The following is a 57671-nucleotide window of genomic DNA, read 5'->3' as shown; positions in this document are numbered from 1 at the left end:
GCCTGTAGATATTTCACTTCCGAAGAATTGTTGCTAGAGCTTTGGCTCAAGGTTGAGTGCTGCTTCTGGGAATAAGGGACAATGGCGTCGAGGTAACTCCAAGTTGGTGACGCAACTATGCCATCAACTTTTAGGCAGCAATCGGCTTGAAATTTCTTGACGTATTCTTCAGTAATATCGCCGAAGTAGCCATCAACACTAATAGAGCTGTGGTAGAAAAGATTGAGTTGTTCTTGCAGGTATTTAACGTCACTATTGTTACTACCTTTGCTTAAGGTGTTGTAAGCTTTCATCGTTTTATTTCCTGAAATCGATGTGTGTTTTCTTTGATGATTCCAGTATCGAAAAACTAGGCAGGCAAAAGCATTGGTAGTTTCAGACAAGTGGAGTTGGTATTTTCGGTCATCAGCATTGCAGTTTTCGGTAATGAGCTGATAGGGCCTCGCCTTTCCAGGATTAATTGCTAGCGGCTGGAAGCGTCTCTCGCGGGCGTAAGATCGAATTGTTGCGTCAGGTATAGGTAATGTCCCATAACTCCACCCAAGAACAGCAACTAGAGATTCTGATTGTTGATGACCATCGCCTGCTTCTCAATGGAACGATTAGTCTGGTTGGCGATCGCTTTCCTAGGGCAAAAATCCGCTCTTGCCAAACCGTCCAGGACGCTCTAACCGAAGTGAGAAAGCATTTGCCTGACCTGGCGATCGTGGATTTGTCCCTTCCAGAGATATCAGGAACGGCTGCCAATGTTGAGCAGGGATTGGGGTTGCTCAAGGTCTTGATGCAGGATTATCGCCAGCTAAACCTGATGGTGCAAAGCAGTAACGTCAAGGCATTGGTTCGCATCATACCGGAAATTGACAATCATCAGGGAGGATTTACGATCGCAGACAAAAGCGTGCCAATAGATACCTTCCTGACCCGGATGGAGTGGGCTATGCAAGGGTTAACCCATACCAAAGACCTGCAAACCGACTTGGAAGTGAAACCCGAATGGTTGGAGGTAATGCGACTCGCTTTTGAGGAGGGACTTCAGGATAAAGCGATCGCCCAAACTATGCACAAGTCCGAACGGATGATTCGCCACTATTGGTCTAAGATTCAGGATGCACTCTCAATCTACCCGGAAGAAGGTAAAAATATGCGGGCACAAACCCAAATTCGTGCCCGTAAAATTGGATTAATTGATTAAACAAGCAATGTCTACGGTTAATGAGCCATACAATATTTTAATTTTAAAGCGCCGAGTCGTGCTAGCAATGTTGAGTTTGGCGACGATTGGCGCAACTATTGCTACATTTCTGCACCGACTGCAACCACACCCTCGTACCATTTATCTAATTACACCTCCGTTGTTGGCGATCGCCTGCCTGATTTTACTGATTCGTCTCTACAAAAAACCAGAGAGCTTGCAACAAGTGATAAATCTGGCTTTATTAGCAGGGGTACTGTTCGTAGTGGTTCCCAGTTGGTTATATACCCTACAAGCGATCGTCTCATCGGACACCACCCTCGTAGGTAGTCTGCCCCCCGTAACACCAGCGTTGTTCGTGTTGACGCTGGTGATGCTGATCGCCCTGCGTCGCCGCCAGCAATTGGTTATTGCAACTCTCATCGCTTGGATTGCGATCGCTGCCCCAATTCTCACCTATTTGCTGCTGCACCCATCAGAACTTCACACTTCGCGAGGCTTAGATTTATTCATCTCCCTCGGCCCAACAATGGGGATACAAATTCTCCTGATTCTGTTTTATAACCGCGTCCAAGATATCGTCCAGGGCTTATATACCGAGCGTCTCCAATACTATGCTCAAATTGTCGAGCGACAGGCGATTCGTCAGCAGGCAATGGAACAAGCCTTCACGCAAATCCACAATGGCCCTTTGCAAACCTTAGCTCTCCTCCTGCGGGATATGCAGCAAGAACAGATGCCATCTCAACAATTGTTCCAACGCTTGCATAGCCTGAATGCAGAGATCCGGGCAGTGGGGCGCAGTCTCACCGATGAAGCGGATTCAGAGCAACACTCAGCAGCCGTTTTAACCAGCCTAGAACCCCCTAATTCCGAACAAACTCTCCGTCTGGGGGAAGGCACTTGTATCGATCTCAACCGCCCCCTGCATAATTTATTGTATGAAGTTTATGCCATTACTTTGAAGCGCAATTTGCCTTATTTCCAGACCATTCAAGTCAAAGTGCGGAATTTCGCCCCCATCGAGCAAACTAACCTCACCTTGGAGAGAAAGCGGGATTTCTGTTTGTGGTTAGAGGAAGCTTTATGTAACGTGGGGAAACACGCTCTTGGAACAACTCGAATTGTCGTGACGGGAGAACATCACCAGGGGCAATATGTTCTCAAGGTGCAAGACAATGGCCCTGGACTTAAACCCGAACAAGGACAACAGGGAACAAAACACTCTCAAATTTTGGCTCAACGATTGGGGGGACAGTTTCGACGAGAATCTTTGCCCAAGGGAGGGGTGATGTGCGAACTTTCTTGGTTAGTGAAGCCATAGCTATTGTTGAATTGGATTGGGTTTTACTTCTGGCTCAAGTTAGGGGAGACTGTCCTGTTCTTAACAATGGTGCAAGATGTAAGATTAAACCTTCTCTTTCGCAGGCGGTACTAAACCTGTTTTATTCAAACCGGCATCAATCTGCCTGAGCAATTTAAAATCGTCTTGGGGTAAGGAATTAACAGGCGAGTGTTTTTCCAGAAATGAGAATGCTTGCCGAAATTCGCGCGGCCGGGAGTCGATCGCACTATCGAAGTGACAAGGTACAATCCTTTGAAAGTCCCAACTCGCCACTTTATCCACCCAATCGAGAGTTTCCCGCGGCGCGCGGTTGAGAATCAATGTCTGCAAAATCGGCGCGACAAACAACCGCCCTCCTCCCCGCAAAGCCTCAAACGATCGCACCCAATCAGTTTTCCACTTGAACGGATACAACCCGAAATAAGCTTTCCTAGAGCGTTCTGGCGCGAGGCGCGCGCTGGCAAATACCTCCGACCACGGCGGCACTTCCAGCACGCTGGGGCTAAAATACATGGCAAATAAGGCGATTCTCTGCCAGCCTTTACGCCGATTTTCGTGGGTGTCTGCCACCGTGTCCGAGGCGCTGTCTTTGGCGTGAAACAGCAGCGGGTACGAGTCGAGTTGGACGATCGCGGGCGGATTTTCGGGAATGGAAACCACGGAATCTGTTAGCATCAGCGTGCGCGATCGCCTGTGAAATAACGCAACTTCAGCAAATCTGCCCAAACCGAGGTCGAGGGGGCCGAGAATTGCCCAGTCAAATTGATCGGCTAACGGCGTGTTGCTGCTGTCTTGGGGCAGTACAGAGGTGCGTTTGGCGGGCAAACCCAGCCAACTCAGCGGCAAATTCACGGGAAAACTCCACTGCTGCGGGGCGACAAACACCTGCGCTTCGGGAAAACACCTCGCAAAGGGGCCGACAAAAACTTTGTGCTCGATGCCGGAAACCGTTGTCAGCAGGATGTACTTCACCTCGCCGTGCTCTGCTACTAACTCTTTTACCAAGCGGATGCACTCAGGAGTCGGTGCCACGGGGGCGTAGACGAGAAGGCCTTCGGGTTCTAGTTTAATTACTGTCATCCTAATCGGAACGACAACGTAAAAAATGCCTTGTAGTTGGTCAAAAGTCCAGATTGTATCTTTAACTATTTCCTTGCGGATGGTGCGCCGCTTGCTGTAGGGATAGAGGGGGACGACTGGCCAGAAGGCCCAAGAATAGTCCCTAGAATCAATCTGTGCTGATGTTGGTATGCCTTCGCCCTCTGCCACTGGTGCGACTCCTTGCCGATTTTTTTGTACGTGCGTGCGATCGAACTATTGTTAGTTATAGATTAAGTTATCGTCTTTATCAATCGGCTGTTGAAACCGCTGCATCGAGTCAAACGAAGTCTGTCTCTGCGGACTAAGAGATCGAGAATGAATTTTTAGCTGACTTGTCCTGATACAATGATAAGCTCGCAAAAATTTCTCAACTTAGTAGATATGACTCAAAACTACCGCATCACTCTTTTACCAGGAGACGGCATCGGCCCTGAAATTATCGCTGTGGCGGTAGATGTCCTGAAACTTGTCGGTCAACAATTGGACATCGGCTTTAAATTTCAAGAAGCTTTAATGGGTGGTGCTGCTATTGACGCAACAGGCAATCCGCTGCCCGAAGAAACACTGGAAAAATGCCGCAACTGCGATGCAGTATTGTTAGCAGCAATTGGCGGTTACAAGTGGGATAATTTGCCCCGCGAACAGCGGCCGGAAACGGGATTATTAGGACTGCGCGCCGGATTGGGATTGTTTGCAAATTTGCGTCCGGCAACTATTTTACCGCAGTTGGTTGATGCTTCTAGTTTGAAACGAGAAGTTGTCGAAGGCGTAGATATTATGGTCATCCGCGAACTCACAGGCGGCATTTATTTCGGCAAACCGAAAGGTATTTTTGAGACGGAAACAGGCGAAAAACGCGGTGTTAATACGATGGCTTACACCGAGTCGGAAATTGACAGAATCGGGCGAGTCGCTTTTGAGACGGCTAGGAAGCGGGGAAAAAGGCTGTGTTCCGTTGATAAAGCGAATGTTTTGGATGTTTCGCAACTGTGGCGCGATCGTATTATTGCCCTTTCTTCAGAATACCCGGATGTCGAACTTTCTCACCTCTACGTTGACAATGCAGCAATGCAGTTAATTCGCTGGCCCAAACAGTTCGATACAATTGTCACCGGCAATTTATTCGGCGACATTCTTTCCGATGCGGCGGCGATGCTAACTGGTAGTATTGGAATGCTGCCTTCTGCTAGTTTGGGAGCAAGCGGGCCGGGAGTTTTTGAACCCGTGCACGGTTCCGCACCCGACATCGCCGGACAAGATAAAGCCAATCCCATCGCCCAAGTTTTGAGTGCGGCAATGATGTTACGTTACGCCTTAAATCAGCCGGAAGCTGCTAATAAAATCGAGCAAGCAGTTGTAGAAGTTTTGGATCGAGGTTATCGCACTGGTGATATCATGTCGGAAGGCATGAAACTCGTCGGCTGTCGGGCAATGGGCGATGCTTTAATTGAAGTTTTGCAAGGTTGATCTATTTATTTTGTAGATACTGTCTTGACCTGTCAAGGGGTAGCGTTCAAATAATTAGGATCGAAAGGCTTTTGGGATTTTAAAATCCCAAAAGCCAAATGCAGCAACTTCCGATATCATTGCTTCAATCACCTGCATTTTGACCTTTCCACGAACCCATAATCGCACAGCGAGTCGCTTTTAGTAACCGGTTGCAGGGCATCGCCACTACCTCCTGCAGATACAACGCCTTTTTTCGTCGGACGTTTCCAATACAAGACAAACGAGTTCTGCCTTTAACTGAAGTTTAAGAAGTGCGATCGCGCTTGAGTTAGACCAGCATAGGCTGCTAATTGACGCAGCAGCAAGTTACGGATGAATTGGACGTGAGTGTAACCACTGTGAAAAATTGGGAAGCGGGTAGACATATTCCAAAGCTGTATCTAGAACAAACGTAAGGATTCAGGTCTAAACCAGGGGTATTAAAGATGGGGTCTGCACACCAGGATTAACCCTCGCTTTGATAGCTTGCTCAAAAAACTCGGCGGACAGAATGTCTTTGACGACGGCAAGTTTATATAGGGCTTGCTGAATAATCGAGCGCATATTGCGTGGTCTGGGTTTCGATAGCGCGAGCGAGAAAAAAGTGAAAGATAAACAGGTAAAATAGGTCAAAACCCGTGCATCACCACCTGCGCTCGTGTACAGAAAAGCTGATCTTGCTACCCACTCACCTTCCGACTTTGAACTCCCCTCCTGTGGAAAATTGTTACTCCTTAACCGTTGGGTAAAAATGGTCGAACTTATCCCGTGGTCAGAATTTGAAGCAGAATGTGCTAAAAACTTCCCCACAGAAATAGGGGCACCGGCCAAATCCTTTCGGATGGAGTTGGGGGCATTAATCATCAAAGAAAAACTCGGAATTAGCGATCGTCCAAGAGTATAACAGAGCCGTGAAAACCCCTATCTACAATGCTTTATTTGTCAATCAAGCTACAGTAACGAGCTACCATTTGACCCATCTCTATTAGTTCATTTTCGCCAAAAAATTAGTCAGAAGCTAATTAATAAAATCAACGAACGAATGGTTGAAAAAATCCGCTCCATCACGGAGCGTCAAACCCGAAAAAAAAAGGATTCGGAGGCCAAAAATGAGTCACCCAATCGCGGTAAGTTGATCGTAGATGCTCCCTCGGCCCCAGCCGAAATTAGTTATCCGACAGAATTAGGACTATTAAACGAAGCCCGAGTTCATACATAAAAAATCCTCGACATTCTGTACAAACAAATTAAATAAAAAACCACTAAAAAATTAAGAACCTACCGTAATCTCGCCCGAAAAGATTACTTAGCAGTAGCTTTCGTAAAGACGATCCACCCGAAACAAAAGAAGACAGGCAATTAAAAAACAACTTCAGTACATCAAAAGAAACGCTTCTCATATTGAACAGCTAATCGATTTAGGTGCGACCCTAAAAGGTCTGAATAAAAAGCAATATAAAACTTTGCTAGTCCTCACAGAAGTCGATCGCCAACAACAGTGGTTATTTGACAACGATAAACAGAGTATATCGGAGAGAATAGTAAGTTTAAGTCAACCCCATATTCGTCCTATAGTCAGAGGAAAAGCCGGGAAAAGCGTAGAGAGGCGAGCCAAACTATCAGCCAGTTGTTTTGAAGGATATGTATTTTTAGACCGGATGAGCCGGGATAACTTTAATGAATCAGGGGACTTAAAAGCACAAGTAGAAGCTTATTATAGATTTACAGGATATTATCCAGAGTCAGTTCATGCAGAGCGCATTTATCGTACAAGCTCAAACCGAGCGTGGTGCAAAGAAAGAGGAATTAGGCGAGCCTGGACCCCCTCTAGGAAGACCCCCAGCAAATGTGAGTAAATCAAAAAAGAAGCAAGCATTGGAAGATGAGAGGATTAGAAATGCAATTGAGGGCAAGTTTGGGGCTTGCGGAAACGAAGATTCGGTCTCAATCGAGTGATGGCAAAACTTGATAATACATCTGGTACAGTTATTGCAATTAGTTTTTTGGTAATGAAGCTTGCTACCTGGTGGCGTCGGCTTTTTTGTGTGTTTTTATGTCTATTTGGAAAAAGAACACCTGTTTTTGGGTTGAAGATAATCCCCAATTATAAATAGGGGGACTCGATACAGAAAAAACTTATATTTAACTCTGCTTGAATATATCGATCGCTCCTGTTCTTAGTTGGCGAGCGATTATTCAGCAAACTCTAAAAAAAGATACCGCAGACGGAGTACATTTGGTGTTGGTTTAGATGGAGAAAAGTGGGTCAATTATCTAGAACAATATTCTGACGAGGTAGAACAGTTAATGAAGTTAACTCCTTCTAAAGGCCTTTTTTATCAACAAGGTATGCGGACCGCAACCCTTATACAGTCTATCTCGTAGACCTCTTTGTCACTCCCCCAGCACTCTCCTCTTAAGATTATATAGCAGAAGGAAGAAGGTTTTCTCTTCCTTCTTCCCTCTTCCTTATATCCGTTACATCCGTTACAACATTCGTTGCCGAACTTCCCTCTTCCTTCAAATTACGATCGCATCGCCTGTTTTTGCTCCGCCTTCAAATCGCGGTTGCTAGCAGCAGCCAACTCCGCATCCAACAGCGTCTTACCCGTCGCAGCCAAATACACATCATCCAAACTCGGCCGAGATTGAGCAATCCCAAAAGTAGGCAATCCCGCATTTTTTAAAGCTTGCTGAATAGTCACCAGCGCATCGCTTTGCGGTGTTACTACTAAATTCAGAGAATTTCCTTGAGCGGTATTGACAATTACTTCCTGCACAAAAGGCAGCGATTGCATCAGAGTTTTAGCTTTTTCGGCTTCTTCGATCGGCGAAAACTCCCGAATCCGCAGAGTCACCCGATCGCCCCCAACCCGATTTTTCAACTCCTCCGGCGTGCCCTCAGCAATTACCGTACCCTTGTCAATAATCGCCACGCGATCGGCCAAAGCGTCAACTTCTTCGAGATAGTGACTCGTAATCAAAACCGTCGTACCTTCCTCCCGCAACCGGCGCAGGAAATCCCACACTACCACCCGGCTTTCAATATCCAGCCCGACAGTCGGTTCGTCTAACACCAAAACATCCGGCTGGTGCAGCAACCCAGCAGCTAAGTCAAGGCGTTTGCGGATACCGCCGGAATAAGTGCCCGTCTTTTTATTTTCCCACTCCTCCAAACCGAGGAGTTTCACCATTTCGTCAATCCGCCCTTTAATCGTATTGCGTGGCAAATGGTAAAGCGCTGCTTGCAGTTGCAGGAGTTCCCGCCCCGTCAACACCTTATCGAGAGCAACTTCTTGGGCGACGTAGCCGAGTTTTTGTCTGGCCATTCTCGGCTGACTGACAGCAGAAATGCCAGACACTTCAATGCGTCCGCTATCAGGCGCACTCAAAGTACAAAGTACCCGCAGGGTTGTGGTTTTGCCTGCACCGTTGGGGCCTAGCAAACCAAATATTTCCCCCGGTTCTACCTTGAAGGAAACATCTTTAACGGCTTCTACAGTGCCGTAGCGTTTCTGAAGATTTTCAATTAAAACGGCGGGAGCCATATATTTTGGGGATGAACTGGTTGTTAATATTTTGACACTTCCGGGCTCAAATTGCCGGAATCGTCGATCGACCAATGCGACTCGGTGTGCTTGTAACGATCGCACACTCCTCCTCAACCGGAAACTGCTTATAGTTTTGATTCTTAATATCAGTTTAATAAATATTAACTTTATAGCGGTTTTCAACCCTGATATTCATCACTTTTTCCACTCTCGAATCTCCCATCTCAACTCCAAAAAATTATGAGTTTTGAGTCAATTATAACTTTTCAGTTAACTACTCAAAACTCACAAGTTTTCAACAAGTAGAGATGCACCGGAAACCTGTCATTTTATAATTATCTCTACCTATAGGCTGATGTGTAGCTAGATTTTGATCATAATTAACACTCTGGTCAAATACATCACAGTCTCGAACCAAGTATGAAACACAAAAAACTTCCCTAAGTGGCAAGTTATACTTGTAATGAGTTCCACAGAAAATGTAACAGTATTTCCGTGTTCTCAACCCCGATATTTATCAGTCATTACCAATTCTTTAATCGAAAATCGAAAATGGTATTAACTCCCCTACAGGGAGCCGCTGCCATGTCTTTAATCGACAATTTTTACCCAACCGCGGCGCACGTTGTACAGCAGTCGGTTGATGATGGCATACTCATCTTCATTCAGTGTTCTTTCTAAGAGTGCAGATCTGAGCTGTCTCCGGTCGTGGCGAGTCACGACGCTGGAGAACATGACCTGACCAAATAACTCTTCGAGTGTCATTTGGGATACTGACATGATAAACCTCCTAGTTGATTGAGACAGATAAAATTTTAACAGGCTTGTTGTATTTGTATTATGCACTCTGGAAGTCACTTCAAAGGCGATCGAAAACATTGACACAGTGTGATTTTTTGGTTAAAAATCTGTGACCAAGACTTTGATGCCCAGTGACTTGGATCTATTCAATTTGTGATGTTTGTCACTGAAGTCAGGAGGAAGGAGTCAGAAGTCCGACGGAAAAAGACCATCAAGGAGGATCGCCCTCAAAAACTCTCCATCCCGTCCTCACCGCTTCTCAACCTTATTTTTCCCTATGCCAATTTTCCAGCTAATTGAGGCATCGGTCAATAGTCGCCACAACCGACTCGGCCAAATCTTTCAGCGCATAACCCCCCTCCAATCCAAAGGCGATGCGACGGGTGAGTTGCAGGCAGTATCCGGTGAAAGTACCGAAATCTGAGGGAGCCAGAGTCATGCTCGCCAGCGGATCGGACGCAGTAGCGTCATAACCAGCGCTGACAATCAACAAATCCGGTTCAAATTTGGACAAAAAAGGCACGACAAGAGATTCAAAGGCGCTCAGGTATTCAGCTATGCCACCGCCCGGATACAGGGGAATGTTCAGCACGTTCTCGTAGGCACCGCGCTCCTCGGGATCTCCCGTTCCCGGATAGCACGGAGATTGGTGCAGGGAACAGTAGGCAATTTGGCGGCAGTTTTCCACCAAAGATTGAGTGCCGTTGCCGTGGTGCACGTCCCAGTCGAGGACGGCGACGCGGTTGATTCCCGGCTGTTCCAGGGCGTAGTGAGCAGCGATCGCAGCATTGGAAAACAAGCAAAAACCCATCGCGCGGGCTTTTTCGGCGTGGTGTCCCGGCGGCCTTGCCAGCACAAAAGCCGGTTCCCCCGCAGCCACCACTCGATCGACCCCATCGAGCCAAGCACTCGCCGCTAGAAGCGCCACGTCGTAACTTTCAGCAGAAATCGGCGTATCACCGTCGAGGTAGCCGCCTCCCCGATGAGCCAAATGTTCGACTTCTTTGATGTATCTTTGTGAGTGAACTTTTTTGATAGCCGAGAACAGTGTTTTTTCGCGCTGCGCCACTGGGGTAGGCAGTTGCCACTCAATTTGAGCCGCCCAAGGAGCAGCTTTCAGAGCATTGACGATCGCCGTTAAACGTTCTGGTCGCTCTGGGTGAAGCATTCCAGTCTTGTGCAGCAAAAAATCTTCGGAGTAGATGACGGGTAGCATCGGCAGATTTTAGATTTTAGATTTTAGATTTTAGATTTTTAGTTTGCTTTAAGAAGGCCTTCGGTTTTGTGAAATTAAAATTGCGATCGGGCCACCATTTTAATTTTTTATATAGCCCTCAAAAAAACTCACCAAAGCATGAAACCCGACCGCCTAAAAAAACCTTTCTAGCTTTTGCCAACCGCTGACCAAATCACCAACTGACAAAGTATCAATTGTCCTTGTTTCGTTCCTTAATTTTTCTGGCAACTTTCCCATAAAGTCAAAGGCAAATTGTGATATAATTTCAGGAGTAATTTGCAATATTTGGCAGCTCTACTGAATCCAAACCGATTTTATCGCATTTTTGAGATTTATAGCCGTCAAATTTAAATTTTTAACGGAGTTTTTCAACCTATGAGCACCTCTGAGTCGCGGATAATCCCGACGGATCTGGGTAATGAGATGTCCCGATCGTACTTGGAATACGCCATGAGCGTAATAGTCGGTCGGGCGCTACCAGATGCCAGGGACGGTCTCAAGCCCGTTCACCGACGCATTCTCTACGCCATGAACGAATTGGGCTTGACTCCCGATCGACCTTTCCGCAAATGCGCCCGCGTCGTGGGGGAGGTGCTGGGCAAGTATCACCCGCACGGAGATACAGCGGTTTATGACGCCCTGGTGCGGATGGCTCAGGATTTTTCCATGCGGGAACGCCTGATCAACGGCCACGGCAACTTCGGCTCCGTTGACAACGACCCGCCCGCTGCCATGCGGTACACCGAATGTCGCCTCACAGCTTTGACGAGCGACTCCATGCTGCGCGACATCGACTCCGAAACAGTTGATTTCGGCGACAACTTCGACGGTTCCCAGCAAGAACCCCTCGTACTCCCGGCACGCATCCCCCAAATTTTGCTCAACGGTTCCTCCGGGATTGCTGTAGGGATGGCAACCAACATTCCGCCGCACAATTTAGGCGAAATAATTGACGGTTTAGTAGCACTAATCCACAATCCAGCAATTACTGACCTGGAATTGATGCAGTACATCCCCGGCCCGGACTTTCCCACCGGAGGGCAAATTCTGGGTAGAAGCGGCATTCGCGATGCTTACACCACAGGTCGCGGTTCGATTACAATGCGCGGAGTCGCCGGCATTGAAACCATCGAACATCCCGGCCGCCCCGACAAAGAAGCAATTATTATCACCGAATTGCCTTACCAAACAAACAAGGCAGCGCTAATTGAGAAAATTGCCGAACTTGTCAACGACAAAAGATTAGATGGAATTTCCGACATTCGCGACGAAAGCGATAGAGACGGAATGCGGATCGTGATCGAACTCAAGCGCGACGCCTATCCCCGCGTCGTCCTCAACAACCTCTACAAACAAACACCCCTCCAAGCCAACTTTGGAGCCAATATGTTAGCGCTAGTAAATGGGGAACCCCAACTACTTACGCTCTCCCAATTCCTCAATGTCTTCCTAGATTTCCGGATTGAGACAATTACTCGCCGGACTCAATATGAGCTTCGCAAAGCAGAAGAACGCGACCACCTTCTGCAAGGCTTATTAATTGCCCTAGACAACTTAGATGCAATTATTCACCTAATTCGCGCCGCTGCCGACTCCGCCGCAGCGAAACAAGAATTGATGGATAATTACGGTCTTTCAGAACAGCAATCAGACGCAATTCTGCAAATGCAGCTCCGGCGTTTGACAGCATTAGAAGCACAAAAGATTCAGCAAGAACACGAAGAACTGCGAGCTAAAATCGAAGATTTGGAAGATATCTTAGCGCGCCGGGAACGCATCTTAGAAATCGCCGAATTTGAAGCAGTCGAAATCCAAACCAAAATCGCCACTCCTAGACGCAGCGTCATCGAACACGCCGAAGGAGAAATCGATGAAAGAGATTTAATTGCCAACGAACAAGCAATTATTCTGATCACCGAGCAAGGCTACATCAAGCGGATGCCTGTCAGCACTTTCGAGGCCCAAAGTCGCGCTACTCGCGGCAAAGCAGGCGCGAAAATGAAAGAAGACGATGGAGTAGAACATTTCCTTTCCTGCTGCGATCACGATAGCGTTTTGTTCTTCAGCGACAGAGGTGTAGTTTACTCTGTCAAAGCTTATCAAATTCCCGTCTGTTCCCGGACTGCCCGCGGCACTCCCGTGGTGCAACTGCTGCCGATTCCTATAGAAGAAAAAATCACTTCTATGGTGTCAGTCACAGAATTCACCAGCGAAGAATACTTGGTCATGTTGACTCGCGGCGGCTACATTAAGAAAACCGCACTTTCGGCTTTTGGCAACATCCGCACTAATGGATTAATCGCCATTTCTCTAGAAGAAGGCGACCAACTGCGCTGGGTGCGGAGAGCAAAAGTTGGCGACAGCATCATCATCGGCACGCGCCAAGGCATGGCAATTCATTTCCGCACCAATCACGAACAGTTGCGCCCTGTCGGCCGCGCGACGCGGGGTGTAAAATCGATGAAATTGCGATCGGGCGATGAGTTGATCAGCATGGACATATTGCCCAGTTCAATTGTGGCCGAGATTGCTGAATTGGAAACTGAAGATTCGGAATTCGAGGGAGCTAATATTGCTCAGTTAGAAACTGAAGATTCGGAATTTGAAGTAGCAGAAATTACTGATCTAGAAACTGAAGATGCGGAATTAGAAGATGAAGAATTAGAACTGCAATCCGAGGAAATTGAAGGCGAAGAAGCCGAAGGAATTACCAAAAGTAGCAGCGACGTTCCTTCAGTGTTGGTAATCACCACCAACGGCTATGGCAAGCGGGTTCCAGTTTCTCAATTCCGCCTACAAAGACGGGCTGGCAAGGGATTGACGGCTACTAAATTCAAGTCTAAAAAGGCTACAGATTACGTAGCTGCGCTGCGAATTGTCAACGAAGATGACGAGTTGATGATCATTACCAACCGAGGTATTATTATCCGTCAGGCTGTCAGTGCAATTTCCACGCAATCGCGAACTGCAACGGGCGTGCGGGTGCAGCGGTTGGATGAGGATGATTCGATCGTAGCTGTGGCTTTAGTGCCGCCTGCTGGTGAAGAATCGGCCGAAGAATCGGAATCGGAGGAAGTGGCAGAATAGTCATAGGTTAATAGTTTGTAAGGTACGCCCTGCGTACCTTACTGCTGAAGGGTAAAAATGCGATCGTCTATTCCCGGTTTCTGCCTCCAAGACTGGTCAACATTTAATACTAATTATGAAAAAATACCTCTAGGGACACCGCATTGCCGTGTCCTTAATGCGCTCGTTGACAATCGATCCCATAATTGCTATAGCATAATAGAATCATAAAGTTAATAGCAAAAGTCTGTAAAAATGCCTTATTTAACAGCAGAAAACGACATCAAAGCACTCATCGCTAAATTTGCCCAAGCTAAAATCCTGTGGGTGGATACAGAAATAGCAGACTATAAATCAAACCCCAGATTATCTCTGATTCAGGTGTTAGCTGACTCCACAGATGCGACGGGAGATGCCACTTTTCTACTAGATGTCTTGGATCAACCAGAATTGGCAAAAGATTTCATCAACCAAATCATGGTCAATCCAGATATTGAAAAAGTTTTGCACAACGCCAGCTATGACATCAGATTTCTGGGCAACGACGACGCTCAAAATGTCACTTGCACATTAAAAATGGCGAGAAAGATTCCCACTTACATTCTGCCATTACCTAATCGACAACTCAAAACTTTAATACAAACACTTTGCGACATTGCTTATGTTGATAAAACAGAACAAAGCGGCGATTGGGGCAAGCGTCCCCTGACCGAGAAGCAGCTAGAATATGCCAAGATGGACGCGATTTATTTAGCTGGAGTGCATCGCCGCCTGGTAGATATCCTTGCCCAATGTTACCCCGAACCCGCAACGGAAAACTTGACAGCATTGGGCGAAAAATATCAGGAAATAGAATCTCAGTGGAAGCCGCTAGATTCAGAAATCGCTGAAGTGAAAGAACGATTTAAAGCGGGGATGCTGGCCCAAAAGCTCAAAGACAGTTCTTATTTTGAGCTTTCCAGTTCGATAGCTATGAAAGTAGATTTTCTCACCCTGGCAAGACTGACGCAAACTGAGGGAATTGAGTTAAATTTTCCGGTGACACTGACGAAAGAAATTCAAAAACAGTTAGGCGAACTCATCGCCGATCCATCCTTAGAAGTGGAGGATATTGCTAGTTGGCGCTTGAATTCTAATGTACAGCAGCGGCGAAAATCTACTAAGAAAGTTGCGCCAGAACCGGAGAGTGAGGATTTAACTGCATTGGGGGAAAGGTACAAAGAAATTTTGCCTGAATGGAAGTTGCTGGATTCAGAAGTTGAGCATCTGAAAGAGCGCATTAAAAAAGCAATGTTGGTGCAAAATCAGGAAAATACTCCCCATTTTAAGTTATCCAGTTCCTCGATTTTGAAGGTGGATTTTGCTAAATTAGCAAAAATTGCGTTATCTATGGGAGTTGAGTTAGATTTTATGGTGACGCTGACTCAATACATCCAAAAGCGGTTAGGGGAAGCGATTAACAAAATTGATGTGCAAATTGAGTATATTACGAGTTGGCGGATGACGGCTAAGACGGTGGAAGAGGAAGATGATGATGAAATCCCTTTTTAACTACTAAAATATCAAGTTTTCTCTCATTTTTCTGTGTTTTTAGGGGTCTGGGAGCGAGAGAAATAGGTCGAGAAACAATGCCGAATAAGGGGGTTGCCGCCTGTATACCCTGTTGATAAAAGCGATGTTTATTACAAGTTAAATTCATTAACAATTGTACAGATTCACAATATTTATCCAAATAATTGACCCAATGCTCTCCATCTTGCGCCAACGCCAAAGGTACTCCGTCTGCGGTATTTTTTGCTTTGTTCTTTAGGCGGAACTTCCCCGCTTTGGGGCACGGCTGTTTCATTCTCAGAAAAACCAGGATTTTGTAGGGGCAATGCTAAGAGTGCCCGCCCAGGCCCAGACAGGATAAATTGGGCATTTCAGCGATCGCGGCTCTTCACGAGGGTTTGCCCCTACAAGAGTAATGAAACAGCCCTGCCTTCTAGGGGCGGCCTCAGTTATTCAGATTTAAGAGAAGCCATATCAATTACAAAGCGATATTTCACATCGGACTTGAGCAGTCTTTCGTAGGCTTCGTTGACTTTCTGGATCGGGATGACTTCGACATCGGCAGTGATGTTATGCTCACCGCAAAAGTCGAGCATCTCTTGGGTTTCGGCGATGCCACCGATCATAGAGCCAGAAAGACTGCGGCGACCCATAATCAGACTAAATGCCGCGACATCTAGAGGCTTTTCAGGTGCGCCGACAAGGGTGATGTTGCCGTCGAGGCGGAGCAGGTTGAGATAAGCATTAATGTCGTGCTTGGCGGCGACGGTATCGAGGATAAAATCGAAGCTACCAGCGTGCTTTTGCATCTCGTCAGCATTGCGGGAAACAACAACTTCATCGGCACCCAGGCGGAGTGCGTCTTCTTTCTTGTCGGGGGACGTGGTAAAGACAACGACGTGTGCTCCCATTGCATGAGCAAGCTTCACGCCCATGTGTCCCAATCCGCCCAGACCGACCACACCTACTTTCTTACCCTCTGTGACTCCCCAATGACGGAGTGGCGAATACGTGGTAATACCTGCACACAGGAGTGGCGCAACTCCAGCCAAATCGAGGTTTGGGGGAACGCGCAGCACGAAGCGTTCATCAACAACAATGCTATCGGAATAGCCACCATAGGTGACTGGAGCAGTCTTGTGCTTGTCTGGGGAGTTGTAGGTAAAGATCACATTTTGGCAAAACTGCTCAAAGCCAGCCTTGCAATTGGGACAGTGACCATCCGAATCGACCATACAGCCGACTCCCGCTAGATCGCCGGACTTGAACTTCGTCACTGCTGAACCAACTTGAGTGACCCGTCCGACGATCTCATGACCGGGAACGATCGGGTAGGTCGTGGACATGAAATCGCTCCACTCGTCCCGCACTGAATGCACGTCAGAGTGACAGATGCCGCAGAAGAGGATCTCGATCTGCACATCGTGTTCGGTTGGATTGCGCCGTGCGATCGTGTCGGAGGCTAGCGGTGATGTTGCACTGGCTGCGGAATAAGCTTTCGTGTTGTACATGAATCAATGCTCCTAGCTGTTTACGTTTGGTATATGGTACTGTTCGTCGCTAATGTCGCCCACCGCCTGCGGGGCGATATGAGTCATCGCCGTTAACGGCAGTGGCGATGGCGATCGTGCTTTTTTGTCGTGCGGTTAAGGTTTGATTAGGTTGGCGACGATTACTGCACCGTTTGTCCACCGTCGATGACCATAGCGTGTCCAACCATGAAGGCAGCCGCGTCCGAACACAGCCAAACAACTGCCGCAGCGATCTCCTCAGGCTTGCCCATCCGTCCGATCGGCTCCTCGGCAATCACCTTGGCGCGCCCTTCGTCCGTGCCGCCGGTGAAGCGACCCATCATCGGAGTGTCGATGTAGCCGGGACAGACGGCGTTGACGCGGATGTTCTGCGCGGCGTAGTCGAGGGCCGCTGCCTTGGTCAGTCCGATGACGCCATGTTTCGCGGCGGTGTAGGCGGGGCTGCCCTTGATGCCGATAATTCCCGCGCCCGAGGACGTGTTGACGATCGCGCCGCCTCCCTGCTTGAGGAGCAGCGGGATCTCGTGCTTCATGCACAGGAAAACGCCGCGGAGGTTGATGTCGATAATCCGGTTCCACTCCTCCTCCTCGTACTCCGCGGTCGGAGCCGCATTCCTCGGCTCGATGCCCGCGTTGTTGAAGGCGAAGTCCAGCCGCCCGAAAGCCTCAACGGTCTTGTCCAAAGCCGCTTTCACCTCCTGGGCCCGCGTCACATCGCACTTAACGGCGATCGCCTGTCCGCCCTGGTCTTCGATCAGGCGTACCGTTTCTTGATTGCCCTGTTCTGAAATGTCAGCAGCTACGACCTTAGCGCCTTCACGGGCAAACGCCAGTGCCGCCTCGCGACCAATGCCGCTTGCTGCTCCGGTGACAAAAGCCACCTTATCTGTGAAGTTTCCATTCAAATTGGATACCATATTTTCTCCTGTATTAAAACGACAGTTTTTCGCTTACCGACTGAGGTGCTGATTGAAAAAGGACGCAAGCTTGTCCCACGGGATAAGGTTCACCCGATCGTACAAATCGACATGGCCAGCGTTCGCAACGATGTAGAGTTCCTTTGGTTCGGCTGCGCGTTTGTAAGCATCTTCACTGAACTCCCTAGAGTGTGCATCTACGCCCGTGATGAACAGCATGGGACGAGGCGAAATCGTCTCAATTTCATTGAACGGGTAGAAGTTCAGGAATTTGACGTTACTGGTCAGTGTCGGATGGGTTGTAAGTTTCGGCGACGAACCTTCGGGGGTGTATTCGCCCCTGGGAGTGCGGTAGAAGTCATAGAACTCACGCTCAATAGCGGTGGAGTTCTCATTCAGTTCATGCACGGTTCCGCTTGTGTATTTGGTCTCGCCGCCCGTGAACTCCGCATAGCGTTGTTCAGCCGCCGATGCGATCGCAGCTCGATCGTCACTTCTACAGAACCAGGCACATTCAATGTCTCGATGTCACCGTCAATTTTTCCGAGAATAACCAGTCCGTTTGAGTATCCAAAATCGTTGTAATACATGGCCAAATTCCCCCAGGGAGCGTAATAGGCAATATCTCCAACCGCAGGATCACTGCCCGGAGGGGCATCTTCTGTCGATAATCGTCTTGGCAAATTACTAATTTTTTCGGTGTTCGCGTGGTCTTCCAGCGTCAGCGTTAATGGCAGCAGGGAAATAAAATCTTGAGTGGTTTTGCTGTCAATCAACGTAGCTGTAATGACTTTGTTTCCGACCTTGATGTTTATCTTCATTTTGTTTGGCTGCTCGGTTGATAGTTCAGTTGGCATTTCTGACGGGGCGCTGCTAGGCATCCTGTTATCGGCACGGCAGGCTTAGGAACTCAGGGGCATTGCTAAAGCGAGAACCAAAATAAGCATTCGCTTCTGACCGTTTTTTCCTTTAGTGGGAAACCCTCTCAAAAGCATCAGGATCTCCCTTCATACTGCTCGTCGCTGACCTGTTCCATCCAGTCCACAGGGCTACCGTTGAGCGCCTCGTGAATGGCAGTATGAGTCATGGCTGTAGTGGCTGTAGCTCCGTGCCAGTGTTTCACACCTGGTGGAATCCAGACGACATCACCAGGTCTAATCTCCTGAATTTGACCACCCCACTGCTGAAGCCAGCCAACTCCAGCCGTCACAATCAGGGTCTGCCCCAAGGGATGCGTGTGCCATGCGGTTCGGGCACCTGGATCGAAGGTGACACTTGCGCCAGATGCGCGTGACGGTTCGTGCACAGCAAAAAGAGGATTGATGCGTACAGAACCCGTGAAATATTCGGCAGATCCTTCAGTGGAAAGCTGCGAACCGTTCCGCGTAATTTCTACGGTCTGTGGGCGATCGCCAGATGAGACTTGTGTACGACCTGCCTGCGCGAACCCCAAAGCCAATAAGGAAAATGCCATAACAGGCATCGTGAGCCGTTTCATTTCTGTTCCTCCATGTTTGTACTTAGTCATGCAAAGCTTTCCCACAGCGACCGATGCCTGCCGTGTATTGGAGGATGCTTCTGGTGCGATCGTGAGAAAGCTTGACCAAACAAATTTGAGTTTTCTCTTGAAGAGAAATCCAGACGCTTACAATTCGCCGGAATCGTTTTTCATTGCTTTAGCCTCATTCTAAGAATCCTCAAGGGCAAGCAATAGAACGATCGTCTAAGATTGTTGTACAATCCTGCAAACTTAGAAATTAACGCTGCCAAAACGACTGAAAAGTCCGCTAGGTCGTTAATGAACGACCAGCAGGCTCTTCGCGAGGCAGATAGAGCGCAAGCCCACAGAGACGAACTGACTCAGCGGATTGCACAGGCGATTCGTCATGATGGGACGATTGAGCCGCTGAAGGGATTGCACTTCAATCGGTCCTCCTCACCGTCAGAATCCATTCATAGTGTCTCTATTCCTGCCTTTTGTGTCATTGCTGAGGGCAGCAATGAAGTCCTTCTGGGCAGCGCGATCGCGCTTCAGTACGACCCGATGCCTTATCTGCTTGCTACGATCGAACTGCCGATTGTCAGCCAAATTCTTGAAGGGTCCAAAGCGCAACCTTACCTTAGCCTTCGCCTCGATCTCGACCCCACACTTGTCGGTTCAGTCATGGTTGAGGCTGCCGATCCCTCACCACAAAGGGGTGCCAATGTAAAAGCGATCGACGTGAGTCCATTGGAGGTGCCTCTGCTGAATGTGACTATACCTGTTCATTCCTAGTTTCAACCGAACTCAGCGCCGCTTTGAGGGTATGCCAAGCCAAAGTTGCACACTTAACCCGCATCGGATATCGGGAAACACCTTGCATGATATTGAGTTTCTCCAACGGAGGCTCAAACTGAGTATTTCCCGCTGCCATCTCGCGGAACTGTTCTACCATTAAAAGCACCTGTGAAATAGTTTTACCTTTGATAGCGATCGCCATTAAGTCAGCAGAAGCAAGGCACAAAGCACAACCTGCACCTTCAAATTTAATGTCGGCAATTTTACTTTCTGCTTCATCTAGTAACAGCGTTAAATCAACCACATCACCGCAATAGGGATTTTCTCCTCGGTGTTGACGGTGTACTGGGTTAGTTTTTCCTTTGTTTTGCGGTTTTGTGGCGTGTGTCAAAATTACTTGTTGGTAAATTTGGCGATCGTTAATTTTCATAATTTATTCACTCTTTAAAATTTTTTAATAGCAACTGCTTGTAATCGTCCGGGGTATCAATATCAATCGCAGCTTCTGGTATTAGCAGAATCAATCCTCTATCTATATATTTTTGTATTAACGGTTTTGCACCTTTATCTCCTTCAAGCTGCATCAGTTCTGGAAATAAGGCATTGCTAAACAGGGCTGGTACGCCTGTAGTTTCGTTATACTTTGAGGCAACAATTACTTTTTCCGTTTCGTGATAATACTGAATCAATTGATTGAAAATCTGGGGAGAAACTAGCGGCTGGTCTGCAAGTGAGATGATAACTGCATCAAGTTTAGAGTTAGTTTTCAGTAGCATACTAATACCAGCGCGAATAGAAGAAGACATTCCCTCTTGCCATTGGGAGTTCTCTACAACTTGCACAGCCTTTGGCATTAGTTCCGGTTTAATTTGTTCTGCATAAGCTCCCAGGACTACTATGATAGGTTGACAAAGAGAAGCTAAGGCAACTTCAACCGCATGGAGTATCAGGCTGCGTCCTTGATAAGAAAGTAATTGTTTTGGTCTTCCCATGCGGGTTGCAGATCCAGCAGCGAGAATAATTAGACCAATTTTAAATACCATACCCAAGTTTTGAATTTTTGATTATTAAGAACATACTCGTATTAGCCATTAACTTTTTGATTGTTGACTATAGCAACCCTCGCATCATTTGTGAATCTTTTACTCCGTCCCCAAGGCATCGGGGAGGGTTGGGGTGGGGTAAAAAATTTACGGCTCATTTAGAATTGCTATATTGATAGAATCATGAATAGGTAGAGTGCGATTTCTTAAAAAACCACCTTGATGCTTTGCTGTTACTGCTTGAATTTCGGCGATAATCGCCAGAGCAATCTCTTCGGAATTATCTGCCCCAATGTCGAGTCCCACCGGACTATATAAATTTTGTTGCTGTTGTGGAGTGGGGATAACTCTTTCTTGTTCTAGTTCTTGCAATAATCGGGATGTTCTTTTCTTAGGACCGAGTACACCTAAGTATTTTAAGCCTGAAGGCAATAACACTCTCAGCAATTCCAGGTCGTCTAAATAATTATGAGTCATAACTACAGCAACAGTACGCTCATCTATATCGATTTTTTTTAATACATCCTGAGGAGAACAAAATTCAACTCGATCGGCTTCTTGAAAACGCTTTCGGCTTGCTTCCCGTTGGCGGTTATCGACTACAGTAATATGCCATCCTAACTGTTTGCCAAAGCGAACAACGGGAAGAACGTCATACCCAGCACCCAAAATTACCAGCGACAGCGGCGGCTGAATGACTTGAATAAAAACTTCAACTTTCCTGCCTGTTAACTGATATTGTTTCCCTACCGAGGTTTTGTGTAGAAGTGCTGCTTGTGTATCCATTAAAACCGCTGCTGCTAATTCCTCATCGGTGATGTGGTTGATGATATCTGAATTTAGTAGCAAGCGATCGCCTATTTGAGATTTGCTTTCACCCTCTATATTAAATACAGTTGCAATAGCGCTCTCAAACCGAGCATCAAGGCATTTGTGGACAAAACTAATTTGGTTTGGCTCGTTTACTGGCAACGATTCAATCAAAACATAAGCAATGCCTTGACAGCCAAGCCCCAACCCCCAAATTAAATCTTCCTCGGAGGTGGAGTCATACTTAACCAGACAAGGACTACCAGTGTTCATTACCTGCTGTGCTTTCTCAAATACATCACTTTCCAAACAGCCACCGCTAATTGCACCTACTATCAAGCCATCTGCACCCATCAACATTCGCGCACCAGGACGGCGATAAGTTGAACCTTCCACTTTAACTAAAGTTGCCAAGGCTAGCTTTTTCGTGGTGTCTTTTACTTGCTCTAAAGCAGCCTTAATATCGTGTATTTCTTTCATGGCTCGGCCTAAAAATTTTTGTATCTCACTGTTTAAGTTTGATTATAAGGACTTCAGCATAGGACACGATATAACGATACTTGCAAGTTATTGTACAATCCTGCAAAATTATTCTTCTAAACTCATCATGGGACAAGCCTGTAAAGCTTTGGTGTGATGACTTTTAGCTTACTTGCTTGTCCCTTTCTTATCCCGAACTCACGTTACATAAAAATCGCACGGCTCACACGAACCCCGAAATCGGCATCCGGATTTGTCGTGGCGTCACCAAGCCGCTCTTGAATCACTGCAACTGCTAAGTCCCGGCGCTTTGGCGATCGTGATGCGTCGGCAGATGCCAGCGCTGCCGCCATCTGTTCGCGCGTGAGATCGGTGCAATAGCAGGGCGTGCCTGGTTGCTGGCGCCACGAATCGGCGAGCGTGCCCGCGTCGAAAGCATCAAGCCCGGTGTCTTCGACGAGGGCCATCGCCACGGAGCGATCGTTCTCGCGGTCAGCAGCCACAGGGAGGGCGATACGGTCAGGGCTTCCAGCAGGCTTGCCCTTGGTGGCGAAAGAGCCAGACCCGATCGCGTTCCACGCCTTGGCGATCGGCCTGCCTAGCTGTTCGGCTACCCAAAGGCTCTCAATCTGCCCGGCCTCGATGGCATCGATCTTGTCGTCGCGGTGGGGATAATAATTAGACGTGTCGATGACGACTGTCTCGGCTGGTAGGTTGGCTATCAGTGGCGCGATTGTGGGAATGCGGTTGAGAGGGATCGAGAGGATCACCACGTCAACGTCCTCCACCGCTTGGGCCGTCGAGACCGCGCGTGCGCCGAAAGCCAGCACATCGGCCTCGATGGTCTCTGGGCCGCGAGAGTTGGCCACCTTCACGTCATGTCCGGCCGCACTGAGTTTGCGTGCCAAAGTCTTCCCGATATGACCAGTACCCAAGATCCCGATGTTCATTTTCTTCGTGTTATCCATGATAAATAATCCTTTTACTGCGTTGTTTGACGGGGTATTGCCAGCCCGTTCAAGGTGTGGCGAAGCTCGGCAAGGTCTTCATCGGAGAGACGGCCTGCCGTCTCGATCTTTTCAGGGATCGAGCACGCCTCTTCGCGCAGCGCTTCACCAGCGTCGGCCAGATAGATAAGACGGCGGGAAAAATTACCTGCCCTCTTATCAAAATAAGTAGCTCAACAGCAAACGATGCCTTTACATATTCAAGAGCCGGCTGAGACGAAGGAAATATCCCGCATCGGAATTAATGGTGGTGACGTCTTCAAATCGCTCCTGCAATATCGCCCATGCCAGATCGCGCCGCTTGGGTAAGCGTTCTCTTTCGGCGGAGGCCAGCGCGTCGGGTAGCTCTGCCAAGGTGAGGTCGGTGCAATACACGGGCGATCCCGGCTGCTGCCGCCATGAGTTTTCGAGTGTGCCCGCATCGAAGGCGTCAAATCCCGTATCTTCAACAAGCGCCAGGCCCACTTCACGATCTCTGTCCCGATCTGCAGCAACAGGCAAAGCAATACGGTCCGGGCTTCCCTTGGTCGTGCCCTTTGTTGCGAATGGGGTCGACTCGATGGTATTCCACGCTTTCACAATGGGGCGACCCAGTTGTTCGACTACCCACAAGCTCTCGACCTGCCCCGCGTCGAGGGCCTCGATTCTGTTGTCGCGCGCGGGGTGGTAGTTCGACGTGTCGATGACAACGGTTTCGGCGGGCAAGCCTGCTAACAATGGCGCAACCTTAGAGAAACTGGTGGGAGGGAGAGAGAGAATGACAACTTCAACGTCCTGCACGGCTTCTGCGGCTTCAACGGCGCGGGCACCAAACTCCAGCGCATCGGCCGCAATGGTTTCGGGGCCGCGCGAGTTGGCCACCTTCACGTCATGTCCGGCCTGAGCCAGTTTGCGGGCCAAGGTCTTTCCAATGTTGCCGGCGCCCAAAATGCCGATCTTCAAGTTCTTTGTGTTATTCATGGTAAATCCTCTGGTTGACTGCGTGTGATGCTCGGCCAGTAGCATCTCAATTCGTTACGTCGATGACAACCTTGCCGACGTGCTTTGCGCTCTCGATCCGCCTCAGAATGAGCTAGGGAATGCTGCGCTCTCGATTGATTCGAGCATCGCGTGTCGAGTGACTGCATCATCGAAGTCGGGGCAGATGTGCGATTGCTGGTGGAGATCGTGGGCGAAGCGATGATACATCTCTGCAACGTTGAGCGCGGGTCCCTGACGTATATCTGTATGGAAATACTGGTCAGGCACAGCAAGCGGTGCGAGCGGTGAGCCTTCGCGATTGGAGCCTTCAAGAGACAGATCGACGATTTGCGCATGGCCGCCAGGCCCCGTCACGCGGAGCGTCCCTCTGGTGCCGTGGATCTCCCAGAGGAGGCCCGTTCCTGGCCCGCTGCCGCCTCGATACTGCGCCGACAGAACCGCGCCGCTTTCGGTGCGGGCTATAATCGCAACCTGATCATGCGCGGTCATGGGTATGACATCGCCCGTCTCGATGATCGTCGTCTGCGGCCTACCGTTCGTGAGGATCGCTGACGGCTGCTGCATCTCGCCCAGCACAGAGCAAACTGCATCCAGCGTATGACCTACCGGAATGGAAAGCATCGTCGCGCCGTTGCTCCTGTCCGCTGTGTAGGCGTTGGCCACGTCAGTCAAAGCCTGTGGAGAGTGCCCAGCCGTGCCGACAGGATCAAATACCCCCGCTGGTTCTCACATAAACAGGGCACGGCAGAGGCGAACGCCATACTCCGCATCAGGATTGGTGGTGCCGTCTCCCACTCGCTCTGTGGTGGCGGCCACTGCCAGATCGCGCCGCTTGGGCAATCGCTCCCTTTCGGCTCTGGCCAGCGCGCCGGGCAACTCTTCTGCGGTGAGGTCGGTGCAGTAGCAAGGTGCGCCCGGCTGCTGACGCCACGAGTCCGCCAGTGAGCCCGCGTCAAAGGCGTCGAAGCCGGTGGCTTCCACCAGCGCCAAGCCCACTTCACGATCTCGGTCCCGATCCGCTGCAACCGGCAAAGCAATGCGCTCTGGGCTTCCCGCAGGCTTTCCCTTGTTCGCGAAGGAGCCCGAACCAATCGAGTTCCACGCCTTCACGACGGGCCGCCCCAGTTGCTCAGCGACCCACAGGCTCTCGACCTGCCCCGCGTCGATGGCCTCGATCCTGTTGTCGCGAAACGGATAGTAATTCGAGGTGTCCATGACAACTGCCTCGGCTGGCAAATTGGCGATCAGAGGCGCAACGTCCACGAGGCGATTGAGAGGAATGGACAGAATCACAACGTCCACGCCCTCGACCGCTTCCGCCGTCGTGACGGCGCGTGCGCCGAACTCCAGCACGTCAGCGCCGATAGTCTCCGGGCCGCGCGAGTTGGCGACCTTCACGTTGTGCCCGGCCTGAGCCAGCTTGCGGGCCAGCGTCTTGCCGATGTGGCCGACGCCCAAAATTCCGATCTTCAAGTTCTTCGTGTTGCTCATCATGTTTGTCCTTTTCGGATGTGAATGTCTGTTAGTTGTGGAAGGTTACGCTTTCTTCGATAGGGGCCTTGTCGATGCGGTAACGATTGGCGGTAGCCGCCTTGTCGGGATAGCCGAACGAGATACCGAACAGCATCTTCAGGGACGGATCGATGCCCAACTGCTCGCGGATCGTGTCGGCGTAGAAGCCGAGCATCGTCTGCGGTATGCCGCCAAGTCCGTGCGCCGTCAGAGACAGCAACAACGTCTGAGCGTACATTCCGATGTCGCCAGCCACTCGCACATCGTCGCCAAAGGAAGGCATGAACAGCAGCGCGGCGTGCGGCGCACCAAAAAATTCCAGGTTGTATCGTGCTGCGGTGCGGCGATCTTCGGTCGCTTCGCGCGAAACGCCAATCGCTTGATAGTAGGCCGCCCCTTGCGCCTTTGAGCGCTCGCTGTATACGCCGCAGAAATCGGCGGTGGAGAAGCTGAAATCGGGTGTCAGTCGCCCTGCCTCGTCGTCCGCAAGGAGAGCCTTGCTGAGCGTGTCGCGTGTCGCGCCGGAGACGATGTGAACCTGCCAGGGCTGGGTGTTGCAGTTCGAGGGTGTGCGCTGCGCGTCTTCCAGAACCGAGCGGAGCACAGCGTCGGGGACAGGGGTTGGCAGGAAACTCCGGACAGAATGGCGCTCGCGCACAGTCTCCTTAAAAGACAATGTTTGCGACGGCCCGTTTGCTAATTCGATCGGGCTGCTTGGTACAGGTGTTGTATTTGACATGGTGAATCCGAAAAAGGTGGTCATTCGGTAATCGAGTCGGGGGCGTTGGCCGAACGGGGATGACCTAGCCCGTTCAAGGTGTCGCGAAGCTCGGCAAGGTCTTCATCGGAGAGACGGCAGGCCGTCTCAATCTTTTCAGGGATCGAGCACGCTGCCTCGCGAAGTGCCTCGCCGGCTTCTGTCAGATCGATAAGAACGCGACGTTCGTCCTGCGGGTCACGGGTGCGCGTCACCAACCCCGCGCTCTCAAGGCGCTTTAAGAGGGGCGTCAAGGTTCCGTTATCCATACCGAGTTCTTGCCCTACTTCCCCAACAGTGCGCGGGGTGCCCTCGTAGAGAGCGAGCATGACCAGAAACTGAGGATAGGTCAGGCCCAAAGGCTCAAGAAAGGGCCGATGAAGCCGAATGACGCGGTTCGACGCACTATAAAGGGCAAACGAAAGCTGCCTCCCCACCTGTCGCCGTTGGTTGATGTTCGAGTTGTTATCCATTTTTAAATCCAGTCAACTACTATTATATCGCACACTACATAATAGTTCAATACATATAATTCACTTTTTTCTGGACCAGTCTTGTACCCATTCCCATGCGTTGCACCAAGGCGACGGTACGAAGATTCTTCCACACTCCCCACCGTTGCCAGCGCGCACCGTGCCCCCTGAGGTTCGCGGAGGCGATCGCTGCGACTAGCGCTGGCACTTCATTCAACAAATGACCTAACTCACAGCAGCTTTTCCGGCGTAATCGGCAGGTCCCTGATGCGTTTGCCCGTGGCATGAAAGACAGCGTTGGCGATCGCCGCCGGGATGCCCACCATGCCGAGTTCGCCCATGCCCTTGACACCGAGCGGATTGACGACTTTATCCTCCTCCTCAACGAATATCGTTTCGATCTCCAAGACATCCGCATTAACCGGCACGTGATAGTGCTGCAAATTCGGATTCATAATCCGCCCGTAACGGTGGTCGATTTCAGTCGCCTCTTGCAGCGCCATACCAATGCCCCAGACAACGCCGCCGATTTCCTGGCTGTGCGAGGCCTTCGGATTCATAATCTTGCCGCAGGCGGTCACTTCAATGGCGCGCGTAACGTGGACAGTCCCCACATCCGGATCGACCTTCACTTCAACGAACTGCGCGCCGTGCGCCAACGTCGCATACTTCTCGCGCTCCTCTGAGGGACGCGACTCGAATGTTTCCGTGATTGCGGTGAGACCATTACGCTTCATCACTGCGGAGATGTTGACGAAACGATCCGGCTCGCTTATTAGTCGCAGTTGCCCGTCGAGCATCTCGACATCGGAAGAGGCTGCCCCCTTGAGCGGAGAATTCGGTTCCTGATTCGCTAGCGCGAGCAACTTCGTGCCGATCGCCAGAGCCGCCCCCCGCACCGCCGAGCCGACGCTCGCCGTCGTCCAAGAGCCCCCCTGCGACGGCGCTCGAGGCAACTTCGTGTCGCCGAGTTCAAATTTCACCTGGTCCAACTTCAGCCCCAGATACTCGGCAGCGATCATAGTCATCACCGTGTAGGTGCCAGGTCCGATGTCGCTGGTCGCACTTGCGACTTGCGCCGTGCCGTCCACCTGCAGCGTGACGAGGGCGGCAGCAGGCCTCTGGAAAGCGCCCCAGACGCCGGTCGCCATTCCCCAACCGACGAGTAGGCGGCCGTCACGCATCGATCGGGGATCGAACTTGCGATTCTTCCAACCGAATTTTTCCGCGCCCAGCCGGTAGCACTCCCGCAGCGCCTTACTCGAAAATGGCTTGCCGCTCTCGGGGTCGGTTTCGGCATAGTTGATCAGCCGAAGTTCGAGCGGGTCGATCCGCAGCGCGTAGGCCAGCTCGTCCATCGCACATTCGAGCGCGAACATACCGCTAACGGCCCCCGGTGCGCGCATCCAGGTCGGGGTGGCGAGGTCTGTGTTGGTAATCTTCAGCGGCGCGTAGAGATTCGGGCACGCATAGACTTGGCGCGTGAAACCCGTGGTGTCGTCTGAGAACTCCTCAAGGGTGGAGGTGTTGTGCACGGCTTCATGAATCATCGCCGAGAGCTTTCCCGATCGCTCCGCGCCCAGCGCGATCTTCTGAATCGTGTGCGGACGATAGCCGTGGCCGGTGAACATTTGCGTGCGCGTATAGACAACCTTGACCGGGCGCCTGAGTTCGCGGGCTGCCATCGCTGTCAGCGCCGGATAATAGTTCGGGCGCAGCGACGCTCCGAAAGCCCCGCCGACGAAGGGCGAGACGACGTTCACGTTTTCCTCGGGCAGGCCGAAGCTCGAAGCCAAATGTTCGCGCACGCCATAGACCTCCTGCGTCTTGTCGAAGACCGTTAGCTTGTCGCCTTGCCAGACCGCGATCGCCGCGTGCGGCTCCATGGGGTTGTGGTGCTCGATCGGGATGCGGTACTCGGCCTCTAACTTCACGGCCGCTGCGCGCATCGCCTCTTCGGGATTACCGCGCGGCTTCGGAGGCTGCCCTTTAGTGGGGACGCGCGCGCTCGATCGCACCGCCTCAGTGTCGGTCATGTGCTGCTGTGAGTTGTAGGAGACTTTAACCAGACGTGCGGCATAACGTGCCTGCTCGTATGTCTCGGCGACGACAAGTGCCACGGGCTGCATATTGAAGAAGATTTTGTCGGACTGGAGCGCCCGAAACGACTTGTCTTCCTCCTCGGTGGCGCGGGGCGGGGACTGCTCCGTGGAAGACTTCGGACCGAGCTTCGGTGCGTTCAGGTGCGTGAAGACGCGAATTACGCCGGAGGCGCCTTCAGCCTCACGGGTGTCGATCGATTTAATCGTGCCCTTTGCTACGGTTCCGAGCACAATAAAACCGTAAGCGACATTGGGAACCTGGAATTCCGCCGCGTATTTAGCCTTGCCCGTAACTTTGGCTGCGCCGTCCACGCGGCTCATTTCTTTTCCGATGTATCTTGCCATTTCTTTTCTCCTCCCTAATATCAAATCCGCCCTTCATCGTCCTGTATTCATCTCTCTGTTCTCGAACTCTGCGTTCTCTGCGTACTCTGCGGTTTAATAATTCCAATGCAACCGGAATAGATATAATTAGGCCGCACCGCTCGTCAACGCTTGCTGCAAAGCCAGAACAATGGCGCGTTTTCCGAGTTCGACTTTATAACCGTTATGTTCAAGCGGTTTCGCATCTTTCAGAGCCGCTTCAGCAGCCACTTTGAAGGTTTCTTCCGTCGCCGGTTTTCCAATCAGAACCTTTTCCGCTTCGGGCGAACGCCAAGGTTTATGCGCGACGCTGCCCAAAACAACGCGTGCCTGTTTGATGGTGTTGCCGCTTGTTTCTAAAGCAGCAGCCACCGCAAGCAGTGCAAAAGCATAGGAAGCGCGATCGCGAACTTTTAGGTAATAAGACTTGTTAGCGAAGTTATTCTTCGGCATTTCGATCGCAACGATCAATTCCCCATGCTGAAGATTGTTATCTTTTTCAGGCGTGTTGCCCGGCAAGCGATGAAAATCCTGGACCGGGACTGTGCGTTCTTGCCCGTTCGTGCCGCGAATCCTCACTACCGCGTCCAGCGCATAAAGCGCATTCGCCATATCGCCCGGGTAAGTCGCCACGCATTTGTCGCTGTAGCCCAAAATGGCATGAATGCGATTGAGCCCCTGAAGCGCTCCGCATCCGCTGCCCGGTTCGCGTTTGTTGCAGGGCATAGCGATGTCGTAAAAATACTGGCAACGGGTGCGCTGCATTAAATTTCCCCCGTTGGTCGCCATATTGCGAAGCTGGGCGGAGGCGCCGGCTAAAATCGCCATTGACAGAAGCGGGTAATTTTGCCGGACGAGGGGATGGTTGGCCGTGTCGGTATTTTTGGCTAAGGCGCCGATCGAAATTCCGTTCGAGGTCGATCGAATTTCCGCCAGATTCAAACCTGAGATGTCAACAAGTTCGCTGGGACGCTCGACGTATTCTTTCATCAAATCAATCAGATTTGTCCCGCCTGCGAGAAACGTTGCCGTTTGATTCGCGGAAACGGTGCGAACGGCGCTTGCGGCATCGGTGGCGCTGGAATATTTAAACGATTTCATCGGCTTTGCCCCCCTGATTCAATGCAATGGCAATTTCTTCATCGCTCGCAAAATGCCAAGCCAGGGCTGTTTCGCGCCCGGACTGAACTTCTCTGATTGCCGCAACGATTCCCGGATACGCGCCGCAACGGCAAATGTTGCCGCTCATGCGTTCTCTGATTTCTTCATCAGAGAGTGCTACATTCTGGGCGATCGTCCGCAAATTGTTAGTGACGTGACTCGCGTCGCCGTTTTTAGCTTCCTGCAGAAGCGCCACCGCCGAACATATCTGCCCCGGCGTGCAGTAGCCGCACTGGAAGCCGTCGTGTTTGATGAACGCCGCCTGCATCGGATGAAGATTGTCGCCGTCAGCGATACCTTCGATCGTCGTCACCTCTTTCCCCTCGCAGCTAGCGGCAAGTGTCAGACAAGAAAGCACGCGGCGCCCGTCAACGATTACCGTACAAGCGCCGCACTGTCCTTGATCGCATCCTTTTTTCGTGCCGGTCAATCCAAGTGTTTCGCGCAGGGCGTCGAGCAGCGCCGTGCGCGAATCCACTTCCAGGCGTTGGGCCGAGCCGTTGATTTTCAAAATAACGTTAACGGCGTTTTCAACCGCAGGGGCCTGGGCGAATACGGCGTCGGGCTCCGCGGCGAGCGTGGCAAAGACCTCCTCTTTAGCCAGCAGGTGGAAGGCGAAGGTGCCGAGTAGGGCAGCCATGCTTTGCCCCAAGAATTTGCGGCGAGCAGCGCCGGTAATTCCGAGTTGGTCGAGCAGTGTTTCTTCGTCCGCGCTGAGCTGCGAATCGCTCTCGCTTGAACTGAAATCTTTCGGTTCTTGATTATCGTCCATGATGCTCCTTGCAAAATTCTCAAACAATCCCTGGACAAGTGTTTGTTTTTCGCGCCGACTCTTCTAACGCTCTGCACCCACCGCAGGCGCTTGTGCCCCTTCGATCGGGCGTCCTTTGTTCTCGAAACTCAAAAAACCGAGTCAATTAAGACGCTCGGCGCTAGGGGAACGGCTTGTTAGATTTCTCCTTCAAGCCTCATGCCTTTAGGCTGAGGTTCGTGACCGTCTGAATTCCTTTGGCTACCCCAATTGTAGAGATCGAGCACGCGAGCGCCTGCTCTATCAATAGGGATGAATTTTTTAAGAAGCAAGGTTCGCCTTGATGCCCTTTTGGTGGTCAGTAGGGGAATCTCTTGCCCAATCAAAACTGAGTTTACTCTTGTATAAAAATCCAGAATGCTTATAAGAAGCCGAAATGGTTTTTCATTGCTTTAGCTTAATTCTAAGAATCCTCAAAGCCAAGCAATAGAACGATCGTCTAAAATCGTTGTACAATCCTGCAAACTTAGAAATGAACGCTGCCAAAACGAGTGAAAAGTCCGATAGGTCGTTAATGAACGACCCGCAGGCAAAGCGCGAGGCTTCCAGAGCGCAAGCTAACAGAGACGAACTGACCCAGCGGATTGCACAGGCGATTCGTCATGATGGGACGATCGAGCCGCTGAAAGGATTGCACTTCTATCGCACCTCCTTTCCTTCGGAATGCGTTCATAGTGTCTCGATTCCTTCCTTTTGTGTCATTGCTCAGGGCAGCAAAGAAGTGCTGCTAGGCAGCGATCGCTACCAGTACGATCCGATGCACTATCTATTGGGGACGGTCGAACTACCGATTGCCAGCCAAATTCTAGAAGCAACCCAGGAAAAACCGTACCTGGGGCTTCGTCTGGATCTCGACCCCACCCTGGTTGGCTCAGTCATGGTTGAGGCAGGCGATCCCTCAGCAGAAAGGGGTGCTGATGTGAAAGCGATTGACGTAAGTCCGTTGGATGCAAATCTTTTGGACGCTGTTGTGCGGCTCGTCAGGCTTCTAGATTCCCCTGCTGAAGCTAATGTTCTGGCACCACTGATTAAGCGAGAAATCATTTACCGACTCCTGATGGGAGAGCAAGGCGATCGGCTTTGTCATATTGCAGTTCTGGGTGGCTCTACCCACCAAATTGCTATAGCCGTCGATCGACTTCGTAAAGACTTTAACCAGCCGCTTCGGATTGAAAGCATCGCACGAGAGCTGGGAATGAGTGTATCGAGCTTCCACCATCACTTCAAGTCTGTCACGGCCATGAGTCCTTTGCAGTTCCAGAAGCAACTGCGGCTCCAGGAAGCTCGCCGTCTGATGCTGGGGCAAAACCTTGACGCTACCAGTGCTGCTTACCGTGTGGGTTATGACGATTCCTCGCACTTCAACCGAGAGTACAAGCGACTCTTTGGTATACCACCGATGCGCGATATGGAGCGGCTGCGAGAAGCTGCGAGGCAGATTGCGAGTTCAAAATGATCTCCTCAATATGCCCTAATCTTGCCAGAAATCGCTAAAACGCAGTTATACTTCCCGCTATCATATAAATAGAAAATCATCTTGCGATCGCTCTGTTAATAATTTCCACAAACTGATGCAGTAAAGCACTCAACTCTCAGCAAACTCTCCGGCGTGGACTCGATCGCACTTTAAATAAAAATATTTAACCAAGGTGGGCATTTTGCCCACCCTAATTCCTACTTCCCTACCGTGAAATACTCATTATTAGCATACACGCTAATAATGCAGTCTCCCACTTCAAAAAACATCCCCTCTTGCTCATCTTTAGAAAATTGCAAGTTGCCGTATTTAGAATTAATTTCCTCAGCAGTCGCCGCTTTTGCGTCCATTTCATCCGGGATAAGTCCGGTAGAACCGATATAGAAAACCAGCGGTGAAACTTTTTCCCTGTACACTTTTTCGGCATAAGCTTCCAGTCGCTCGTTGGCATTAGCTAAAGCAGCGACAAATTCGTCTCGCTTGACATCTTCTCCCTCCCATTTCGCTTGCAAAAGCCGTAGCAAACTATCTGCACCAACTTTTGATAAAATAGCGGTGACAGTGCCGTTATCCTCCAACCCCAAAAACTCATCGAAAATCAGTTTCATCAAGTCGTCAACTTTGGTAATTTTTGTTCGGGATGACAGCGTTTTGTGTGCGAAGACAACAGGCTCATCTAAGGTGATGTCAAATGTCGGTTTTGCTAGCTTTTCGCCCGTGTTTTTGTGGTAAACTTCATAAAGGCGATCGAGAAACTTGTTGGCAGAGTGCAATTTGCCGAAGTTGAGGATGTTTTTGCTGCCGATGTCGATTTTGTAGCTGACTCGCGAATCTACTGAACCGTTGGCGATCGCACTTTTTAAATCTGTGTATTCCGTCGTCGTCGGAAAGTTGATGTAAAGGTTTTTTGACAGATAATGCTGTTTCAATTCTTCCAATTGTTCCGCAGTGTAAGCCTCAGATTCTTCCTTCAAATGAGCCGAGAGAATGCTAGAGAGAATTTTGATTTCTGCGAGTTCCTCAAACACTCCGTCAAGGCTGCCGTAACGCCCGTCAAAAGGCACGAGGGGCAAATCCTCTAACTTTATATCGTACTCTGAACGGAAGTCAAATTCTTGCACGGGCAAACCGTCTTTTTCAAGGACACCGAATTTTTTGAGCAAATCAAACACTGGTTTGCTGCTGATTTTGGTTCGCAGCAACTTGATATTAACTTCGCCGTCGCTGACAATGGTATAATTGTTGAAAGTATTGAGGTCTGTAACTAGAATTCCCGCCACTTCTGCGATTAAAGTTTCATCCTCAACTTTTACCAGCTTAGCTTTGCGGGTAATCAGCATATTGATGGTAGCGGTATTTTGATTGATGGCAAATGAGCCCATTTGCACGTATTCGCCACCATCTAAGAATTCTGTTTTCAGCCAAGGCTTGACAAGGTTGCCGTTTTCGTCTCGCTTTCCCTCAATTCGCTTCAAACCTTTTCGCTGATAGTTTTCTTGCAAGTGTTTCAAGTTGATGATGATGCTGTTGCTGTTTTCCTCCAATATCTTGATTAACTCCAGCAGGGAAATTTTCTCGCTGACTTTTACCCGATCGCCAATTTCATGATTTTTCAACACATCAGGCGCAAAAACAGCCTGTTCCAAATCTTCCGTAAACTCCGCTATTTGGGCATTTGTCAAAGCTTTCGCGTGTTTTTCCGTCAAAGTAGCGTCGAAGGTACTCGCCAGCGCATACTTAGCCGTATTTAAATTGCCGTCAGCGAGGTTAGCTTTCGCAAAAGCAAACACTGACTCATCAGTTTGAGCAACGGGAACATCTAGTTTGTCATACTCATCTTTGGCAATTTTCTGATATTTATAAAACAATCCCCGATCCTCTGCTTTCAGCCCGCAGATTTTCAGAGTGATCGATGAACCGTTGATTTTCTTGCCACTTTTGGAAACAAAAACTTGATAATCGTATTCCTTAATTAACGGTTCTTCCAGCGGAGGTGCAACGGAACTGCCTAACAGTTTTGTGCTGTCGTAAAGAGCATCGTAAACCATTTTGACTTCGCCAGCGCGGATGCAATTTCCCGATAATGTGTTGGCGATTTTGGAGAGAAGTTTGAAGTCAGCAGAGGCATAGGATATCGTGTTTGCAAACACATCCATGTCTTTGAGTTCTTCGCAAATTTCCCCTAGTTTTGCAGATTCCGAATTGGCGCTGGGGTCATTTGCATAGCCGTCTGTGTGCAAATTAATTGCTGTCATTTCTCCCGCTTTAACCAGAGATTTAGCGAGTTGCATCGACTGCGATATGCAGGTAGAGCCCGCTGTGTGGATTTTTTGAATCTCTTTGATGTATTGAGAGTCAAACTTCAGCACTTCTTGAATGGGAATTCGCTGGAAATGACAAATTACGTCCCCCTTGTCAGCATAGGAAATCAGGCTGACAATTAGCTGGTAATTGTTGTATTCGTCTAAGGTCAAAAGCTTGATCAGGGTTTCTTTCAGCGGTTCTAAGTCATAATACATTGAGCCGGAACGGTCGATGATGATGATGCTGTGAGCGACGGATTTTTCTGGGATATCGCCGGGCTTTCTTTCTAAATTAATGCGATCGACTAGATAGAATGCCTTGGCGTTTCCGGCAAAATTGTAGAGGGTAAACTTGGTGCGAGTATTGGAGGCTGCTTGGCTGCTGGAACTTTTGACCTGAGATGATTGTTTTGCTTGCCGTGCCATAGTTTTCACCTATGTTGATTTATTCCTCAACATCATCATTACACGTGCTTCTGTGGATGTCAAGGCCTGTGTGGAAAATTATCTGCGAGGCTGAATAAGCATTAATATTTAGTGTTGCAGGGCCACGGAAAACTGCGGCGGTAGGGTAAAAGTGGGCTTTTTTGGCAAAAGTAGTGGATCTGCGTAAATATTTAGTAAATATTTAGTCAATCATGCTTTATTTAGAAAATCCGCTGCTCAAACTTTATCTAAATCTGATCGGATGGGTGGCGTTCGGATTAATTCTCGGCCGCCTGCTACCAAGAAGCTATTCTACATATTTAGCCAAGTTTCTTTTCTTCTTTGGCACGCCATTGAGCATTGTTGCTTTTATCCGCCGCGCCAATTTGTCGGGTGCTATTTTGATTGCGCCCCTAATAGCTTGGGCGGCAATTCTAGCAGGTGGAGGACTCGCTTGGATTTTGATAAATTTCGGTGCCGGCGAGGAACGTTTCAAGACTCTTAATCCGATCGCCAAAAATAGCCCGGAACACACCAGCGCTTGGAGTTTGCCCACTCAAGGCAGCTTCTTATTGGCAACGATGGTGGGTAATACGGGTTTTTTAGGCATTCCCGTCAGCTTGTCCTTATTGGGTTCGGAACACTTTGCCTGGGCGTTGTTTTACGACTTGCTAGGCACTACCATGGGAATCAATATACTGGGAGTTGCTATTGCTTCTCACTGCGGTAAAAGCGATCGGCGTCAGAGTTGGTTGAGTCCGCTGCGGGCAATCTTTCAGAATCCGGCACTGTGGGCTTGCGGTCTAGGATTTGTCTCGCGCAGCTTGCCGCTGTCGGCACCTATCGAAGAATTGTTAACAACAGGTGCTTGGACTGTCATTACTTTATCTTTAATTACGATCGGGATGCAGTTGAGCAAGTTGAATTCCTTGCAGAACCTCAAACAAGTTTTGGCTTGTCTGGCGATTAAAATGTTGTTAATTCCCTTGGTAATTGGCACGGGATTAACATTGTTGGGGATCGCGGGCGCGCCGCGACTTTTGCTAGTGCTGCAAATGGCGATGCCTCCTGCTTTTGGTACTACATTGCTGGCAGAAGCTTTCAATCTCGATCGCGAATTAGCCGTAACTGCGATCGGCATCGGCTGCGTCAGTTTATTATTCACTATTCCAATATGGATGAGGCTATTTAATTTTTAAATAAAAGTGGATTGGTTTATTTTAAAAAAGGAAACTTTGCGTGACCTAAATCACAATTACCAGCGATTTAGATCATATTAATGATACTTAGCTATCACAGGAGTTGGAAACTATATTTTCTTCTGTTAAGCTACAAACAGCCCGCCCATGAGGCAGATAATAAAAATATGAAAACTCAAAATTTTACATTGATAGGTTATCAAACGCTCGATCGCATTTACTCAGGAACTCGCACCCAGGTTTATCGAGCTTTCCGTATTCAGGACAAACTGCCCGTCGCGATCAAAGTCTTGCATAGCGAGTATCCCACCTTTAGCGAACTCGTGCAATTTCGGAATCAATATACGATCGCCAAAAACCTCCACTTGCCCGGAATCATCCAAACATACAGCTTAGAATCCTACCAAAACAGCTATGCGCTGGTAATGGAAGACTTCGGGGGAATTTCTCTCAAAGAATGGACTCAACAAGGGGAAACTCTACTCAATTTAAGCGAGTTTTTGCAAATGGCGATCGCACTATGCGACAGCTTAAATATTCTCTACCGAGAACGCATCATTCACAAAGACCTCAAACCCAGCAACCTTTTAATTAACCCGGAAACAAAACAAATCAAATTAATCGACTTTAGTATTGCATCTTTATTGCCACGAGAAACCCAAACCCTCCTTAATCCTAATGTTTTAGAAGGGACACTTGCTTACATTTCTCCCGAACAAACCGGAAGAATGAACCGGGGAATTGACTACCGGACGGATTTTTATTCTTTAGGTATCACTTTCTACGAATTACTGACAGGAGAGTTGCCATTTCAATCAAATGACCCAATGGAGTTAGTACATTGCCATATCGCCAAAGCAGCACCATTAGTACACAAAACTAACCCACAAATTCCATCTGTACTTTCAGAAATTGTCAGTAAATTGATGGCAAAAAATTCCGAATCCAGATATCAGAGTGCGTTGGGATTGAAATTTGATTTAGAAAAATGTTTAGATCAGCTAAAAGAAACTGGTGAAATTCAAAGCTTTGAAATTGCTAGTAATGATTTGTACGATCGCTTCATCATCCCTGATAAACTTTATGGCAGAGAAACCGAAGTATCAACCCTACTGCAAGCATTTGAGCGAGTTAGCCTTGGTGCAACAGAAATGATGCTGGTAGCTGGGTTTTCTGGAATTGGAAAAACCGCAGTTGTTAATGAAGTTCATAAACCCATTGTGCGGCAACACGGCTATTTTATCAAAGGGAAATTTGACCAATTCAATCGCAATATTCCCTTCTCTGCATTTGTGCAAGCCTTCCGCGATCTAATGGGGCAGTTGCTTAGTGAAAGCGATGGCGAATTAGACATCTGGAAAACTCAGATTCTTCAGGCGCTAGGGCACAATGGGCAAGTAATCATTGAGGTAATTCCAGAATTAGAACGCATCATTGGTAAGCAACCACCAGCGACAGAATTATCAGGAACGGCGGCACAAAATAGATTTAATTTGCTATTCCAAAAGTTCATTCAAGTCTTCACAACAAAAGAACATCCCTTGGTGATGTTTTTAGATGATTTACAGTGGGCTGATTCTGCCTCGCTCAATTTGATGCAACTTTTGATGAATGAGTCGGAAAGTCACTATTTATTGATGATTGGGGCTTTCCGAGATAATGAAGTCTCACCGGCGCATCCCTTAATGTTGACATTGGATGCTGTAGCCAAAGCTAACGCCACCATCAATACCATTACTTTGGGTTCCCTCAGTCAGGTTAGCTTAAACCAGCTAGTCGCTGACACGCTCAACTGCCATATTTTGACCGCTCAAGCCTTGACAGAACTGATTGCCCTCAAAACAAAAGGCAATCCCTTTTTTGCCACCCAGTTTCTCAAAGCATTGTATCAAGATGGATTGATTCAGTTCGATCGCAACTTGGGGCATTGGCAGGGCGATTTGGCAGAGATTCGCACTGTCGCCGTGTCCGATGATGTCGTGGAATTTATGGCATCACAGTTACAAAAACTGCCGAATTATACCCAAGATATTCTCAAATTAGCCGCTTGTATTGGCGCACAGTTTGATTTGAATACCCTGGCGAGCGTCTCCCAACAATCTGAATCTGATGCCGCCGTCGCTCTCTGGAAAGCTTTGCAGGAAGGACTGGTTATTCCCCAAAGTGAAGTTTATAAGTTCTATGTGGGCGAATTGGATACCACCCAAAACACACAAACTGAAACGCTCAATTATAAGTTCCTCCACGATCGTATCCAACAAGCCGCCTATTCTCTGATTCCCATTGAGCAACAGCAATCTACTCATCTAGCCATCGCTCGACTGCTGCACCAAAGCACCCCAGAAACTGACCTAGAAACCAAAGTTTTCGAGATTGTCAACCCCTGGAATCGGGTAATTAATTTCATCTTCGACCCACAGGAAAGAAAGAATCTCGCTCAACTGAATTTAATGGCTGGTAGCAAAGCCAAAGCCTCAACTGCTAATGAGCCAGCCCTCACCTATTTCCAGACGGGTTTAACGCTGCTATCTGATGAAAGTTGGCAAACCGAACCGCAGCTAACCCTAGGATTACATGAAGGCGCAGCAGAAGCGGCTTATTTATGCGGTAATTCTGCTCAGATGGAGGAGTGGGTGAGGGTAATTTTATCGCAAAACCTCCAACCGACTGCATATGTCAAAGCTTATACAATCCAGATTCAAGCTTATAACAATCAGGGTCAGTATCAAGAAGCGATCGCGATCGCTCACACGGCCTTAGCAAAATTCAATGTTTATCTCCCTGAACAGCCGACACCCGCAGATATTGCTCCTGCTATGGAAGAAGTCAGGGAATTACTCAAGGGCAGAACAATCAAAGAGTTACTCACTTTACCAGTGATGACAGAGGCAGAACCCTTGGCGATCATGCAGTTGCTGTCGAGCATTAGCTCCACAACTTATAATTCGGCTCCTTTGCTGTTTCCTTTTGTTATTTTGACCCAAGTCAAACTATCGATTAATCAGGGAAATACAGGCTTGTCAGCCTTTAGCTACACTGTCTATGGTGTCTTATTAATCAATATCTTAGAAGACTTGGATGGGGCTTATGATTTCGGTCAGTTAGCACTGCAACTGGTGGCAAAACTCAATGCGCGATCGATACAAACAAAAGTCCTGAATACCTTCGCAATCTTTATTGTCCATTGCAAATTTCACTTCCCTGACTGCTCGCCCGTGTATATAAAAAGTTTTCAGACCGCTTTAGAAATCGGCGACTTAGAATTTGCTGGTCTTAATGTTTATGCCATTTGCCAATCGTTTTATCACATGGGCAAGAACTTAACTACATTAGTTACAGAAGTAGAACCCTATCTGGCAGTCCTATCGCAGCACAATTTAGCCGTTCATTTAAATTACAGTTATACATCTTTACACTCAGTTCGACGCTTAGAAGGCACTCAAAGCAAGGAAGACTTGGCAACCCAAGGGAAACAGCTACATCATTCATTTACGATCACTAATGACTTAAGTGGTTTAAATTTGTATTGGGTAAATCGGCTGACTGTTTCCTATCTATTTGGTGAAATAGGGCAGGCAAGTGAGGATGCGGCACAAGCCCGTCAAAGCCTAGCAGCAGGAGCCGGTTTATTTCATGAATTCGTTTTTTACTTCTACGATTCCCTTACAGCCTTGGCTGAATATCCTGAAGCTACAGATAAAACGGCCTTGTGCGATCGCATTTTGGCAAACCAAGCCAAACTCCAGCATCGTGCCAACCACGCCCCGATGAACTTTCAACACAAATATGACTTAGTTGAAGCAGAACGATATCGGGTATTTGGGCAAAACTATGAAGCGGGAGATTATTACGATCGCGCAATTTCTGGAGCCAAAGCCAATGAATATATCCAAGAAGAAGGTTTAGCAAACGAATTAGCTGCCAAGTTTTACCTTGCTTGGGGAAAAGAAAAAGTCGCCGCAGGTTATATGCAGGAAGCATATTATTGTTATGCCAAGTGGGGAGCAAAAGCCAAAGTCGCCGACTTAGAACAGCGCTATCCCCAATTACTCGCGCCTATATTACAGCAAAGCCGTTCGGGTTTTTCAACTAACGAAACTATCTTCGCCTTGGGGACTCTTACATCGACCAGTTCCGCTACTGGTAGCAGCAGTGCCTCTTTGGCTTTAGATTTAGCTGCCATTTTCAAAGCTTCCCAAGCTATCTCCAGCGAAATCGAACTGTCCAAACTGCTTTCATCGTTGCTTTCCATTGTCATCGAAAATGCGGGAGCCGATAAATGCGTGTTAACACTGCTACGAGACGAGCGCTTGCTAATTAAAGGCTCAATTACCAAGGGAAGAAACCCAGTTGTGTTGCAGAGGATTCCTGTTGAGGAGAGCCAGGAAATTCCCCTAAAGCTAATTTACAAAGTTAAGCATAACAATCAGGCTGTGGTGCTGGTAAATGCGACAGCAGATCCTACTTTAGCCAACGATCCGTATATCATGCGCCAGCAGCCAAAGAGTATCTTGTGCAGTCCGATTTTGCATCAAGGCAAGTTGATGGGGATTTTATATCTGGAAAATAGTTTAGCAATAGGAGCATTTACGAGCGATCGCGTCGAACTCCTGAATCTACTTTGCGCTCAAGCCGCAATTTCCCTAGAAAATGCCCGACTTTACGAACAAGCCCAACAAATGCTAGTAGAACTGCGTGCCAGCAAAGCCCGCTTTCAAAAGCTAGTGGATAATCTTCCTGGGATAATTTACCAGATTTGCCTGGCTCCTGATGGTTCTGTTTCAATTCCCTACGTTAGTCCAGGCTGCGCCGCTCTATATGAAGTGCCACCCCAAGATTTCTTGGCAGGCATCACAGATTTTCGGATGCTGGAGCATCCAGACGATCGCCGAGCTCTGACTGAGGCATTCATCGATTCTGCCGAGACTCTCACGCGTTTTGAGCAGGAATGGCGCATTATTACGACCTCTGGCACTGTGAAATGGGTGCAGGCGGCATCACGACCGGAACGGCAAGCCGACGGCTCGATCGTCTGGGATGGCGTGATGATGGATATTAGCGATCGCAAAATTGCAGAACTTGCCTTCGAGCAAAAATCAGTGGAATTACAACAAGCATTACACCACTTGCAAAACGCCCAATTACAAATCGTCCAAAGTGAAAAAATGTCGGCTTTAGGTAATTTAGTAGCGGGTGTGGCGCATGAAATGAATAATCCTTTGGGCTTTATTGCTGCCAGTCTCCAAGAAACCAAACCTACGATTGCCGACTTGCTCGAACACTTGCAACTCTATCAAGAAACTTTCCCCAACCAGAGCGAGCCAATTATCGACCATGCCGAAGAAATCGATCTGGAATATACCTTGGAAGACTTACCTAAGATAATGGATTCCATGTCTACGGCCTGTGACAGGCTGAAAAATATCAGTACCAGCCTCTGCACATTCTCTCGTGCCGATCTAGATTATAAAGTACCATTTAACATCGCCCAAGGCATTGATAGCACCATTCTCATTCTCAAACATCGTCTCAAGGCAAATGAACAACGCCCCGCCATTGAAGTGATAACTGATTATGCTAAATTGCCCCAGGTTGAATGTTTCCCTGGGCAATTAAATCAGGTATTTATGAATATTATGGCAAATGCTATTGATGTGCTAGACGAATCAAATATGGGAAGGAGTTTTGAGGAAATTAATTATAATCCTAACCGAATTACAATTAAAGGTTCTCTAGAAAATAAAAATGTAAAAATTACCATTGCTGATAATGGTAAGGGGATGAGCGAAGCAATTAAGCAAAAAGTATTTGACCATTTATTTACTACGAAAGCAGTTGGTAAAGGTACGGGGTTGGGGTTAGCGATCGCCCGTCAAATCATCGTCGAAAAACATGGAGGGGCGATCGAGGTAGATTCTGTGCTCGGTCAAGGAACTGACTTTAAGATTAGCTTACCAATACAATGAAACAACCGGAAACAGTAAAATATTTACTCTCCTGTGCAATTGCGTAGATTTGTAACTTGATCGGGAAATGCTTCCAAAGAATATCCGAGGATATTCTTAGTTCACAAGAGGCAAGCATCAATGTCTTCCTTAAAAAATCTCAGCATACCACTCCAGTTAATTCTAATTGTCCCCTTTGTCCTGCAAATCTTTGCAGCCGTTGGGCTGGTGGGTTATTTCTCTTTTCGCAACGGGCAAAAAGCAATTCATCAGCTAGCAATCAAATTGATGGGCGAGATTGACGATGGCGTTAACCAGCAGTTGAATTTTTACTTAGCAGTCCCCCACCAGATTAACCAAATCAATGCCGATGCAGCCCAAAGTCGGATCTTAAATCTGCAAGATCCGGAAACCACAGGCCACTACTTTTGGCAACAAATGCAGGTTCACAAAAACCTGAGCTACATTTTTTATGCCTTGCCAACAGGAGAATATAGTGCAGCAGGGCGATGGGAAGAAGGAGGCAATATCGTAATTGACGAGGTATCTCCACGCACTAATTATCAAAGCTACAGTTACTCAACAGACCTGCGGGGAAACCGACAGCAATTAATTTACAAAGCACCATATCAACCTTTGTCAGAAGATTGGTATATTCAGGCAGTAAAAAGTGGTAAACCAATTTGGAGTAATATATACAACTGGGATGGTTCACCGGACGTTATTTCTATTAGCGCTGCGCTGCCTGTATATGACGATCGGCAGCAATTAATTGCGGTGATGGGAGTTGACTTTCAGTTGTCTAATATTAGCTACTTTTTACATAAATTAAAAGCGAGTCAGATGGCAAAAATTGTAATTTTAGAGAGAGATGGCAACATTGTGGCTAGTTCCAGCAGCGAACGACCTTTCACTATAGTTGGCAAGAGAGCAAAGCGCTTGAAAGCGGCTGCCAGCACAGATCCTCTGATTCGATCGCTCGCCGCAAACTTACAAAAAAAATTCGGTAATTTTCACTGCATTAAAGCCGGATATTCCTTAAATATGCAATTTGAGGGAAAGCAATATCACACTTTAGTCAATCCGTGGCAAGATAAGTACGGACTCGATTGGTTAATCGTGGTTGCGATTCCCGAATCTGATTTGATGGCGCAAATCGATGCCAATACTCGCACTACCATTGTGCTGTGTTTTACAGCGCTAGCATTCGCCACAATTTTAGGCATCTACACCTCGCGCTGGATTACCCGTCCCATTCTCAAATTGCAACAAGCAACTGTTGCCATTGCCAGCGGAGAACTCGATCGCAGCGTGGACGTGAAAGGTATCCGCGAGATCGAAGGATTGGCGCGATCGTTCAATGAAATGGCCTCACAACTTAAAACCTCTTTCACCGAACTCGAAGATCGCGTTGCAGAACGCACCGAAGCCCTCCAACAAGCCAACCAAAAGTTATTGCAACTAGCAAGCTCAGATGAACTGACTCAAATTGCGAATCGCCGCCATTTTAATGAATGTCTCAAGAAAGAATGGCACCGACACCTGCGCGAACAGAAGTTTCTCGCTTTGATTCTGATTGATATTGATTACTTTAAATTTTACAACGACTCTTACGGACACCAATGTGGAGATGAGTGTTTGTTTCAAGTGGCACAAGCAATCGATCGATTTCCCAAACGTGCCGCTGATTTAGTTGCTCGTTACGGAGGGGAAGAGTTTGTGGTAATTTTACCCAATACCCCGCCAGAAGGTGCTTTGAAATGTGCAGAGTTACTGCGAACAGCAGTATTATCTCTGGCGATTCCCCATGCTAAATCGGCAGTGAGTCCCTATGTCACCTTAAGTTTAGGCGTAGCAGCACTGATTCCGACCTCAGACAACAAACCAGAAAACCTAATTGCCGAAGCAGATGAAGCACTGTATCAAGCTAAAAAACTAGGACGAAATCAAAGCTACCTTCGGGGTGACTCGCAGGGAAAGGTTAAACCAACTAATATCGATCTGAAAGATGGGGCCGATCGCATTAAATCCCTCAGCAACAGCCTGGGCAATTTCTCCTACAGTGTTGGCGATATTAAGCAACCTTTTAACTTACATGAAGGCATTGATAGTAGTTTATTAATTTTGGCAGATCGCGTCAGAGCCAACGAACATCGTCCCGCCATTAAAGTGGTCACCGAATACGGTCAGATTCCAGAAATTACTTGTTTCCCGGAACAGTTAAACCAAGTGTTTTTGAATATTTTGGCAAACGCGATCGATGCTCTGGAAGAATCCAATCAAGGGCGAAGTTTTAGTGAAATTAAAGCCAGTCCGAACCGCATTACAATTCGTACCCAGATGACGAACGACAAATGCGTGACGATTGGGATTTCCGACAATGGAATTGGCATGACAGAGGAGGTGAAACAGCAGATTTTCGATCGCCTGTTCACCACCAAAGCAGTCGGTCGGGGAACAGGGTTGGGAATGGCGATCGCTAAGTCTATCGTTGTCGAAAAACATGGCGGAAGAATTAATGTAAATTCCACCTTGGGGGGAGGAAGTGAATTTGAGATAGTGTTACCTATTACTGAATAAAAATAGAAGATATTCTTCATGATTTTAGATTGTATATCTTACATTGAATAACTGCAAAAGACAGACAATTTAGTGATTTAAAACACGGGCTTACAGTGGCATTTTTTAATGAGTATGTGAAGTAGAATTTTGAGGATGAGCAAGAAGGAAAAAGGTGATTCATTTGTCCTTCTTGCTCATTTCCTGTGTCGAGTTTGACCGAAAGCATCCAGCATACAAGCCGGGTTTATCCGTGGATAAGTAAAAAACCTGTATCCGATGAAAGTTGCCCCCCGAATTTATCCGTGAGGTCAATGCTTCAATTCTTTAATCTAAAATCTAAAATCTAAAATCAATTGACTTTCTTGAGTACGATCGACTAATTTTTATTTGAAAAAATCCCGAATAACTAAATTAGATTGCCGATCGGGCATTATACCAGCCCCGATCGCAACTGCAGACACGAGCAAAACTTCCAGCGCCCCTTCGCCAGATTGCCAAAATCTCAATTATGCTAACCTAGGCAAGCAGCAATCCCTTGTCACGAAGGCGATTAACCTAATTTCAAACAATTTATTTTATTGAGGAGCGGTGTATCCCGTATGGCAAACCTGATCGGCACAGACAGCAACGACTTTATTCTAGGAACTCCGCTGGGCGATCGAATTCGCGGCTTAGATGGCGATGACACGCCCCTGGGTGCGGGAGGAGATGACACCCTAGAGGGCGACGGCGGCAACGACCAGCTTCTTGGAGCTGACGGAGCAGATTCGTTGCTTGGCGCTGAAGGAAATGACGAACTCATTGGCAACCAAGGTCGCGATTTTGCTTCCGGCGGGAACGGCGACGACTCGATTCGCGGCGGTTTGGGCAACGACCTCCTCGAAGGCAACGACGGGATAGACAGCGTGGTGGGAGATGCAGGGGACGACTTAGTTTTTGGCAACGGAGGCTTTGATGTGATTGCCGGCGGTACTGGCAACGACACCCTCACAGGGAATGACGGCGACGATTCCGTGTTCGGGAATGCTGATGATGACTTTCTCTACGGGAATTTTGGGAACGATTCTCTCAACGGTGGCAGTGGTAGGGATCAAATGTTTGGCGCTGAGGGCAACGATTATTTGACCGCCAGCGACGGCGACGACACTTTGTACGGCAATGCCGACAACGATTCGCTCTTCGGAGATGCTGGTAATGACCAGATATTCGGTGGCAAGGCTGACGATACAGCTTTTGGCGGCAGCGGTTCCGATACCCTTCGCGGCGATGAAGCCGACGACTCGGTACTGGGAGATGAAGGTAATGACTTCCTGTTTGGCGGCAAAGGTAATGATGGTATCGACGGCGGTTTTGGCGATGACTCCTTGGCCGGAGGTATCGGCGACGATACCATTTTGGGAGGTTTCGGCAATGACAATTTATTTGGGGCAGAGGGTAATGATTCTCTGATCGGAGGTGAGGGTTCGGATACTCTGACTGGCGGCAGTGGCAGCGATGTCTTTGGATTGGGAGCCGGGCCTGGCAGTTTGGCTTTAATTACTGATTACAATGACACAGAGGATTTCTTTGGACTGCCGAGCAATTTATCTTTCGCTCAACTGCAAGTTCGCCAAGGTAACGGTGCAAATGTCAGGGATACAGTAATTACGACGCAAGATGGCAAGCTTTTAGCAATTTTGACAGACACTCCGGCGGCGCTGATCGAGGCGAATGATTTTATCGCTGTGACTGGGACAGTTAACCCCAGACCAACCACCATTACAACTACAACTACAACTACAGTTACCACCACCACTACAGATCCAACTCTAACTCCAACTCCGACTGAGACGCCGACTCCAACTCCAACTCCAACTCCGACTGAGACGCCGACTCCAACTCCAACTCCAACTCCAACTCCAACTCCGACTCCGACAGCAGCACCGACTCCGACTCCGACAGCAGCACCGACTCCGACTCCGACAGCAGCACCGACTCCGACTCCGACAGCAGCACCAACTCCGACTCCGACAGCTTCGAGGATTCCAACTCCGCCGACAGTTAGCGTGCCTGATTCGCCTCTGCTGTCAATTAGTTCGATCCCCCCGACTCCCGGACTATTGCCAATGCCCGGGCAGACGCCGATATTCCCGACGGTGCCAAACCCGCTACCCTTACCTCCTACACCTTTCGGGTTCTAGGTGCGATCGCGCAGCTCGCTGATGAGTGATGAGTTAATGTAAAACTCACTAAACTCATCACTCAAAACTATTTAACATCCTGGGGAGTTTCGGCCGAGTCTTCTGGCGACTCGGCCGGAGAATCTTCTAGGGGAGATAATTGTTGGGTGTACCCCAAGAGCGATCGAAGTTTCATGCGGTGGATGTAAGGCCAGCCGCCATTGGCTTCAATATTCCTTAGCAGTTTGTAAAGTGCTTGGCGGTTGTCGGGAAAAGACGCTTGAAACAAACCGTCGCGAATTTCCCGGTGCGAAGCTTCCAGTGTCCGCAGCAGGGACAAAAGCAGCAGACTGTCTCCCTGACAATTTTCGGCTAAAGTCCGAATCGCCTCTGTCACTGATTGCATTTGAGACTGCAAATTTTCTGACTCTAAATCTTTGCCGTTGTCCATACCGCTGCTTCCTTTGAAATCTACAAGGCCTTTGTCCCCAGCCTTTTGGTCAACCGACTAATCGAGCTAGTCGCGATCGCCATTCGGGGTCATAAGCAAAGTAACTTAAGTAGGTTGACTTAAGCAATATTAATTTGCAGTCCAAGTCAGGAAAAGAGCACCACCCGTCGTACCATGTGTATTGGGCTGCGATCGGAACATGATTGAGAAATCATAAGTTCTTGCTTATTTTCACGCCGCACTAGCTTGATTGTTTGAGTCAATGCCGGTGTCGGTGAAGCGAGGGATCAGGATCTAAATGCTGCCCGAAGCGCTGGCCTAGCCTGCCGGCGGGCAATTATATTTTGCTCGAAGTAGGGCTTTTTCTTAATATAATCCGATGTTGGATATTGAGGTTTGCAATGAAATATCGTGCTTTAATTGTTGCACTTTTAGCATTTTGCATGAGTGCGCTGGTTGCTTGTTCTTCTGCTCCTGACACGACGGTGGCAACTACCGAGTTGCTCACCTACGACCAGATTAGAGGTACTGGCTTGGCTAATAACTGCCCTAGCTTGGCAGAAACTTCTCGGGGATCGATCCCCATCGAAGCGGGCGCCACCTATAAACTGACTGGTTTGTGTTTGCAGCCCACAACTTATTTTGTCAAGGAAGAACCAGCAAACAAACGCCAAGAAGCGGAATTTGTGCCTGGTAAATTGCTGACACGGTTCACGTCGAGCATTGACCAAGTTCAAGGTACGCTCAAGGTCGGTACTGATGGCACTCTGACTTTCACAGAAGAAGACGGCTTGGATTTTCAAGCTATTACGATTCAGTTACCGGGCGGAGAGCAAGTACCTTTCTTGTTTACCATTAAACAGCTAGTGGCCAGTTCCGAACCGGGAGTGGTTGCTATCAATACTTCCACCGATTTGCGAGGGGAGTTTAACGTTCCTTCTTACCGCAGCGCAGGCTTTTTAGACCCTAAAGCTCGCGGGGTAGCGACTGGCTACGACAATGCTGTGGCGCTTCCGGCTAGTGACAATTCCAAACGCGTGCGGGCTAATGTTAAGGTGGCTGACACTCGCACCAAGGCTGGCAAAATTTCTCTCCAAGTTGCTAAAGTTAACAGCGCCACTGGCGAAATTGGCGGGATTTTTGAGAGTACGCAGCCTTCTGATACTGATTTGGGAGCTAGACCCGCTCTGGACGTGAAAATTCGGGGTTTGTTTTATGCTCGCATTGAGCCTTCTGTGTCATAAAATTGGCTTTCAGGATCGATCGAACTTGAGCAGTTTTTTGCCCTAGAGCTACTGCTCACCCTTCATTAGCCAACAGTCTTGAGCAACATAACTTAGGACTGTTGACTAATGACTAAATTTATGATTTAATTTGGATGAATACCAAATTATTAATTTGGCATTTTTAATTAATTAAAGTATTGTATTAAAACCGCTTGAAAATTGTCATTTACTTTTAAAAAAATCCGGTTAAATTCAGGCTTGTGCCGAAGGTCTTCTGCCGGATCAAGTTCTGCCTTCTGTCGAAAAACTTTCGGATAATCCAGCTAAATCCCTGCACCTTCCGAAATTTAAACAGGTGTGTCCGCTATCACACCTATTAAGTGCTAGGATTACACTACCTAAAAGTGAATTTTTTTAGACTAGATTGGAAACTAGATCTAAAGCAAGCTCAGTCCTCTGCTCTACCCACCCTTATGCCACCATGTCTACCACAGTGCCGAACGAGCTAAAAAGCGAAAATTTGCAATTGTTGCGCGAGTATCAACTTTCTGGATCGAATGAAACCCGCAATCAGTTAGTTAAACTGAATATTGGGCTGGTGAGAAAAGAAGTTTATCACTGGGTAAACCAGTGCAGTGAAAGCTACGACGATTTGCTGCAAGTCGGGTGTATTGGGTTGATCAGGGCGATCGAGCGCTTTGATATCGCGAAGGGGCACGCTTTTAGTTCCTTTGCAATTCCCTACATACGGGGAGAAATTCAACACTACTTGCGGGACAAAAGCCCTTCTGTGCGATTTCCCCGCCACTGGCAGTCCCTGGAACGCAAATCAGTAGCAGCAATCAAGGATTTGCAGGTGCAGTTAAACCGCAAACCTACGGATGCTGAAGTAGCAGCAGTCCTTGAGGTTTCTGTACAAGAATGGCAAGAAATTAAGTTAGCCCATCTCAACCGATCGCCTCTGAGTTTGGACGCGCCGATGCAAGATGAAGATGAGGGGGCGACTTGTCTGGGAGAATTGGTGCCCGATAGCAAGTATCGGAGTTTTCAGTTGGCGCAAGAGGATCAAATTCGCGTACAGCAAGCTTTGGCTATGTTGGAGCAACGGACTCGCGAGATATTGGAGTTTGTGTTTCTCTACGATTTGACGCAGAAGGAAACCGCTGAACGCTTGGGTATCAGTGCGGTGACTGTTTCTCGGCGAGTTAAGAAGGGGCTGGATTTGCTCAAAGAAATCATGACGAAACAGCTTTAGTCAGCAGTCATTAGTCATTAGTCATTGGTCAGCAGTAGTTATACCAATTCTGAAAAATATTGCTAGATATGAATTATCAGCTATCGTCTGTAGGGAAACGGCACTGCCGTGTCCGGCAGGTGGTAAGAGCGAATGAACGATAATTTATATATAGCAATCCTAAGTCATTTGTGAATTTCTTACTCCCGAACCGCGGGTTCGGGGAGGGCTGGGGTGGGGTAAAAAATTTACGACTCCTGCAAGGATTGCTATAGGACAATTACTGTAGCAAGACTTTTTAAAATGGGTATTAGTCAACAGTCAGCAGGAGTCAGTCAACAGTCAATAGTCAACAGCGATGTGTAATTAGTCAGTGGCTACCAAGAACAAATAGCAAATGACTAATGACTAATGACTAATGACTAATGACTAATGACTACTAACTACTAACTAATTTTTAAATGCTGCGGACAAATTTATCCAGCCTTTCTACGGCTTTTTTAATTGTGCCTAAATCGGTGGCGTAAGACAAGCGAATATGGTCGTCTGCACCAAAAGCAATCCCCGGAATAACGGCTACTTGCTGCTGTTCTAAGAAAGCGTCGCAAAATTCCAGAGAATTCAATCCAGTCTTGCTGATGTTGACAAACATATAGAAAGCACCGTCTGGTTTAATACAGCTAATCCCAGGGATAGCATCGAGTAATTCAAATATTACCTGACGCCTTTCGGCAAAAGCTAGACGCATTGTTTCGACAAACTCTTGACTGCTTTCCAAAGCTGCGATCGCCCCGTACTGTGCAAAAGTACACACATTTGAGGTACTGTGACCTTGAATCGTGCCGGTGGCTTTGATTAATTCGATCGGCCCGGCCAAATAACCGACTCGCCAGCCTGTCATCGAGTAAGCTTTAGCAAAACCGCTGCTGATTAGGGTGCGATCGAAGATTTCTTTGCCTAGGGAACCGATGCTGACGTGTTGAGCGCCGTCATATATAATTTTTTCGTAAATCTCGTCAGCAACGACTAAAATATCTCGATCGACTATCACCTCGGCCAATGCTTTGAGTTCCGCCGGAGTATAAACCATTCCCGTCGGGTTAGAGGGCGAATTCAGTACAAATAACTTGGTTTTGGGAGTAATCGCTCGACTCAGTTGTTCCGGTGTAATTTTATATCCTGTAGAAGCATCAGTCTGTACAATTACTGGCTTGCCGCTGGCGAGTTTCACCATTTCTGGGTAGCTTAGCCAGTAGGGAGCCGGAATAATTACTTCTTCTCCAGGCTCGATCAGAGCCATCATCAGATTGTAGAGGGAATGCTTGCCGCCGTTGGTGACAATGATATTTTCCGGTTGATAGTTGAGATTATTGTCATCGCGGAGTTTGCGGGCGATCGCAGCTTTTAACTGCGGTTCCCCAGCCACAGGGCCGTACTTAGTCTTCCCCTCGTCTAAAGCTTGTTTTGCCGCTGCTTTAACGTGTTCGGGGGTATCAAAGTCTGGTTCTCCCGTACTCAAACTACAGACATCAATCCCTTCGGCCTTCATGGCTTTAGCCTTAGCGGCGATCGCCAAGGTTATAGAAGGAGAAACCTCACCCACTCGTGCTGCCAACTTAATCATTGGATTTTAGATATTAGATTTTTGACTTTAGATCATAGGGTGACAAATCTTGATATTCAACCCTGTTGTTAGGAAATTATGACATTTGTTTACATATAGTAAATCTAAAATCTAAAATCTAAAATCTAAAATCTAAAATTTAAAATCGATTGACATTATTATTGTACCATTTTTGATGCCTCATTACCCTCAACGCCGATCTGCAAGCTTATGGATCTCAAATCTCTGATTCGCGACATTCCTGATTTCCCCAAGCCGGGAATTTTGTTTCGAGACATTACAACTTTGCTGCGCGACCCGCAAGGACTCAGTTATACCATTGACAACTTAGCCGAAAAATGCTCTGCAATGTCTGCTGACTATGTGGTGGGCATGGAATCGCGCGGCTTTATCTTTGGCGCGCCTTTGGCTTATAAAATGGGAATAGGCTTTATTCCTGTCCGCAAACCGGGGAAACTGCCCGGTGCGGTTCATTTTGCTGAGTACGAGTTGGAGTACGGTGTCGATCGACTGGAGATGCACCAAGATGCGATGACATCCGGCAGCCGGGTGCTGATTGTGGACGATTTAATCGCCACTGGCGGAACAGCGGCTGCGACGGCTAAGTTGTTAGAGCAAGCTGGCTGCGAGCTTGTCGGTTTTGCTTTTATCATTGAATTGCAGGGTTTGGGCGGCAGGCAGAAATTGCCCGATGTGCCGATCGTCACGCTAGTTGAATATTAGTTAGTTCACTGTTAATTACTCGTTGTGGTAAGGTGCGCAGTGCGCACCCTACATCTTACTAAGGATACCAGTTATAAAAAATAATGCAAATGTAAGCACCCTCCCAACCTGGTAGTTATCACTCACTCACAAATCTAAAATCTAAAATCTAAAATCTAAAATAGCATGACTTCTCTTAAGTTAAATCGGAATTGGCGAGCGTTGAATTCTCTGTTTGGCAGCGAGACATTTACTTATGTTTTAAAGCGACTGTTGCAGGCACTTTTAACCCTATTTTTGGCATCGATGCTTTGTTTTGCAATTATTGAACTGGCGCCGGGAAATTACTTGGATACTTTGAGCCAAAATCCGAAGATTTCACCGGAGACACTCAAGCAACTCGAACAGCAGTTCGGCTTAGATAAACCAGCTATTGTGCAGTATTGGCTGTGGCTGCAACAAATTGTAACGCGGGGGAATTTTGGCACGAGTTTTGTGTATCAGCGATCGGTAGCTTCGCTGCTGTGGGAACGGGTACCGGCGACGTTATTAATGGCGATCGCATCTTTGTTGGTGACGTGGGCGATCGCCATTCCCTTGGGAATTGTCGCCGCCGTCAATCAAAACCGCACAGTTGATCGAGTTTTGCAAGTAGTCAGCTACACCGGACAGGGATTTCCGAGCTTTATCACAGCGTTGCTGCTGCTATTTTTTGCTCAAAATACTTCGCCTCTTTTTCCCGTCGGAGGAATGACAAGTATCGACCACGCAGACTTACCTTGGTGGGGTCAAATCCTCGATTACGGCTGGCACTTAATTTTGCCAACTGTCGCCCTCAGCCTTACTGGTTTTGCGGGTTTGCAAAGATTGATGCGCGGACAATTGTTGGACGTGCTGCGTCAAGATTATATCCGAACAGCACGGGCTAAAGGTTTGCCGGACGATCGAGTAATTTACATTCATGCTTTGCGGAATGCTGTTAATCCGTTAATTACGCTATTGGGTTTTGAGTTTGCTAGTTTGTTGAGCGGTGCGTTTATTGCCGAATATTTCTTTAATTGGCCGGGTTTGGGAAAGCTGACTCTGGATGCGGTGAACAATCAAGATTTGTATTTAGTAATGGCAAGTTTGATGATGGGTGCGACGATGTTGATTGTGGGGAATTTGTTGGCAGATTTACTGCTGAAAGCTGTCGATCCTCGGATTAAGCTGGAAGATTTGAAATAGTAGACTTAGCTCAGTCAGGACTGACGCAGTGAGAATAATTTTTTGTCATTTCCATCCTTCACAAGGCTTGAGGACTGTGAAGAAGTTCCAATTCTTATAATTTAGAGAGTATAGAGTATAAAGAAGATCCCAGAGAAGTGGTTGATGAGCTAATTTTTTCGGTTGCGAATGAAACAGTCAGTGACTTCAGGGAAAACTTGAGTCTACATTAGTCCTTTTTCTAGGAGAATCATGAATCGCGATGCGGTTTCAATACCTCCCTTGCCTCAGAGTCTTTCTTCACAAGAAACCTGGGGGTTTGGCTTTAGTGGGTTGCTTTTATGGTTAGGGACTGCGCCTGCGATGAATGCCGCGCTAGGTCCGCAGGCGATCTGGGTTTGGTTGCCGGGAACAATCATTAGCATGATGCTCAACCTGCAAGTTAAGCGGTTAGGGACTTACTTCCCAGAGGTAGCTGGAGGCACCCCAAACTATACGACCCGCTTGCTCCACCGGTTGCCAAACTTGGCTCGCTATGGGGCGATTGGTTATATGTTCGGCTGGGCGTCTGTGCCCGCCATGAATGCGATCGTTCTGACCGATTTAATCAAAGCGAATCTGACGCCACTGGGGATTACCTGTCCAGAGATCCTATTCAGAATTGGGTTTACAGTATTGCCGTTCATCGTTGCTTTTAGTGGAACTCGCACGCTAGGTATTTTGCACTCTTTCTTTATATTTCCAGCGATCGGGTTTCTTCTCACCTTTTGTCTCCAAGGCATGGCTTGGTTAAGTTTTGCTCCCACTAGCCCTGGGGTGCTGGCAGATCTGGGAGCAGGCGTTTCTCCGATCGATTGGATGAAATGGTTCTTTATCGCCGTCTATGCGGTTTATGGTGGCGAAACGGCTTCTTCATTTGTGGCAGATAGTCGCCAACCCAGCGTTACCCTACGGTGCTTGCAAGTGACGACGGGATTGCTTCCGATCGTCTATCTCGGCGGATCGTGGGTTTTGATGCGGTTAGCCACAGAGCCCGGTTTAGGGGATAGCGCCTACCTCAATCTAGTGGCAGCAACCCAACCCTTCTGGGGCAGATTCGCCCCCGCCTTCGTCACCTTTCTGATTGCGTCAGGATGTCTCCTCAGCTCTGCGACTGCTGTTTCTAACAGTCCCCGGATTTTGTATCAGTTAGCCAAAGATGGCTACTTACCACCCGTGTTTGCCGTGCTGTCTCGCCGGGGAGTGCTCGAACCCAGTTTGATTTCCACCCTCGGGATGAGTCTCATTTGCCTGTGGTGGGGCGATGTCGCACGGGTTGTGATGGTGGGGGGCACTGGCTACCTGAGTTCGATGATGGCAATTCACTTAGGTGAGTGGGTCAGTCGGCGACGACCAGAAACCAGATGGCCCTGGTGGTCGCTGGGCTTCTTTGGCCTTGAAGCGGCTGTTTTAGTCGTGGGTGGGTGGGCATGGAGCTGGCAGGACTTAGCCATTGGCTTACTGCTACCTTGGCTGATTGGCGTGGCAGGCACTCAATTACCGCGCCTGAACGTCCCCCTGTTCCATCCCGATCGGTGGATGCAACGGTATCACCAGCAACCCGATACCAGCAAAACAGATTGGTTGGCATTTCAGGTCACGATCTTAATTGGTTTAGTGTGCAGTGCGCTGAGTATTGGCTGGTGGGTGAGAGCGGGTTTAGAGCGGGTGGGTGTGGGGCAATATGTGGCGTTGTTTAGCATTTTGTTAGTGACGGTTGCCTTCGTGGGAGTGGCGATCGCCTGTTGGACCAGTTTGCCTCAAATTGCTGCTATTACTGAAGCCCGAGAGCAAGTCGAACGCACGCTGCTGGAGTTGCAACAGACCCAAATGCAACTCGTGCAGGCAGAAAAAATGTCAAGTTTAGGGCAATTAGTGGCAGGGGTCGCCCATGAAATCAATAACCCCGTTAATTTCATCCACGGCAATCTGACCCATTTGCGGGAGTACACGCAAAATCTGATGGATCTGATTGAACTTTACCAGCAGCAGAATCCTAATACGTCTCCGGATCTTCAAGCTATGGTGGATGACATCGATTTAGAATTTTTGCAGAAAGACCTACCGAAAATCCTGAATTCGATGGAGATTGGCACCGATCGCATTCGTCAGATCGTGCTGTCATTACGCAACTTTTCCCGTCTTGATGAAGCTGAGTTTAAAACTGTCGATATTCAGGCAGGGATTGACAGCACCCTCCTAATTTTGGGACATCGCCTCAAAGCCAGAGCCGATTTCCCAGAGATTAAGGTCACTAAGGACTACAGCCTCCAACTCCACGTTGAGTGCTACCCCGGACAACTCAACCAGGTAGTGATGAATATTCTGGTAAATGCGATCGATGCGCTCGAAGAAAGCGGTCGCGGGAAAACCTATGCACAACTCCAAGCTAATCCGGGGCAGATTAGGATTCGCACGTCACGGATCGAAGCAGATTGGGTAGAAATTGCGATCGCTGACAACGGTGTTGGTATGTCCGAACAGATTCAGCAACGCATTTTCGATCCGTTCTTTACCACCAAGCCTGTGGGAAAAGGGACAGGCATGGGGATGTCCATCAGTTATCAAATCATCACGGAAAAACATCGTGGTAAGCTCAAGTGTTTTTCTACGATCGGGCAAGGAACTGAGTTCATAATTCAGATTCCCACCCGGCAACAATTTCGTAAAGCTGTATAGAACTAATTAATTTTGTACTCTCGGAGTGTTTTATGTCAGAAGAACAGGCAAACGAATCAATTAGTTTTAGCCGCTTTGCAGACTGGTGCAGGCATATTGACAGTCTGTCAGAAGAGGCAAGGCACACAGTTAAAGTATTGGTAAAAAAGGCTGGCACTGATGACCCTGAAGCAGCGGAGCAGATACTTTCAAGCATGACAACACTGAATCTCAGCTACAATTATCTAATTACCGACATCAGCTCCCTCGGTTCGCTCACCAATCTGACAACACTGAATCTCAGCTACAATTATCGAATTACCGACATCAGCTCCCTCGGCTCGCTCACCAATCTGAAAATACTGATTCTCGACAGCAATGGAATTAGCGACATCAGCTTCCTCGGCTCGCTCACCAATCTGTCAACACTGAATCTGCGCCTCAATCAAATTACCGACATCAGCTTTCTCGGCTCGCTCACCAATCTGACCACACTGCATCTCTCCTACAATAAAATTACCGACATCAGCTTCCTCGGCTCGCTCACCAATCTAACCACACTGTATCTGGGCTACAATTATCGAATTAGCGACATCAGCTCCCTCGGCTCGCTCACTAATCTGACAGAACTTGGTCTCGACTATAATAGAATTACCGACATCAGCTTCCTCGGCTCGCTCACCAATCTGACCACACTGTATCTCGGCAACAATCAAATTAGCGACATCAGCTTCCTCGGCTCGCTCACCACTCTGACAACACTGTATCTCGGCAACAATCAAATTAGCGACATCAGCTTCCTCGGCTCGCTCACCACTCTGACAACACTGTATCTCGGCAACAATCAAATTAGCGACATCAGCTTCCTCGGCTCGCTCACCACTCTGACAACACTGTATCT

General features: G+C 48.3%; 44 protein-coding genes and 1 pseudogene (1 of these 45 running past the window's edge). 20 read left to right on the top strand and 25 right to left on the bottom strand.

The genetic code is table 11. From position 1 onward, the window contains the following. Positions 1-293: the 5' portion of a peptidoglycan-binding protein gene (locus QUA23_RS14155; protein ID WP_333074975.1), read on the bottom strand. Its footprint begins 184 nt before the window's first position; only the first 293 of its 477 coding nucleotides appear in the window; its start codon is at positions 291-293; its stop codon lies beyond the left edge, outside the window. A 230-nt stretch (positions 294-523) separates the two neighbouring features. On the opposite strand from QUA23_RS14155, the gene QUA23_RS14150 reads away from it, so the two are divergent. Both QUA23_RS14150 and QUA23_RS14145 read left to right on the top strand, forming a co-directional pair. Further along, a complete protein-coding gene (locus tag QUA23_RS14150) occupies positions 524-1192 on the top strand; it encodes a response regulator transcription factor (RefSeq protein ID WP_333074974.1) in 669 nt (222 codons plus the stop codon). Between the two features lie 7 nt (positions 1193-1199). Next, entirely contained in the window at positions 1200-2516 is a 1317-nt protein-coding gene (locus tag QUA23_RS14145; protein WP_333074972.1) for a hypothetical protein, read from the top strand. A gap of 84 nt (positions 2517-2600) precedes the next feature. Here the strand turns inward: QUA23_RS14145 and QUA23_RS14140 are convergent, their stop codons facing one another. Then, complete coding sequence (locus QUA23_RS14140) at positions 2601-3806, bottom strand: DUF4336 domain-containing protein (RefSeq protein ID WP_333074971.1); 1206 nt, start codon at positions 3804-3806, stop codon at positions 2601-2603. 213 nt (positions 3807-4019) lie between these two features. Here QUA23_RS14140 and leuB point away from each other — a divergent pair, with 213 nt between their 5' ends. The 3 genes and pseudogenes from leuB (at position 4020) to QUA23_RS14125 (ending at position 7240) form a co-directional block, all read left to right on the top strand. Next, on the top strand, positions 4020-5105 hold the full coding sequence (gene leuB / locus QUA23_RS14135) for a 3-isopropylmalate dehydrogenase (RefSeq protein WP_333075038.1): 1086 nt from the start codon (positions 4020-4022) through the stop codon (positions 5103-5105). Positions 5106-5470: 365 nt separating this feature from the next. After that, positions 5471-5542, top strand: coding sequence for a hypothetical protein (locus QUA23_RS31055; RefSeq protein ID WP_445243496.1), 72 nt, complete (start codon positions 5471-5473; stop codon positions 5540-5542). 242 nt (positions 5543-5784) lie between these two features. Then, positions 5785-7240 (top strand): annotated as a pseudogene (locus QUA23_RS14125) (IS5 family transposase). 411 nt (positions 7241-7651) lie between these two features. Here QUA23_RS14125 and QUA23_RS14120 read toward each other — a convergent pair. The 3 genes from QUA23_RS14120 to QUA23_RS14110 form a co-directional block, all read right to left on the bottom strand. Then, positions 7652-8674 (bottom strand): ATP-binding cassette domain-containing protein, encoded by a 1023-nt coding sequence (locus tag QUA23_RS14120; protein WP_333074969.1) that lies wholly within the window; start codon positions 8672-8674, stop codon positions 7652-7654. 594 nt (positions 8675-9268) lie between these two features. Continuing rightward, positions 9269-9457 (bottom strand): hypothetical protein, encoded by a 189-nt coding sequence (locus QUA23_RS14115; protein WP_015175516.1) that lies wholly within the window; start codon positions 9455-9457, stop codon positions 9269-9271. A 313-nt stretch (positions 9458-9770) separates the two neighbouring features. Further along, positions 9771-10694 carry a histone deacetylase gene (locus QUA23_RS14110; RefSeq protein ID WP_333074968.1) on the bottom strand — a complete coding sequence of 308 codons (924 nt, stop codon included), beginning with the start codon at positions 10692-10694 and terminating at the stop codon, positions 9771-9773. 396 nt (positions 10695-11090) lie between these two features. Between QUA23_RS14110 and gyrA the strand changes: the two genes are divergently transcribed. Both gyrA and QUA23_RS14100 read left to right on the top strand, forming a co-directional pair. After that, positions 11091-13802 (top strand): DNA gyrase subunit A, encoded by a 2712-nt coding sequence (gyrA, locus tag QUA23_RS14105; protein ID WP_333074967.1) that lies wholly within the window; start codon positions 11091-11093, stop codon positions 13800-13802. Between the two features lie 234 nt (positions 13803-14036). Continuing rightward, positions 14037-15332, top strand: coding sequence for a ribonuclease D (locus QUA23_RS14100; RefSeq protein ID WP_333074965.1), 1296 nt, complete (start codon positions 14037-14039; stop codon positions 15330-15332). A gap of 449 nt (positions 15333-15781) precedes the next feature. Here QUA23_RS14100 and QUA23_RS14095 read toward each other — a convergent pair whose 3' ends face one another. The 5 genes from QUA23_RS14095 to QUA23_RS14075 all read right to left on the bottom strand — a co-directional run bounded on the left by QUA23_RS14095 (position 15782) and on the right by QUA23_RS14075 (position 19171). Next, on the bottom strand, positions 15782-16843 hold the full coding sequence (locus QUA23_RS14095; RefSeq protein WP_333074963.1) for an NAD(P)-dependent alcohol dehydrogenase: 1062 nt from the start codon (positions 16841-16843) through the stop codon (positions 15782-15784). Positions 16844-17004: 161 nt separating this feature from the next. Next, a complete protein-coding gene (locus QUA23_RS14090; protein ID WP_333074961.1) occupies positions 17005-17781 on the bottom strand; it encodes an SDR family oxidoreductase in 777 nt (258 codons plus the stop codon). A gap of 33 nt (positions 17782-17814) precedes the next feature. Beyond that, entirely contained in the window at positions 17815-18189 is a 375-nt protein-coding gene (locus tag QUA23_RS14085; protein WP_333074959.1) for an alpha/beta hydrolase, read from the bottom strand. Continuing rightward, positions 18177-18602, bottom strand: a complete 426-nt coding sequence (locus QUA23_RS14080; protein ID WP_333074958.1) for a cyclophilin-like fold protein — start codon at positions 18600-18602, stop codon at positions 18177-18179. Before QUA23_RS14080 ends, QUA23_RS14085 begins: the two co-directional genes overlap by 13 nt. Before the next feature lie 173 nt (positions 18603-18775). Next, positions 18776-19171, bottom strand: a complete 396-nt coding sequence (locus QUA23_RS14075; RefSeq protein WP_445243495.1) for a (R)-mandelonitrile lyase — start codon at positions 19169-19171, stop codon at positions 18776-18778. Between QUA23_RS14075 and QUA23_RS14070 the strand changes: the two genes are divergently transcribed. Then, on the top strand, positions 19104-19472 hold the full coding sequence (locus QUA23_RS14070) for a hypothetical protein (protein WP_333074955.1): 369 nt from the start codon (positions 19104-19106) through the stop codon (positions 19470-19472). The two genes, QUA23_RS14075 and QUA23_RS14070, sit on opposite strands and share 68 nt — an antisense overlap. Positions 19473-19579: 107 nt before the next feature. Beyond that, entirely contained in the window at positions 19580-20056 is a 477-nt protein-coding gene (locus QUA23_RS14065; RefSeq protein ID WP_333074954.1) for an AraC family transcriptional regulator, read from the top strand. Here the strand turns inward: QUA23_RS14065 and sufU are convergent. The 12 genes from sufU to QUA23_RS14005 form a co-directional block, all read right to left on the bottom strand. Then, entirely contained in the window at positions 20037-20489 is a 453-nt protein-coding gene (sufU, locus tag QUA23_RS14060; RefSeq protein ID WP_333074952.1) for a Fe-S cluster assembly sulfur transfer protein SufU, read from the bottom strand. The two genes, QUA23_RS14065 and sufU, sit on opposite strands and share 20 nt — an antisense overlap. 7 nt (positions 20490-20496) lie before the next feature. After that, the gene (locus QUA23_RS14055) at positions 20497-21102 is read right to left on the bottom strand and encodes a nucleotidyltransferase family protein (protein WP_333074950.1); all 606 of its coding nucleotides are present in this window, start codon (positions 21100-21102) and stop codon (positions 20497-20499) included. Positions 21103-21249: 147 nt separating this feature from the next. Beyond that, positions 21250-22392, bottom strand: coding sequence for an XdhC family protein (locus QUA23_RS14050; protein WP_333074948.1), 1143 nt, complete (start codon positions 22390-22392; stop codon positions 21250-21252). A gap of 203 nt (positions 22393-22595) precedes the next feature. Then, entirely contained in the window at positions 22596-23360 is a 765-nt protein-coding gene (locus QUA23_RS14045) for an NAD(P)-binding domain-containing protein (RefSeq protein WP_333074946.1), read from the bottom strand. A gap of 231 nt (positions 23361-23591) precedes the next feature. After that, on the bottom strand, positions 23592-24404 hold the full coding sequence (locus QUA23_RS14040) for an NAD(P)-binding domain-containing protein (protein ID WP_333074945.1): 813 nt from the start codon (positions 24402-24404) through the stop codon (positions 23592-23594). 57 nt (positions 24405-24461) lie between these two features. After that, on the bottom strand, positions 24462-25043 hold the full coding sequence (locus tag QUA23_RS14035) for a Gfo/Idh/MocA family protein (protein ID WP_333400745.1): 582 nt from the start codon (positions 25041-25043) through the stop codon (positions 24462-24464). A gap of 63 nt (positions 25044-25106) precedes the next feature. Next, positions 25107-25874 (bottom strand): NAD(P)-binding domain-containing protein, encoded by a 768-nt coding sequence (locus QUA23_RS14030; protein WP_333074943.1) that lies wholly within the window; start codon positions 25872-25874, stop codon positions 25107-25109. Between the two features lie 28 nt (positions 25875-25902). Next, positions 25903-26631, bottom strand: coding sequence for a nitroreductase (locus tag QUA23_RS14025; protein ID WP_333074942.1), 729 nt, complete (start codon positions 26629-26631; stop codon positions 25903-25905). 20 nt (positions 26632-26651) lie between these two features. Then, positions 26652-27122, bottom strand: a complete 471-nt coding sequence (locus QUA23_RS14020; protein WP_333074941.1) for a MarR family transcriptional regulator — start codon at positions 27120-27122, stop codon at positions 26652-26654. A 230-nt stretch (positions 27123-27352) separates the two neighbouring features. After that, positions 27353-29569, bottom strand: a complete 2217-nt coding sequence (locus tag QUA23_RS14015) for a xanthine dehydrogenase family protein molybdopterin-binding subunit (protein WP_333074940.1) — start codon at positions 29567-29569, stop codon at positions 27353-27355. A 126-nt stretch (positions 29570-29695) separates the two neighbouring features. After that, entirely contained in the window at positions 29696-30688 is a 993-nt protein-coding gene (locus tag QUA23_RS14010; protein WP_333074939.1) for a xanthine dehydrogenase family protein subunit M, read from the bottom strand. Beyond that, positions 30675-31520 carry a 2Fe-2S iron-sulfur cluster-binding protein gene (locus QUA23_RS14005; protein ID WP_333074938.1) on the bottom strand — a complete coding sequence of 282 codons (846 nt, stop codon included), beginning with the start codon at positions 31518-31520 and terminating at the stop codon, positions 30675-30677. The genes QUA23_RS14010 and QUA23_RS14005 overlap by 14 nt, the downstream gene beginning before the upstream one ends. A 511-nt stretch (positions 31521-32031) precedes the next feature. Here QUA23_RS14005 and QUA23_RS14000 point away from each other — a divergent pair. After that, positions 32032-33015 (top strand): AraC family transcriptional regulator, encoded by a 984-nt coding sequence (locus tag QUA23_RS14000; protein WP_333074937.1) that lies wholly within the window; start codon positions 32032-32034, stop codon positions 33013-33015. A 218-nt stretch (positions 33016-33233) separates the two neighbouring features. On the opposite strand, the gene QUA23_RS13995 is transcribed toward QUA23_RS14000, so the two are convergent. Continuing rightward, complete coding sequence (locus QUA23_RS13995; protein WP_333074936.1) at positions 33234-35765, bottom strand: VWA domain-containing protein; 2532 nt, start codon at positions 35763-35765, stop codon at positions 33234-33236. A gap of 212 nt (positions 35766-35977) precedes the next feature. Between QUA23_RS13995 and QUA23_RS13990 the strand changes: the two genes are divergently transcribed. From QUA23_RS13990 to QUA23_RS13975, 4 genes are all read left to right on the top strand, one after another. Next, a complete protein-coding gene (locus QUA23_RS13990; RefSeq protein ID WP_333074935.1) occupies positions 35978-36964 on the top strand; it encodes an AEC family transporter in 987 nt (328 codons plus the stop codon). A 167-nt stretch (positions 36965-37131) separates the two neighbouring features. Beyond that, a complete protein-coding gene (locus tag QUA23_RS13985) occupies positions 37132-42930 on the top strand; it encodes an AAA family ATPase (RefSeq protein ID WP_333074933.1) in 5799 nt (1932 codons plus the stop codon). A gap of 120 nt (positions 42931-43050) precedes the next feature. After that, positions 43051-45489, top strand: coding sequence for a diguanylate cyclase domain-containing protein (locus QUA23_RS13980; RefSeq protein ID WP_333074932.1), 2439 nt, complete (start codon positions 43051-43053; stop codon positions 45487-45489). Positions 45490-46070: 581 nt separating this feature from the next. Continuing rightward, positions 46071-47651, top strand: a complete 1581-nt coding sequence (locus QUA23_RS13975) for a calcium-binding protein (RefSeq protein ID WP_333110408.1) — start codon at positions 46071-46073, stop codon at positions 47649-47651. 67 nt (positions 47652-47718) lie between these two features. On the opposite strand, the gene QUA23_RS13970 is transcribed toward QUA23_RS13975, so the two are convergent. Next, on the bottom strand, positions 47719-48081 hold the full coding sequence (locus QUA23_RS13970) for a hypothetical protein (protein ID WP_333074930.1): 363 nt from the start codon (positions 48079-48081) through the stop codon (positions 47719-47721). Positions 48082-48482: 401 nt separating this feature from the next. Here QUA23_RS13970 and QUA23_RS13965 point away from each other — a divergent pair, with 401 nt between their 5' ends. Together QUA23_RS13965 and QUA23_RS13960 are read left to right on the top strand one after the other, a co-directional pair. Beyond that, complete coding sequence (locus QUA23_RS13965) at positions 48483-49325, top strand: photosystem II manganese-stabilizing polypeptide (RefSeq protein WP_333074929.1); 843 nt, start codon at positions 48483-48485, stop codon at positions 49323-49325. Between the two features lie 463 nt (positions 49326-49788). Next, positions 49789-50562, top strand: a complete 774-nt coding sequence (locus tag QUA23_RS13960; protein ID WP_333074928.1) for an RNA polymerase sigma factor SigF — start codon at positions 49789-49791, stop codon at positions 50560-50562. A 436-nt stretch (positions 50563-50998) separates the two neighbouring features. On the opposite strand, the gene QUA23_RS13955 is transcribed toward QUA23_RS13960, so the two are convergent. Next, positions 50999-52165, bottom strand: coding sequence for a pyridoxal phosphate-dependent aminotransferase (locus QUA23_RS13955; RefSeq protein ID WP_333074927.1), 1167 nt, complete (start codon positions 52163-52165; stop codon positions 50999-51001). 210 nt (positions 52166-52375) lie between these two features. On the opposite strand from QUA23_RS13955, the gene QUA23_RS13950 reads away from it, so the two are divergent. The 4 genes from QUA23_RS13950 to QUA23_RS13935 form a co-directional block, all read left to right on the top strand. Then, positions 52376-52888, top strand: a complete 513-nt coding sequence (locus QUA23_RS13950; protein ID WP_333074926.1) for an adenine phosphoribosyltransferase — start codon at positions 52376-52378, stop codon at positions 52886-52888. Positions 52889-53053: 165 nt separating this feature from the next. Beyond that, complete coding sequence (locus QUA23_RS13945) at positions 53054-54094, top strand: ABC transporter permease (protein WP_333074925.1); 1041 nt, start codon at positions 53054-53056, stop codon at positions 54092-54094. A gap of 231 nt (positions 54095-54325) precedes the next feature. Continuing rightward, positions 54326-56791, top strand: coding sequence for an amino acid permease (locus tag QUA23_RS13940; RefSeq protein ID WP_333074924.1), 2466 nt, complete (start codon positions 54326-54328; stop codon positions 56789-56791). A gap of 32 nt (positions 56792-56823) precedes the next feature. Continuing rightward, the coding region (locus tag QUA23_RS13935; protein WP_333110406.1) for a leucine-rich repeat domain-containing protein at positions 56824-57671 on the top strand (848 nt) is incomplete at its 3' end.

It is taken from the genome of Microcoleus sp. Pol1C5, assembly GCF_036701115.1.
Lineage (GTDB): Bacteria > Cyanobacteriota > Cyanobacteriia > Cyanobacteriales > Microcoleaceae > Microcoleus.
This window is presented reverse-complemented; position numbering and strand designations above follow the sequence as displayed.

Excerpts from the sequence above, each read along its gene's own strand:
- QUA23_RS14150 (WP_333074974.1), top strand. The coding sequence starts at position 524 with ATGTCCCATAACTCCACCCAAGAACAGCAACTAGAGATTCTGATTGTT.
- QUA23_RS14145 (WP_333074972.1), top strand. The coding sequence starts at position 1,200 with ATGTCTACGGTTAATGAGCCATACAATATTTTAATTTTAAAGCGCCGA.
- leuB (WP_333075038.1), top strand. The coding sequence starts at position 4,020 with ATGACTCAAAACTACCGCATCACTCTTTTACCAGGAGACGGCATCGGC.
- QUA23_RS14120 (WP_333074969.1), bottom strand. The coding sequence starts at position 8,674 with ATGGCTCCCGCCGTTTTAATTGAAAATCTTCAGAAACGCTACGGCACT.
- QUA23_RS14115 (WP_015175516.1), bottom strand. The coding sequence starts at position 9,457 with ATGTCAGTATCCCAAATGACACTCGAAGAGTTATTTGGTCAGGTCATG.
- QUA23_RS14110 (WP_333074968.1), bottom strand. The coding sequence starts at position 10,694 with ATGCTACCCGTCATCTACTCCGAAGATTTTTTGCTGCACAAGACTGGA.
- gyrA (WP_333074967.1), top strand. The coding sequence starts at position 11,091 with ATGAGCACCTCTGAGTCGCGGATAATCCCGACGGATCTGGGTAATGAG.
- QUA23_RS14100 (WP_333074965.1), top strand. The coding sequence starts at position 14,037 with ATGCCTTATTTAACAGCAGAAAACGACATCAAAGCACTCATCGCTAAA.
- QUA23_RS14095 (WP_333074963.1), bottom strand. The coding sequence starts at position 16,843 with ATGTACAACACGAAAGCTTATTCCGCAGCCAGTGCAACATCACCGCTA.
- QUA23_RS14090 (WP_333074961.1), bottom strand. The coding sequence starts at position 17,781 with ATGGTATCCAATTTGAATGGAAACTTCACAGATAAGGTGGCTTTTGTC.
- QUA23_RS14080 (WP_333074958.1), bottom strand. The coding sequence starts at position 18,602 with ATGAAGATAAACATCAAGGTCGGAAACAAAGTCATTACAGCTACGTTG.
- QUA23_RS14070 (WP_333074955.1), top strand. The coding sequence starts at position 19,104 with ATGCGTACAGAACCCGTGAAATATTCGGCAGATCCTTCAGTGGAAAGC.
- QUA23_RS14065 (WP_333074954.1), top strand. The coding sequence starts at position 19,580 with ATGAACGACCAGCAGGCTCTTCGCGAGGCAGATAGAGCGCAAGCCCAC.
- sufU (WP_333074952.1), bottom strand. The coding sequence starts at position 20,489 with ATGAAAATTAACGATCGCCAAATTTACCAACAAGTAATTTTGACACAC.
- QUA23_RS14055 (WP_333074950.1), bottom strand. The coding sequence starts at position 21,102 with ATGGTATTTAAAATTGGTCTAATTATTCTCGCTGCTGGATCTGCAACC.
- QUA23_RS14050 (WP_333074948.1), bottom strand. The coding sequence starts at position 22,392 with ATGAAAGAAATACACGATATTAAGGCTGCTTTAGAGCAAGTAAAAGAC.
- QUA23_RS14045 (WP_333074946.1), bottom strand. The coding sequence starts at position 23,360 with ATGGATAACACGAAGAAAATGAACATCGGGATCTTGGGTACTGGTCAT.
- QUA23_RS14040 (WP_333074945.1), bottom strand. The coding sequence starts at position 24,404 with ATGCTACTGGCCGAGCATCACACGCAGTCAACCAGAGGATTTACCATG.
- QUA23_RS14030 (WP_333074943.1), bottom strand. The coding sequence starts at position 25,874 with ATGATGAGCAACACGAAGAACTTGAAGATCGGAATTTTGGGCGTCGGC.
- QUA23_RS14025 (WP_333074942.1), bottom strand. The coding sequence starts at position 26,631 with ATGTCAAATACAACACCTGTACCAAGCAGCCCGATCGAATTAGCAAAC.
- QUA23_RS14020 (WP_333074941.1), bottom strand. The coding sequence starts at position 27,122 with ATGGATAACAACTCGAACATCAACCAACGGCGACAGGTGGGGAGGCAG.
- QUA23_RS14015 (WP_333074940.1), bottom strand. The coding sequence starts at position 29,569 with ATGGCAAGATACATCGGAAAAGAAATGAGCCGCGTGGACGGCGCAGCC.
- QUA23_RS14010 (WP_333074939.1), bottom strand. The coding sequence starts at position 30,688 with ATGAAATCGTTTAAATATTCCAGCGCCACCGATGCCGCAAGCGCCGTT.
- QUA23_RS14005 (WP_333074938.1), bottom strand. The coding sequence starts at position 31,520 with ATGGACGATAATCAAGAACCGAAAGATTTCAGTTCAAGCGAGAGCGAT.
- QUA23_RS14000 (WP_333074937.1), top strand. The coding sequence starts at position 32,032 with ATGAACGCTGCCAAAACGAGTGAAAAGTCCGATAGGTCGTTAATGAAC.
- QUA23_RS13995 (WP_333074936.1), bottom strand. The coding sequence starts at position 35,765 with ATGGCACGGCAAGCAAAACAATCATCTCAGGTCAAAAGTTCCAGCAGC.
- QUA23_RS13990 (WP_333074935.1), top strand. The coding sequence starts at position 35,978 with ATGCTTTATTTAGAAAATCCGCTGCTCAAACTTTATCTAAATCTGATC.
- QUA23_RS13985 (WP_333074933.1), top strand. The coding sequence starts at position 37,132 with ATGAAAACTCAAAATTTTACATTGATAGGTTATCAAACGCTCGATCGC.
- QUA23_RS13980 (WP_333074932.1), top strand. The coding sequence starts at position 43,051 with ATGTCTTCCTTAAAAAATCTCAGCATACCACTCCAGTTAATTCTAATT.
- QUA23_RS13975 (WP_333110408.1), top strand. The coding sequence starts at position 46,071 with ATGGCAAACCTGATCGGCACAGACAGCAACGACTTTATTCTAGGAACT.
- QUA23_RS13970 (WP_333074930.1), bottom strand. The coding sequence starts at position 48,081 with ATGGACAACGGCAAAGATTTAGAGTCAGAAAATTTGCAGTCTCAAATG.
- QUA23_RS13965 (WP_333074929.1), top strand. The coding sequence starts at position 48,483 with ATGAAATATCGTGCTTTAATTGTTGCACTTTTAGCATTTTGCATGAGT.
- QUA23_RS13960 (WP_333074928.1), top strand. The coding sequence starts at position 49,789 with ATGTCTACCACAGTGCCGAACGAGCTAAAAAGCGAAAATTTGCAATTG.
- QUA23_RS13955 (WP_333074927.1), bottom strand. The coding sequence starts at position 52,165 with ATGATTAAGTTGGCAGCACGAGTGGGTGAGGTTTCTCCTTCTATAACC.
- QUA23_RS13950 (WP_333074926.1), top strand. The coding sequence starts at position 52,376 with ATGGATCTCAAATCTCTGATTCGCGACATTCCTGATTTCCCCAAGCCG.
- QUA23_RS13945 (WP_333074925.1), top strand. The coding sequence starts at position 53,054 with ATGACTTCTCTTAAGTTAAATCGGAATTGGCGAGCGTTGAATTCTCTG.
- QUA23_RS13940 (WP_333074924.1), top strand. The coding sequence starts at position 54,326 with ATGAATCGCGATGCGGTTTCAATACCTCCCTTGCCTCAGAGTCTTTCT.